The sequence below is a fragment of the Streptococcus thoraltensis DSM 12221 genome (genome assembly GCF_000380145.1).
GTDB classification, from domain to species: domain Bacteria; phylum Bacillota; class Bacilli; order Lactobacillales; family Streptococcaceae; genus Streptococcus; species Streptococcus thoraltensis.
This window is the reverse complement of the sequence record NZ_KB904632.1, coordinates 1-57,671: the sequence shown is the minus strand read 5'-3', so window position 1 is coordinate 57,671 and position 57,671 is coordinate 1. Positions and strand designations below refer to the sequence as shown.

Here is a 57,671-nt window from a genome sequence, read left to right as displayed (position 1 = left end):
TTAGGTTTGGCTGAATCAACCAGTTCCCCATCAACAATTACCGCTTTGTCAAATTTTGCATTGACAGCTTGGATACCATCAATTTGTTCTTTCAAATTGTCATATTTTTCTTTGGCAGCATCATAGAATTTTGTGCCCTCTAATTTTTTAAGTGCTGCTTCTAACTCAGGAAGTTTTCCAAATTCACTATTTTTAAGTTTGACTGCCTTGTTATCTGTGAAGAAACCGTCATACATTTCCCCGAAAGCTTCATTATCTTTAATAGCTTGAGCGGATGCATCCTTATCAGATGCATCAAGAGATTTGTGACTACTACTTGAGGCTGTTGAAGAACTTGGATTAGCCTCTTTTTTATTAAGTTGGTTGACACCATAGCTAATTCCAAAGATTGCTAAAAGAAGTAATAACAAACCTAATAAAATAGGTACTTTTCTCTTATAGAATGGCTCTTCGTCCAAGTCACTAGATTCTTTCAAAATAGAATCATCTTCAGGCTCAGCTGAAAGACTAGTCACCGTCTCCCGATCGTCGACATTTTCTGTATCCGAACCTTGTACTGCCACCGCTGCGGCTGTTGCTGTGTCTGCACCGACTTCTGAAACAGCTAAGTTAGATTCCGAGTCAATAGGCTCATTTTCGATTTCTTCGCGTTGTTTCTTGATGAAGTCATCCAAAGTCGCAGTATCCAACTCCTCTAAGTTTACTTCTCTGGTCTCAAATTTTTGAGACGCAACTTCGTCAGGATGCTGCTTAATGTACTTATCTAAGATACTATCTTCTTCTGTCACACCAGCCTTGATTTCAGCTTCTTTTCTGACAGCTTCACCAATCGTTAAATCTTTAGCCTTATCAAAGTCTAAATTATCATTCTCTTTGGTCATACAAGTCCTCTCTATTTAGCCTCTTGACGTTTCACGCGCTGGCCAAAATATTGGTACAAATCAACTTTCAAAGTACCATTGTATAATTTTCGTTTTTTGTCCGCTTGACTACCATATTTGGTTTCAAAAGCTTCATCACTGGTCAAGATAAATTTGCTCCAAGTCTTTAGTGGCGCAAAGGTCTGACCCATTTCATTATACAAGATGTCGATAGCTTTGTCATCAAGAAGTCGCTCGCCATATGGTGGATTAGAGATGATAACACCATTGATTTTATCGGTTTTTAAGTCCTGAAGACGCATTTGTTTCAATTTGATAACATCTGCAAGTCCAGCTTCTTCTGCATTCTTTTTTGCGATGTCAATCATACGTCCATCGATATCAAAGCCAGAGATGTCAAGTTCAATATCATAGTTGGCCTGTGATTCTGCTTCATCACGAACCTTTTGGACTAAGTCCTTAGATACCCAAGACCAGTTTTCAAAAGCAAATTCTCGGTTAAATCCTGGCGCAATATTCATCCCAATCATAGCTGCTTCTATACAGAATGTCCCAGAACCACAGGTTGGATCAATCAAGGGTTTGTCAGGGTACCAATTGCTTAGCATAAGGATAGCTGCTGCCATATTTTCCTTAATAGGAGCGCCTCCTTTTTCAACACGGTAGCCACGTTTAAAAAGGCTTGAACCAGTTGTATCAATCATAACAGTTGCCATATCTTTTAAGATGGAAACTTCGATTTTATATTCAGGTCCACTTTCCATCAAAGGGACACCTTCAGGACGGTGATAAATTTTTTGGAGTTTTTTAACGACTGCCTTCTTCGTTATCGCCTGAACACTCGGCTCGTTATGAAGCTTCGACTTGACACACTTTGCCTTAGAAATCGGAAAAGCCGCTCCCAGGGGTAAATAATTTTCCCAATCTAAACCATAAACACCTTGAAACAATTCTTCAAAGGTTCTTGCCGGAAATTGTCCAACCACAATTTTGATACGGTCAGCAGCACGCAGCCACAGATTGGTTTCTACAATCGTTCTAACATTTCCTTGAAATCTAACCTTGCCATTTTCGACTTGACAGTCGATTCCTAAATCCCTGATTTCACGTCCCACAACTGCTTCAAGTCCAGCCGCTGCTGTGGCAACCAATTCAAATGTTTCTTTCATTTTTACTTCTTTCACTCTTTTACTGTTAAATAAAAGCTAGCCTAAGCTAGCTAAACCTATTATGTAATTTTCTATAAGCCATGTTTTGTTCAGAAGTTGACTAGGAACCAACTTCCTCGATAATCATCTGTCTACTGCTAAAGCAGTCAAGATAGTTCTGTTCGTCTTCCAGCTATCTCATGCCCCGACCAAAGTTTGGGTTGCTAGCTTGAGGGGTTTACCGCGTTCCACTTTCTAGGTTTCCCTAGAAACTTCGTCACTGTGGCACTTTCAAGGTTACTGAGGCATATCCAAGGACTTAGCCATTTTACCTGCCGTAACGTATCATTGACACGTCCCTAGGCTTATTTTTTCGCCTAGCACAAACACTACCGGCATCACAGCCAGTGCTAGCATGGACTTTCCTCATAGTATCTCTATACTACGCGATTATCCGAAAATCACACAGGAATAACCTATTCCGTAATTTGTTTTCCAAAAACTTCTTTTTCTAAACGACTGATACGCTTCAAAATGTCAAAATTAGTCACTGGACTCTCTGATACATTTTGCGCACTCTCTAAAGCTCTGTGACCAAAGTTCACACCAGCTCTACTTGCTTGCGGTTGAGCAGTAACCTTCTTCAAACGCGCCTTTAATTGTTCGTTTTCTTCTTGAAGGTCATCTATCATGCTAGCATAAGCCTCATAGTCCTTAATCACATCATCTAAAAACTCATCAACTTCTCGTTGATCGTAGCCACGCATGACTTTTTTAAATTCTTTTTCAAAGATTTTTTTAGGGGTATTGATAATACTGGTCATTCTCTTATCTCCAACACTCGTCATTCGACTGATAAAATACGGTCAAAATAATAATTTAATCATAAAATATCATACAGAAATAAAAATTAAAAAGCAAGTATTTTCCACTATTATAAGGGGATTTGTTACTCATTTTCCATAGCAATGTCATTTAAGTCATCAAATCGTAACTGAGTCACCTTATAATCTGATTCCTTCATCATATTGTATAAATATTTTAAGTTAGTCTCATTATCACGATCGTAAAATAAATAAGCTTCATCCGTATTGGCAAGTAAGAATTGATTATACTGTTTGAATTGTCCAGGATTTTCATAAGTATCGAAACTATATTTCACAAAGTCAACTTCTTTGAATGCAGCTAATTTAGTCTGATTAGCTTCATTCCAATTGTCACCTTGGTTTGCAAAGCAAAATATGGTTGCCATCTTCAAATCGTAAGCCTCTTTCATTTCATTAGCGACCTCTAAAACCCAGTACTCAAATCCTAAATCACCTGTAAAAATAAGCCACTCTAACCCTTCCGAGCAAAATCGCTCCAAATCTCGCCTGATAGCTTTTTTGATGATAGCAATACGTACATCATCTTCCTTAAAAATTCCTAAATCAAAACTGCGATAACCAGACACTAAAAGAGTGGTCATAATTTTGTTGTCCTCTCAAAAATATGATATAATGATACGTGTTTATCTTACCATTATTTGGAATACTTTAGGAGAAATATGGTTAATTATCCTCATAGGATTTCTAAAAAAACACGACAGCTCTCTTCTTCTAGGAAGGAGTCAAAAATTAACTTTGCCAATCGAGGTATGTCTTTTGAGAGCGCTATCAACGCAACCAATGACTACTACTTGGCTCATGGTGTTGCCGTCATCCATAAGAAACCGACACCTGTGCAGATTGTTAAAGTTGATTATCCCAAAAGAAGCCGAGCAAGAATTGTTGAAGCTTATTTTAGACAAGCGTCAACAACAGATTATTCTGGTGTTTATAAGGGGCACTACATTGACTTTGAAGCTAAAGAAACCAGACAAAAAACAGCCATGCCTTTGAAAAATTTCCATGACCATCAAATTAGTCATATGAAAAATGTCATCGCCCAAAAAGGTATTTGCTTTGTTTTAATGCATTTTTCAACATTAAAACAAACATATTATTTGCCTGCAAAACACTTGATTGCCTTTTATCAAGCTGAAGGTGGCAAACGGTCTATGCCATTAGATTATATTCAAAAGCATGGTTACTCTATTAAACTCTCAACTTTCCCTCAAGTTCCTTATCTTGATATTATCGAACAAAATTTTTTAGGCGGAATCTAGAATGAATAACATTTCAAAAATCGCTAAGTATATCCTGTTAGGGATTGCTAGCCTTGCTATCCTAGTAGTTGTCATCGGAGGTCTTTTATTCACCTTCTATGCGAGCACAGCTCCAAAACTATCTGAAGCCAAGTTAAAATCCACCACATCTAGCCTCATTTACGATAGCGATAACAATCTCATTGCTGATTTAGGGGCTGAGAAACGTGAGAACGTTACAGCTGATAGTATCCCAGTTGACTTGGTCAATGCTATCACTTCTATCGAAGACCATCGTTTCTTCGAACACCGTGGTATTGACATTTATAGGATTATGGGTGCCGCTTGGAATAACTTGACTAGTCATACAACCCAAGGGGGGTCAACCCTTGATCAGCAGTTAATCAAACTCGCTTACTTTTCAACTAACAAGTCTGACCAAACCCTTAAGCGTAAGGCTCAAGAAGGTTGGCTCGCCTATAAGATGGAGAAAGAGTACACCAAAGAAGAAATCCTAACTTTCTATATTAACAAAGTTTATATGGGAAATGGTAACTATGGTATGTTGACTGCCTCTAAGGCGTACTTTGGCAAGGATCTAAAAGACCTATCCATCGCCCAAGTTGCTTTGTTGGCTGGCATTCCACAAGCACCGAGTCAGTACGATCCATACAACAATAAAGAAATGGCGAAACAACGCCGAGACACTGTTTTGTCAGAAATGTATGAATTGAAAAAAATCGATAAAGAACAGTACGATACAGCACTCGCAACTCCTGTAGATGATGGTTTGCAAGCTTTGAAAAAAGAGGCAAGCTATGAACCCTATTATGACAACTACCTCAAAGAAGTTATTTCACAGGTAAAAGAAAAAACGGGTAAAGATGTCTACACTGCTGGTTTAAAAGTCTATACCAATGTCAATTCTGATTTCCAAAAATTCCTCTGGGATATTTACAATTCAGATACCTATGTGTACTATCCAGATGATAAGTTCCAAGTAGCATCTACAGTCATGGATGTTACAAATGGTAGTGTCGTTGCTCAACTAGGTGGACGTCATCAGGAAAAAGTAGCTCTAGGAACAAACCAAGCTGTTCTAACCGACCGCGATTGGGGATCAACAATGAAACCTGTCACGGACTATGCTCCAGCTATTGAAAATGGTGTTTATTCAGCGACTTCTGCTAACACTCAAGATAGTTACTATACATGGCCGGGTACTGATCAACAAGTCTATAACTGGGACCGTAAATACAATGGTAACATGACCATTCAACGTGCCATTCAAGAATCACGTAATGTACCTGCAATTAAAGCTCTCGAAGAAGTTGGCTTAAAAAATTCATTGAATTTCTTAAAAGGCCTTGGCATCAATTACCCCGAATTACATTATTCTAATGCGATTTCAAGTAACACAAGTAGCTCTGACCAAAAATATGGGGCTAGCAGCGAAAAAATGGCCGCTGCCTACTCTGCATTTGCTAATGGTGGTACTTATTACGAACCAATGTACATCAATCGCATCGAATTTAATGATGGAACTAAAGAAGACTACACTGCACCTGGTAAACGTGCTATGAAAGCTACTACAGCCTATATGATGACTGACATGATGAAATCAGTTCTTTCATATGGTACAGGAACTAACGCTGCTATCAGTGGTTTATACCAAGCTGGTAAGACAGGGACATCATCGTACTCAGATGATGAATTAGCAAAAATTGAAGCCGAAACCGGTATCTATAATAGCGCTGTCGGTACAATGGCACCTGATGAAACCTTTGTTGGATATACTAGCCAATACGCTATGGCAGTTTGGACCGGTTATAAAAATCGTTCTACTCCTCTCTACGGGAGCATGCTTGATACTGCTACGAATGTCTATAAAACAATGATGTCTTACATCACTGGTGGTTATAGTGAAGACTGGCTTATGCCTGATGGCTTGTACCGTAGCGGAAGCCATGTATACCTAAATAGCTATACTGGTAATACAAACCTTCGCAATTATAACTATAATTCATATGGCACTAATGGTAACACCTTTGGCACCAGCGGCAACGCTACAGGGGAAAGTAATTCCAATAATGCTTTGAATACTCCTGAAAATGGTGCAACGACAAATAGTTCATCCGCTGCATCCACCCAAAACAACGGTAATACATCCTCACAAAATGCCGAACAACCAAACGTAAACCAAGGCAATAGTCAAGGAAATGGCACCAACGATAGTACTCCTCAACCAGCCACTCCTGGAAATGGAAACTAACAAAAATCCTAGACCATTTGATCTAGGATCAGACTGGAAAATAAATTCCTTAGAATTGAGGACACTCAACTGCAGTTGAGTGACCTATAGCTAAACATAAGAGAGAATCGATTGGTTCTCTCTTTTTACATATTCAAAGCGATGGGTGTTTTATACTCTTCAAAAATCAAAAGCAGACCTTATTGACGTGATTTGATGGACTTTAGTTCTATCTGTGTCGGCGTTGCCTAGTTTGCTTTTGATTTTCATTGAGTATTAGTTTTAAAGAGTTTGTTGGTGGCTTGATCTTTTGCTTTAGAATAACGGGATTCAAGAGTGTTAGTGATGATGCAACCTTTTTACTTCTCAAACGTTCTGAAGGCAGTTGGAAAGATAGGATTGACTTGTGTCACATGGTTCTCTATAAATTCGAAAGAGTGTTGGTGATTTTTCTTAAAAGTAAACTGTTCTAACTGTCGTTGTGTCGTTGGATGGCAGAGATGGAGCTATGAAGACGTTTCGCGATGGCAGTGTTCATTAGTTTTTAGTCTGGAATCAAAGTCTTCTAACTTGGAAATGGGCGATTGTGTAAATCCAGAAATATATTGTGGCAAAAAGGCAAAGCAATTTTTCTACAAGCTAATTGTCTTATTCATCAAGTTATTATAGTCAAATGAATTAACTTTCAGAACAAGGAACTGAGACGCAGACAGTACTCGCGTACGGCAAGTCGAAAGTAACTATGTAGCAAAGGTAATTCAAAAGACTACATCATCTAGGGAACGAGTTTAGTATAACGCTCAAGAATCTGCGATTGATGTTTGGTTACATAACCATAATCCTCTTTAATAGTTTTGATGTCTTCTAAAGGTTTCATACTAGGATTAAGCTGGGCTTCCTTATGAATAGGACGATTGGTGGTTAACTTTCCTAAAGCATCCTGTACTTCTTTGGATACCATAAAATCAATAAATAATTTAGCGTTTTCTAAATGCTCTGCTTTTTTTAAAATTGCCATTGAAGACGGGGCAAAGACAGTGCCTTCTTTGGGATACACAAGAGACAAATTAGTTTCATTTTCAATTAATTTTAAACTTGGCGCCTCATAAGTCAAACCAACTGCCATCTTCCCATCGGCTACTGATTGATAAACAGCTGAAGAACTTGTAGGAGAAACACCCCCATAGTTACCTGTCAGTTTTTTGACAAATGACCATGCTGCGTCACTCTCGTAACCGCCTTTAGCAATCAACATGCTAGTTAATTGTGAAAAAGCGCTTGATGAACTTCTTGGATCAGCATAAGCAATTTTACCTTTTAGTTCCGGATTGAGTAAATCTTGATAGCTTTCAATAGACATGTCCTTCGTTAAATCTTTATTGACTAACAACACATTGCCATTAATCGTATAAGCGGTTGCTATCGCACTTGAATCCCTATAGTTTTCTAATAATTTGTCTACTGCTTCGGAACGATAGGGTAAAAACAGGTCTTCGTTATTGGCAAACTGAGTGTAAATGCCTCCGAAAAAAACATCCGGTGTTTTTCCAAGTCCTTGTCGTATCTGACTGACCAATTCGCCTGTTCCGTTTTCAACAAGTTTTACATTAATGCCATATTTTTTTTCAAAAGCTGGAATCATCTCGCGTAGCATTGCAGGACTATTAGGGGAATATATGGTTAACTCCGCTGGTTTTATATAGGTTTCCTTTGAAAAGTAACCACTTTTAACCAAAGCCCCTACTATTAATATCGCTAAAATAATAATATTCACTAACTTAGCAGTTAACGTAAATCGACGCAAGATAACCTCCTTTCTCTACTTTTCTACTGTATGCCGCTTTTTGAATTGGTTAACAGTCATTCCGACATATTTTTTAAAAACACGATCAAAATAGCGGTAATCACTGTAACCTACTTCTTCGCCTAATTGATAAACTAATTTATCAGGCTGGTCCATCAGAAGCTGAATTGCTAAACTAATACGGTATTGATTGATGTAATCGTTAATGGTCGTCTGTAAATACTTTTTGACAATATTATACAGATAGCTTTCACTATAGCCAATATCGTGCGCCATTTGTGCAATCGTTATCTTTTCTTTATAGTGCTTGTGAATCCATGTCACAACCATTTCGACAGAGTCTGGCATCGTATCTGTTAGCGCAGGGAGGTCTATATAAGTTTGGGTAATGGCTTGAGTATTCAACTGTTCTCTTTCTCTTAATTGGGAGATGATTTTTCCGAGACAACTAAACAAGGCATCTTTATCTAATGGTTTCGTTAAAAACTCAACAGCACCATGGTGAATCGCTTCTCTAGCATTGCTAAAATCAGCATAGCCAGAGAGAATAATTTTTTTGTAGTTGTGGTCTTTGCTAGCTTCAAACATCTCAAAAGCAGACATAATTGGCATATTAATATCCGTCAGAACAATATCTGGTTTTAGCTCTTTGATTTTTTGGGCACCTTCTTGCCCATCTTTTGCCTCTCCAATCACAATAATTCCCAAACTATCGTAGTCAATCGCGTATCTTAGCCACTTTCGGATGAGATGTTCATCCTCTACGATTAATAATTTATACAAAACCATCCTCCTTTACCTTAAATGTGATACTAAAGCCAAGGCTTGTGCGCTCAAAGTCAAGCTCGACATGATGAAATTGATGAGCCAAGCGACGATAAGAATTAATCAAGCCATGGTGACTATCCATTGTCTGTAAATTAGCCAATATTTGTTCCTGTCGTTCTTTGCTAATCCCTGGACCATTATCCTCTACAGTTAAGTATAGATAACCAGCTATTTTCTTGATAGTGATATTAACAATTAGGTCATGTCGATAACGGTATCCATATTTTATACTATTTTCCACAAGGGGCAAGAGTGCCAGTTTTGGTATCGTTATGTCTTTAAGGCTATCATCATAAGTGAGATGGTAACTTAACTGCTCGAATCGCACTTGATTAATCTGTAAATAAGACTCCACAATAGCCATATCGTTAGCAATGGTTTCTTGCTGATGGTCATGATTCAGGCTATAACGCAGCAAAGTCGTTAAACGAAGAACAATCGTTTCAGTCAGTTCAGGATCAAACTGACTAGTGATTAAAATGGTTTCTAAAGTATTATATAAAAAATGCGGATGAAACTGTGCTTCCAGCATACGCCTTTCAAAAGTTTGCCTTTCCTTTTCTAGCTGCAAAGCCTTTTGACTCAATTGGTAGAGGCGCTGAATCATCTGATTCATCTGATCCGCCAAATAAGTAAACTCATCGTCTGTCTTTAAGTCGATGTTTTGTTTTTCACCTTGTGAAATAGCCTCCATCTCTGATACCAACGTTTCAATTGCCAAGGAGTTCTTAGTAGCAATTTTATCTCCTAATTGTTTCGACTGCCACCATAAAGCCGTAAAGATGCTAGCTGATAGACACATGGCAAATACCAGCAGGGCTGTCAAAGGCAGTAATTGGCGATAAACAGTTACTCTCATTTCTGGCGTCAATGAAGAGGTCTGACTCAAGTAAGCTTTATGCTTAGAAAAAAATAACCGCTTAGGCATGATCTTCTCGTCCACTTTTCCTAAACTACCAGTCATAAATTGCTCGCTATTACTTAAAAATGGTGATTGATAATCATCAAAAATAAGGTATCGCGAATCCAACGATTTTAACAAAGTCAAAAAGTCATCGCCATTGATCACTAATACTGAATAGCCAACTAAACGATTAGCATCCTCAATCGCAGCAATCATTGCGAGGTAATGGTTTCCTTCCCCATCTATAATAACACTGGTTTTTATCGGCTTATCAATGCTTTGTTCCATCACCAATTTTAATTGTAGGGACTGAGCCAGAGGTGTTAATTGATGATCTGTAATGAGTTGAAGATCCTGTGCGGCATTAAAAACAAGCAGATTAGAGCGAACATTTAACAAGGAGCGCTCACTATAAAAATCATGAAAAACCTCTCGCTCAACCGGTTTATGAGAGAGGTATTGCTTGATAGAACCTTGACTAAGGTCACCTAATAAGCGCTCGTGATGCGTCACAAACTTGTCGTAGGTTTTTGAGATTACCCTAGAATCACGATAAATACCATATTGTTGTGGGACAAGCGCAAACAATAAGAAAAAGGCAATTAAGAGAGCTGATAATAATAATGCCTGGTGTGAAAAATGATTGACAATATCCTTTTGTAAAGTCAGTTTAAACTTTTCTTCCATAAATCTCCTACTTTAGTCTGAAACGCTTCCATATCCATTATAGCAAATTGGCATTGAAATAGTGAAACACCTTTTCCGACTATTTCAATCTCTCTTTCATTGCTCTTTTCGGCTCAAGCTAATAAGACATTTCTGCTTACTTGCTTCTTCAATCATTGAACAGTGCTATGAATTATAGTAAAATCTAGCCCCTATCTTTTTATCCGATAAGAAAGGCTGACCCTTGCCTAAGCTAGCAGGAGGCTTCTTCCCATCTTGAGAAGTCACCTTATCAATTTAACTTATTTTGTGTGTTTCGAATTTTTCTGCCTTATACTTTTTGGAAATCAAATTCAGACCGTTTTGACTTGATTTGATGAAGACAGTTCTATCGGCATCGGCGTTGCCTAGTCTGATTTCCATTGAGGATTAGCTAGCGAAAAACGTTTGAGATAAATACCTCAAACGTTTACAACGATGAATAATTAGCAAATACCAAGTAAACCAAGTGCAATACCAAGTAACATGATACCGAACATAATCCAGTTGATGTTAACTTTTTTACGTAGCAACCAAAAGGCGGCAAGTGTTACCATTAATGGTACGATTCCCACAAATAGTTGATCAAGATAAGTCTGAATTTCAGCAGCTTCCTTAGCTCCTTTAGCCGACACTGTCAAAATTGTTTTAAATTTAACACTAGAAGCAGTCATTGAACCAACCATCATCAACCCTAACATGCTTGATGCTTTGGTTACAATTTTCATACCACCGGATTCGTATAATTTCTTAATGAAGTTAGCTCCAACAGAGTAACCACTATAAAGACTATAGTAATGCACCAAAAAGGCAGGAATATTGTACAGAAGTAAGAAGACAACAGCTCCCATAGCAGAACCTGTACTAGCTAAGGAAATCCCTATACCTGCGGCAATAACACGTAGAATCCCCCAGAAAAAGGAATCACCGACACCTGATATAGGTCCCATAAGAGACGCTTTGACAGCTGTAATAGAACTAGGATCAAAGTTAGGATCCTCGCTGTTTTTCTTCTCCATAGATGCTACCAAACCCATAATGAAATTATTGATATGCATGGTAGCATTAAACCAAGTCGTGTGACGGATAATGGCTTCCGCCTTTTCTTTATCTGTTTTGTAAAAACGGTTAATAACAGGTAATAACGTATAGATGACACCGATAGCATGGTATTGGGTGGCACCTGTACGGCTGGCATTCATCGTCCATGAGCGCCAGAAAACTGAACGCAACATCTTTCGCTCTTCGACGGTAAGATTTTCTTGAGATTTCATGCGAAAAAGTCCTCCTCTTCAGCTTCTTTTGAATCGTAAGTCGTAGCAACCTGGTTAGCCCCGCGACTAACGGCATCAAGTTCAAGGTCACGTTGCGAAACTAGCACACAGATAATTACACCCAATACAGCTACAGCTACCGCTGGCAATTGTAAATAAGCTGTTAAAACAAACCCTAAAAGGTAAAAGACAGCTAGTTTATTGGACCACAATAATTTCATCAACATAGCAAAACCAACCGCAGGAAGCAAGCCACCAGCTGCACTCAAACCATTCATCAATGGTTCAGGGATATTTTCAACAAAGCTATTAACTGCTCCACTTCCAACTAAAATACCAATAAATGAAATCATGGCAATAATCAAATAATAGATGATCCATGTTCCGTAATGCAAGCCAACTAGAGCTCTCTGATTGTTTTCTGCTGCTGCCTTATCAACCATTGGAGCAAAAATATTCATGAAAACATTCTTCAAAAACATGACAACAAAAGCTGCTAACATACCGATAGGAACAGCTAGCGTCATCGCTGCTTTTTGATCAATATTGGAAACAATGGCAAAAGTCGTCGCCATAGCTGTTGCTGTTACAGGCTCTGCAGCAATAACGCCACCAATATTAACATTTCCAAGGAACAGTGCTTCCAAGGAAGCCCCAAGTAAAATACCAGTCTTCATATCACCAAGGAGCAAGCCCGTTACTAAACCAACGACAAGCGGACGCTCCATCATGCTTTGCCCTGTTAAATAGTTCCCTCCAAAACAGATTAAAACAGCTAAGGCTGCCATTGTTGCAGGTACTAACATATATTAACCTCTCTCTTTCTATCCTAGTAATTGCGCTAAGCTGACTTTAGTATTTGTCGGTAGCACTTGATTGTAAGCCTCTACATGAGATAAGCTAACCAATTCCTTAGCTGCTTCAAGTTCATCTGGATTCAACAATAAACTAGATGCCAATTTGACTTTTGAGGCAGGATCTGACTTATCAAAACGTCCTACGTTTGCTACATTAACAGTTTCTACACTTGGTACCTTCTTAGCAATTTCAGTCGCGTCTCGGATGGTGTTTACAATAACAAAAATCCGTTTATCTTGTGCGCGTGGATCATTGAAAACAGCGATAGCATCTTCTACCGAACGAATAAGTAATTTCATACCATTTGGCACTGCCATCTTCAACGTCATTTGGGTAATCTCATTAGCTGCTGCTTCATCATTAGCAACCACCAACAGTGGAGCATTCAATTCCTTAGTCCAAACAACTGCGACCTGTCCATGAATTAGGCGATCATCTACGCGAATTTGTGTAATCATTTTCTTCTCCTCATCTTATTATTAGTCAAAAAAATCAACTTCGTCATTGTTAGTCAAGGCTAAATCTACAGCCGTCACTTGTGATTCTGCAATCACCTGATGGATATCTTCTAGCGTTAATTCTTCATCTGGCTTAGCATATGCTAATGACAAAATAGTTGCCAAGTTCGTATTTGAAATTAAAAATACATTGTCTTTAGGGGTATCCATCAAGGTCTGAACCACTTTTTGGTTCACGCTACCTCCCAATAAATCGGTAAAAATAAGTCCTTGTTCATCTGAAGCTAGTTGCTTAACAAAGTCCGTTAAAGTAGCAGTATAGTCACTGTCATCAACATAAGCATCAATGACCGTAAATTCTTCACCGCGTCCCGTCAATATCTGCAGTGAATGCTGAAGACCACTGGCTAAATGACCATGACTGGCAATTAAATAATGGCGTTTCATAGCTCCTCCTTCTAAGAGATCGGTTTATTTGTGATTAACTATTGATATGCTTTTATTTTAGCAAATGTAAGCGTTTTTACTATGGTCGATTCTTTATGAAATGTGGACTATTCTCCACAAAGAGCATTATTTCCTATCATTCATCGTCTCCCATACTCTTTTAGTAAGCATAGATGACAATGCCTCAAAATTAGAGTCTTCTAGTTTCTGACAAATGCTCTTGTCTGCTACTTTTATGTTAAGATTAGTCTAGCTTTGAAAATTAGCGGAACTGTTCTAAAGAAAAACACTGTATTAGACAAGCAAGGACAATGACTACCAGAGCACTTAAGTTTTAATAACCCTTGTTAAGGCAAAAGGCTAATAGAAGCTGACGAGTCTTGGGACTGCCGTAGCCCCATATAACTCATTTTGCTTTTCTAAAAACATATCTTTAAACAACCAAAAGATACCACCTAATCCTCTCACCATTTATACTCAATGAACATCAAAAACAGACCAGCCGCCGCCGATGCCGATAGAACTGTCTTCATCAAACCATGTCAACAAGGTCTGCTTTTGATTTTCGAAGAGTATAAGCACTCATGCAGTCTGCTAACACTGCTGACAAAAGCGTAAAAAATAAGACAATGACTTTGCTTTGTCATTGTCTTAACAGTTTTTCTTTTAAAAAAGCACGCTAGACCTAAGAAAAGGCTGAAAAAGAGTAACATGCAAAATTTTATTCTCGATTCTTTTTCTAGCGATGGGTATTATCATGAGTAAGATAAACTCCACCTAGATATGTTTTACTCAACTTTTCTAATTTACCTGATTCTTGAAGTTTTTCTAAAGCCTCGTTAAAAGATTTTTGCAGTTCTTCTTGATCATCTGCGAAAATAATGTAATTATTTGGATTATCTTTAGTCTTAATTTCAGTGACGTGTAAATCCAAGCTTTTCTGTTTTATAATTGTTTCAACTGATAGTTTATCAAAGATTAAGTAGTCAAATTCGCCATTTTCCAAGTCAAATAATCTTTTAGAGACATCCTCACCAGAATAATCAATTGTTGAAGGATTATCCTTATGCTTGCTATTCCAATCTGAGACTAACTTAGCTGTCGAAGTTCCTGTATCATCTTGCGTTGTTAAACCACCAATATCATTGAGTTGATTCACTTTGGCATTATTTGGGCTCACAAGAACTAAGGGATTGGTTGCAATCGGTTTAGAGTAAAGATACTTATCCGCACGTTCTTTAGTGTAACTCAAATTATTAGCTGCGACTTGGTAATGACCACTATCTAAACCAACAAAAATACTTTCCCAACTGGTCTTTTTATAGGTAAATTGATAGTCATCAATCAGCTTATCTGCTGCTTTTAAAACGTTAATATCATACCCTGTCAACTGTCCCTTCTTTTCAAAAGAAAAGGGGCGAATATCTCCCGCTGTTGCCACAACTACCTCTTTTTCTTTGGCATGTGCCAAAGGTGACATCACTAAACCTGTTAAAATTGTTAATCCTAAAAATAGATTCTTCCGCATATACAAGCTCCATTCTAATATTATAGTCTTTTGAATTAACTTTGAGACATGGTCACTGTCGACTTGCCCTACTCATACTCAATAAAAATCGAGTACTGTCCGCGTTTCAACTCCTTGTTCTGAAAGCTAATTCATTTGACGATATTATAGGTTTAGTTGATATGATAACAAAGTTTACAGGAAGTGACTAATGCTTCTTTTTTATGATAAGTTATCAAAAACAGTTATAACAAAAAAAGAGGCATGAGCCTCCATCTCTAATTAGAAATCTGCCACATTGTGGTACACTTTTTGAACATCGTCGTCATCTTCAAGAGCATCAACGAGTTTTTCAAATGTTGCTAACTCTTCACCCTCAAGCACTACTTCAGATTGTGGAATCATCTCAAGCTCTGTTACTTGGAATTCTTCAATACCTGATTGGCGAAGGGCTTCAAGTCCTTTGTGAAGATCAGTTGGCGCTGTATAAACAGTGATAGTTCCTTCAAGTTCTTCCACATCATCCACTTCGACATCAGCTTCAAGCAATTGCTCAAACACTGCGTCAGCATCATCACCTGCAAAAACGATAACACCTTTTTTATCGAACATATATGAAACAGAACCAGCAGCACCCATGTTACCACCATTTTTACCGTATGCTGCACGAACATTAGCTGCCGTACGGTTAACATTTGAGGTCAAAGTATCAACGATAATCATAGAGCCGTTAGGTCCAAAACCTTCGTAACGACCTTCTACGAAAGTTTCATCAGTGTTACCTTTGGCTTTATCAATAGCTTTATCAATAACGTGTTTTGGTACTTGTGCTTGCTTAGCACGATCGATAACGAATTTTAATGCTGAGTTAGTCTCAGGATCTGGATCACCTTGTTTGGCTGCTACGTAGATTTCGACGCCAAATTTAGCATAAACCTTAGACGTTGCACCATCTTTAGCTGTTTTTTTTGCAACAATATTTGCCCACTTACGTCCCATGGGATTCACCTCTTATATTTGTTATGATTTTGGTCTTAAAATAAGAACCAATGACTTTATTATTATAGCACTTTGGCAGGATTTCGTAAAATTCCCCTAGGGTCAATGATTAGATTTAATTCCCAGTGGAATTCTTCCCAAATTCTGTTCCTTGAGTTGAGGATGACCCAGTTGATAGATAGCATCAGCCCTTTGAGTGGTTTCATCCCAAGGTCTAGCCCCAATACGACTAACAATATCCACAGACTTTTTCACACTTTTCAAGTGTTCCTGCCCTTTTTGGGAAAATCCTAACAGCCGAATACCTTCTGGTAATGGTTTTTCCACAGCATTGACTAAAATGTAAGTCAAAAGCCGCCTTACTCTGGCTTTAGTAAAACGTTTGGTAGTCACTTTATCCACAAGCTCTTCAACAGACGAGGCTTGCTTTATTGCTGCCTGAATACGGCTAGCCAATTCATCGTTAACTTGGAAAACTTTAGTTAAATCAGGATGAGTCAGTATTTGATATTTCAACAATTGAAAATAGTTATCCCATGAAAGCTGTGGACAAGCCTGTAAAAGCGCTGCATTAGGCACCGACTTTTCCACAAAATCCTGATCACTTCTATGCTTACGGATGGCTGTTGCTGAAGCGATGGCTCCTTCTTTACTTTCCGAATGAAATCCTGCTCCAAGGCGTTTAATCGGCTGCAAGCCTACCTTTCTGACTGCACAAGCTTTAGTATAAGCCAATCCCAGAATATGATTTGGCGTATTTCCCGTAAAAGAAATGCCCGTAAAAGTTTCCCACATCTGCTGGCTTTTTTGGGGATAAGTCAGATGAACTGGCAAGGAGTCAAGGTAAGCCTGTATATCCTTTTGCTTTGTCGCATAAATCTCAGCCATGCGATTATAGTCAATCAATTCTTCCGTGCCAAAAGCTAGCTGGTCAATACCTAACTTTGATAAAATGCTCACCGCACCATCCGCAAAATAATCAGCTGATTGGACGGTCACTAAAAAGGGTAACTCAACAACGAGGTCTGCTCCATTTTTCAACGCCATCTCAGATCTGGTCCACTTATCCACAAAAGCAGGTTCACCACGTTGCATGAAGTTTCCAGACATAGCTACTATTTTAAGACCTTCAGCTTTTTCAAGTAAGTATTTGTGCCCATTGTGGAAAGGGTTAAATTCTGCAATGATACCGGTAACTATCATAACCACCTCATTATTTTTGAGCTACAAAAAACCATCTCTTACTGGTTTTCGTTGGTTCCTTGTCTTCAAAGTCAGCATAAAGTTTGAAGGACTTAAATCCTGCTTGTTCAAGGAGGATATCGTAGGTTAAAATTTCGTAAGTGCGTTCTTCGTGGACTTCATCAAATCGCGTAAAGCGACCATCTTCATCTTGGATAAAGAAGGTTAACTCGTGAACCACAGAATGGGGAGCTTCATCCTCAAAAGAATCCCAAACCATAGCGAATTCTTCCGCATTTTCATGATAAGAATATCCCGGAAAAATCTCATCTATTTGATAGGTTGAGTGAACATCAAAGATGAAAACACCATCATCTTTCAAGCAATCATAAACTTGCTTGAAAACATCCCCTACTTCAACTTCATCTTGCATATAACAAATTGAATCTGAATAACAAGTCACAAAATCATATTTACCAGCTTTTGATAGATCGAGCATATTGCCTTGTTGAAAAGCAATCTTTTCCTTAGCTGATTTGGCACGCTTTTCGGCGATAGCCAGCATTTCCTGACTCAAATCCAAACCAGTGACATCAAATCCTGCTTGCGAGAAACGAACAGACTGGATTCCAGTTCCACAAGCTAATTCCAATAATTTGTTACGGTGTTTAGATTTTGGTAAATGACGCAGTGAAAAATCTGTCCACAAATCGTATAAGGCATCATCCATGATAGCATCATAAACCGATGCAAAAGTTTCGTAATTTTTTTTCATGATACAAAGTGCGGCCGTGATAACATTAACTGCAAAAAGAAAAGAATAACCTTTTATCAACTAACTCGAGAGAGTCTGTCGTTTTTCCAAAGTCCTTGGTAGGTATTCTAATTGACGCGTCGAAATAGCCGCTCCATCCTTTCAATTTTCAAAAACCTTGCTTTTAGCAAGGTTTATTTTTTTATGCAAGATACTCTGCTACATCTACTTCAGGCGCTTCATGCCAAAGCTTTTCAAGATTATAGCGGAAACGTTCATCTTCTGAGAAAATATGAACCACAACATCGTTAAGATCTAATAGAACCCAGCCCGTTTTACTATCACCTTCGATATGACTAGGATCCCCACCAGCCTCTTTAACTTTCTCACGGATATTATCTGCAATAGCTTCTAATTGACGACTATTAGTTGAGCTAACAATGACGAAATAGTCCGTCACACTTGTCAAGCCAGCTAAGTCAAGGGCGAGAATATCTTCGCCACGTTTTTCATCAGCTGCTTTGACAATCAATTCAAGTAATTCTGTTTTGTTCATTCTTTTATTAAACTTCTTTCATATATTTCAAAAAACTGTTGTAAGTTTCGATGGTTTTTGGGTAAATGGGCTGCGCTTTTTGTGCTAGAAAGGCTACCGTATTAACCGTTTCGTAAGCCACAGCCTGATTAAGATCTTGCTGCGCAATCTCTCGCGCTTTTGCAACCAAAGGAAAATCACGATTGTGTTCAATATAATCGGCTACATAAACAATTTTATCCAAGGTTGTCATCTCCGCCGCACCAATCGTATGGATTTCAATAGCACGCAAGATTTCTGGATTTTTTAAGCCAAGCTCTTCTTGGATTTTATATATGCCAACAACACCATGCCAGACATTATTGTTCCAGTGTTTTAAATCAGGATCCAAGTGGTATTTATCAATCAGATTTAAAAACTCTTGATCAGAACTTTCTTTGGCGTAATCATGTAATAGCCCTGCCAATCCTGCTTTGACCTCATCATAGCCATTTAAGCGAGCTAATTCTATAGCTGCCCGCTCCACTCCTAAAACGTGAGTAAAGCGTTTGGCACTCATGACTGACTGCAGTTTTTCCAAAAGTTGATCCCTGCTATAGGCTGTGTAGGATTGGTAACTCATCGGTAAAGTCCTTCTTCTTCAATATAATCCAAAACTGGTTTTGGAAGGAGGTAATTAGGTTGACGGTCTTTTTTGATGTAATCGCGTATCATGCTTGATGAGATGTCCATGAGAGGGACATCAACCCAGATGACTGGATAGGATGTTCCTGCCTTATATTTAGGACGTTGAACACCGACAAACTGAACCATTTGAACAAGTTCATCAATCTTATGCCATTTTGGTAAATAATCAACCATATCGGCACCGATGATAAAGTAGTAATCCACATCAGGATTCTTCTCTGTGAGAAGTTTCATGGTTTCATAGGTATATGAAATGCCCTTGCGTTCAAGTTCAATCGTTTCAATAGCTAAACCTTGAACATCTTGAATTGCCAATTCCAACATTTTAAGCCGATGCTTCTCATCAATAGTCTCTTTATGATCTACATGTGGTGGCTCAAACTCAGGCATGAGATAAACTTGATCCAATCCTAATTGTTGGCGAACCTGGTCTGCGACTACCAAGTGAGCATTATGAACAGGGTTAAAATTTCCCCCTAAAATACCGACTTGCTTGCGGTCAGTTTCTTTTTTCTCTTCTTCTAGCTCCACTTTGGTAAAGGGAGTTAAGAGCTCAATGGGCATAGCTACTCCTTACACGATACGATTATTTAGTTTGTTTAGTTTGATTTTAAGGCTTTCACTTTTGGCGAGAGTTTGCGATTTTCTTTTTTGGCTGATTCTTTAAAGAGAATTAAGATACGACCAATTTTGAGGACTGTATCACAGCCGATTTCGTCTTCGAGTGTTTCAGCTACATCGTGAATGTCCTCATCAGTATTTTGAAGAAGCGTTACTTTAATCAATTCACGAGCATCTAAGGCATGACGAACACTGGTTTTAATTTGATCATTAAGACCATTTTTTCCAATTTGAACAATGGGTTTTAAGGAATGCGCTTCTGATTTCAGGAAGGCACGTTGTTTACTTGTTAGTGACATAAAATCTTTCTTTTTCTATTATTTAAATCAAGGCTTTTCGGACCAGCACTGATACACCTTCTGGTGCCCAAGCAGCGACGACTGTCGGATTTTCTTGAGTCGTATTGACACGAACCCAACCAAGTCCTGAAAAGACAATATCCGTTTTATCTTTGACAGTGAACTCATGACGAACTAATTTGGGAAAATCAGCTTTTTCCTTGTTAGATGGTGGCGTCAAGAGACTTCCTGCATGTTTTTCGTAAAAAGCGTCTGCCCCATCTAATTTGGTGCGGTGTAGTTCTAAATTATTATCAAAATAAGCTGTAAAGCCTTGCTTTTGACCTGAGACAAAGTCAAAACGTCCCAAACCGCCTAAAAAGAGGGTCTGTCCTGAATTTAACTGATAAGTCTTAGGTTTGATTTCCTTTTTGGGACTAATATATTTGAGGTTTTTAGCTGTCAGGTAATGCGCCATTTGATGACGGTGAATAATTCCTGGCGTATCATAGATGTAAGAACCATCGTCAAGCGGAATTTCAATCTTATCAAGCGTTGTCCCTGGGAAACGTGAGGTGGTAATCACATCCTTGTCTCCAGTAATTTCTTGAATAATAGCATTGATGAGGGTTGATTTACCAACATTAGTTACCCCAACCACAAAAACATCTCGCCCGTGACGGTATTTTTCGATAGCATCAATCAAATCACGGATGGCTGTTTTATTCTGCGCACTCGTCAAAATAGTATCAACTGGTCTAAACCCTTCTTCATGGGCTCTTTCAGTAAGCCATTGCGTCACCTTGGCGTCTTTGACTGACTTAGGTAAAATATCTTTTTTATTCCCAACAAGAAGAACGTCATTTCCTGATACAAAACGAGGCAAGCCAGGAATCACAGAACCATTAAAATCAAAAATATCAATGACATTAACAACCAGAGCATCGCTGTCACCGACTTCATGTAAGAGTTTTAAAAATTCATCGTCTGAAATATTGACATCAACTATTTCATTGTAGTGACGTAATCTGAAGCAACGTTGACAATAAAGTTCTCCTGTTTCAAGTCCTTTTTCCAAGGCACTCTTCGGGGTAAATCCCGCTTTTTCTTTGTTCTCGGTTTGAATGATGGCTCCACAGCCAATACATATTAATTCTTCCATTAAATTCCTTTTTGATAGATAATTTTGCCGTATTTGTCTTCTAATCTAGCCCAGACACGGCGTTCTCTCGCACGATTGATTTTGGTATTCCAAGCATCAGATGCTACGATTGGTTTCACTAGTATAGAACGAATGCCTGCACGGTGTGCTGCGCGAATATCTGTCATTAATTGATCGCCAACCATAACAACTTCTGATTTATCAAATCCATAGCGACCGATAGCAATGTCAATTCCACGTGTGAAAGGCTTTAAGGCTCGACTAACAAAGTCTACACCAAATCGTTCTACTGCTTGTTTAACACGCGCATGATTGTTATTCGACACAACAACAACTGGAATATCTGCCTGAGTCATTTCATCCAACCAAGCTCTCAGCTCATCTGTACCATCAGGATTATTCCAGGCAATCAAGGTATTGTCCAAATCAACTAAGACCGCACGAATACCTTGGCGAAGCAAATCGTCCGCCCGCAAATCATAAACAGCCTCAACCACATGGTCTGGCCTATAATCTTCAATAGCCAATACATTCTCCAAAAAATATAATATTACTCTTTATTATAGCACACTTTGATTTCTTTGGGAAAATAGCAAAGCTCTTTTTACGGAAAGTCCCTCGTCAATAATTGGTCAAAAAATCTCCTGCGCCTAACTTCTAGACCTCTTTTTTGACACTCGAATACTATAATATAATGATCAATTATAAAATTCTAAAAGAGTAGCCAATGTAACGAATCATTAACAAAGTTGACGACATGCCCTACCTATGTTTTATTCTTAGGAGAATTTGGCTCGCATCAATGTGACACTAACAAAATTGATAGAATGTTCCTCTCATCTAATCTTCTCTTGGACATCCTTACTCCTTTTATTGAAGTAGCTGAAGATATTTTAGTCACTTTTTAACATCAAGCTACTCTCTAGTAAGGTTCATCTTTAGATTATTGATAAAAAAGCCAATTCACTTACAAATGTGAATCAGCTTTCGATTATAGACTAAATCTTCTCTGAAATTTTCCCTAAGCGAGAAACAATTTCCTCTAGGCTCCATACCTCATACCTAAGATTTGAACCTAGATTCTAACATCATCCAACTTCCTAAAATTAGTAAGTTTCAAGAACTTTTATCACATCGCAAACATTTCAAATATGGAACACTTTGTTCGAAAAGAATCAAATTTTTAACTTTTAAACAGATTATCAATAGCACAATAACATCTAAAAGGTGTATGTGCTCTCTCAATTTCTTAATCATTTTAGATCGTTCAGAAACTCATCCCATAAGAAACATCAAATAGTAAGGTTACTGGAAGATAAATTCTAACTTAGCTTCTGAATCAATCATCTTGAATAAATTATTGTAGTAATCTTTAGCAGATTCTTTAATCAAAGCATTGTAGTCTTTTAAGTATTTTTTCTGCTTCTTAGAGGATAATGACTTGGTTACAATACTTCCTGTATCAATATCATTTGTTCCTATACTTAGCAGTTCTCCTGACTTATCGTATACTTCATAGCCATTCTTATCATTCAATTCATGACCTATAAATTCAAATTTAGGAACAATAATTTGATAGGTATTATCTGCTTTTTTATTTATTTTGACAGGCTTTTTGATACCAAATTTAGCTTTATAATTAAGAATTATGATGGCTTTCTTTTTTGAAAACGGGACTTTTATTGCATCAAAAAGCTCCGTATCGTCAGATTCAGTCTCTACAGTTTGAATGCCAGCATTCAAAAAAACAACTTCTTCTGCTTTTTCTAACGATGTTATCATTGAATAAGATTTTTCCACCTTATTACTGTTTTGAATGTACCCCTTGACATAGGAACCTGCTGCGAACAATAAAACAACTAGTAGGCACCACAAGGGTACCTTTGAATTCAAAATTTTCCAAATAATTTTCATTTATTTTCCTCCTGAAATGGCATCACTATTATATCTATTGTCAAACCTTGCCTAGCACGTTTTTGACAACATTTTTTCCCTGCCCTCCTTACTCAGGGCATTTATTTTGGGGGATAAAAAGGCATTTTCTATGTATCATTTGATGATACTCCAAAGACGATTTTTATCAGAAGATGAGATTATAAAGAAAACAGCCCGAGGACTGTTTTTCGTTCACCTAACCTTTTGCTTGATTGGCTAAATCTTCAAGTTTTTTTAATTGTTCATCTGTTAGGTAAGGTTTTGATTCTGTAATAAATGCTTCAAGACTTTCTTTAGAGGTATTATCTAGTTCACCTTTAATGTTATTGTATATCTCATTAAAATCTTGATCTGATAATTTTGTATTATCCATTAAAAGACTTTCCAATTCTTTTTGGCTAAGAATATCAGAAGATTTTGGTAGCTTAGGAGCTTTGTACGCTGCTTTTTTAGCATTAACATCTATATCAATGGATTTTACAAATGTGTCCATCCCTTTAGCATAAATCATGGACATACGTGTCTTAAGATCACCATCTTTTCCAAGTGTCAAGGTTGCCTTAGACTTATCTGATAAAGATGCCTTTGCCAAGTTCAAGTAAGTCTCCAATTGCTCAGCTGTTTCCTTATCATCATCAAGTTGCTTCAAGGCTGATTTATAAACTTTGAAAAGTTGGTTCATGGTCAAACTTACACTAACATCGTCTCCATCTTTCTTAAAATGCTTCTCATCAATCTTATCCAGCCATGACAAGTCTGCTTTGCTATCTTTAGTAGCTTCTTTGAAAGACGGTATTTTTTCACCAGATATTTCTTCGATATCAACGTACTTACCTTCTGCCTCTTTAGTAGAAACATTATTCATAGCAAGCATAGGCTGAACACTCATATAGCCTTTATCACCTTTATAAATCAAATCAAAATCAGAAAATTTTGGATCAATGTTTGATAAATCAACCGAAATAGCAAAAGCATTTTTCGTCAAGTCTTGACTCAATTTGGCTTCGAGTGTTTTACCAACAATATCGTCAATACCTTGAATCGAGGCTGCGTTTTGACCAGGTTGGAAATCTTTAACTTTAATTTTATAATGATAAGCCGCTTTTTTCTCTCCCTGCATTGACTCTAAACGAGACTTAAACTCCTCTTTTGGACTCTTAGCACAGGCAACTAGTACAAAAACTAGAGACAGGAGTAGAGCAACATACCTAAACTTTTTCATTTTACATCCTCCTTTATGAAAAGCTTTTGCTTTATTATAACACTACTCTATCAATAGTGACAATAAGCATTTTATGCTTAAAACGCCTTTCAATAAAGACGGTAACTGACAGATAAGATATGAAAAAAGAGTAGTAAAAATCTCTGACTAATCAAAAAGAGACCTCTTGAGGTAACATTTTTCTCTAAAATCTACTGAATAACCCCTAAAATGATTAAATATTCCTTATTTTATTGCTTTTGGCAACATTCGCCATCACCAACGCCATGCTCCACCGAAAATACTCTTAGCTGCACCATCTTGACGAATATCTTGAGTCATTGGTAAAATGAAAGCCCTTGTTTTTCTGATGAATTTCATTGGCAAACTATTCCAAAATGAATATTTTTTTAAAAACCAGCTCCAAATTCCATCCAGCCTCTATATATTTTCCCGACAAACCTTTACTAGTACTGTTTCATACACGTGAAATGAATATTATAGCCTTTTGAATTAACTTTGGTACATTTGACTATATTTTTAACATAAACAAACCTCAAAAATAAGTGGAAAGGATTAAACATGAAAAAAGACGAACTGACAGAGACCCAAAAAGACATCCAGCAAGCCTTCATCACCCTATGGGAAACCATTCCAGCAGACAAGATTCGTGTAAAGGGAGTTTGCGAGGCAACGCCTATTGCCCGTTCGACATTTTATACCTACTACGACAGCATTGAGGAGCTAAAAGCCGATATTGAGGAACGAACGATTCAAGACCTTGTTGCCATCAATCGTAAGCTCTTTCGGCGTCCAATCCAGCAAGTCACTGATATTTTATTTGTCGAAACGACCTTGGCTTATGTGGCTGCCCATCATCACATCTTTCACGCCTTTTTGGTCGCACAGACCAATCTTGCTTTTACAGAACTCTGGAAAAGAGCGATTAAGGAGCAATTTACCCTACTTTTTCGGGACAACGGTATGAGAAAAGATGACTTTCTACTAGAAATCTTTGCCGCCAGTGTCATCGCTGCCATCAGCTACCAATTGAAAAAGCCGGAAATGTCGCTTGATAGCAAGGACATTAGCCAGCTGATTTTCAAGATATTAAGCTAAGCGCGCTTTTTCCCCCGTCTTCTTATATAACCATTTAAAGATAAAGCCTGGGATAATAAAGCCCATAAAGACTGCAAAACCATGCACCAAGTGTGCCCAAGGTTCTGGGAAAGTTGCCACTATTTTCATCGGTGAAAACCACGGAGACATGTTAATCATAAGGAGCCCCATAAAGAGAAGTTGTGGCCAGATATTTTCGCCATATTCCTTGCTTTTCTTATAAGCGTAGTAAAGGAGCCCTAGGGAGAAAAAGACTTCTAAATGCCAACCGTACTCACCTAGCAATCTCCACCAGCCCCAGCCGAGTTTGATAGAAGAGCCAGGATAGAGTGCCATATCTCCATTATGGAGCGGTAAATCTAAAAGCCAGTGCGAGAAGGCAACTAAGCCCGTCGTTAAGCCGATTTTCCTGTCCTTTTTATAGACCGCATAGGCTAGCAAGCCCGCCAAAACAGACCAAATAATTCCCATGAGGAGCGAATGATCCCAGTCGATATAGGTCAAATCAAAATAAAGGTAAGGCTTTGTGTTCAGATTAGCATCTACCTTATCAATTCCAGCCATGATAAAGAGACCATTCATAATATCAATGGCACCTGTTGCCAAAAAGATAGGTAAAACAGGCATTTCCGGTTCTTTTGCTTTTACGGCTGTTGCCACAGCATAATGTCCAAAGTACATAAGTATCCTCCAATAGTTCTGTTATGATGTTGTTAGTTTACTAGAGAGATCGGAGGAAGTACACGACAATTTTTGAAAAAATGTCTAGAGTTTGAAATTCTAGACATTTTTTTAGTAAATATAATGAAAATATGAGAAAGCCTATTTTGTAGGTTCCTTTAAAAATATAGTCTTTTGACGATACTTGGACTGACAATGATAGAAACTGGGATAAAGTTTCATTTATTATGATGAGGCAACTTCTTCCTTTCATAAAACTAGTGACATCACCTGTCAGAGTTAAAAGGTTTCCTTATCAGCAACCCTTTCAATCTTGCTTCAAAGCTGGTATTTAATCCAACAGTTTTTGCAATTCTTGCGCTAAGAGTTTAAGCGCTACTTGTGGGTTGGCTTGTCCTTTAGTTGCCTTCATAAGGAAGCCTGTGAAGGCTTTGTCTGCATTACGTTTTCCGGATTTGAAATCAGCAACTGCTGCTTCATTATCAGCGAAAACTTGGTGAATAATTGGAATCAAGACTTCTGGATCAGAAATCTGAACAAGTCCTGCTTTTTCAACGTATTCACGTGCTGAACCACCGTTTTTAGCCAAGTGGACAAAAACTTTCTTAGCAATTTTAGATGAAATCGTGCCATCTTCAATCAAGGACAACATTTCAAGAAGATTTTCAGGTGTCAAACCAATTTCCGGCAAGGTTTTGTTTTCAGCATTGAGGAACTGTGCTACTTCACCTTGGAGCCAGTTAGAAATTTGCTTAGCATCGCCACCTTGTGCCACGGCTGATTCAAAGAAATCTGAAGTTGCTTTAGTTGCTGTCAACTGGCTAGCATCATAGGCTGTAAGACCATATTCTGATGTGTATTTAGCACGGCGTTCTTTTGGAAATTCTGGCAACTCTGTACGGATTTCTTCAATCCAAGCATCATCAATTTCATAAAGTGGTAGGTCAGGTTCTGGGAAGTAACGGTAGTCCGCAGCCCCTTCTTTAACACGCATGAGAATAGTTTCGCCAGTTGATTCATCATAGCGGCGAGTTTCTTGTTGAATCTGTCCACCCGAACGCAAAATTTTAGCTTGACGTTCAATCTCATATTGCAACCCTTTACGAACATAGTTAAATGAGTTAAGGTTTTTCAGCTCAGTCTTAGTGCCAAAGGCTTCTTGACCATAAGGGCGAAGAGAGATATTGGCATCGACACGCATTGATCCTTCTTCCATCTTGACATCTGAAATACCAGTGTATTGGATAACTTCTTTCAAAGCTGTCAAATAGGCATAGGCTTCTTCGGGCGACCGCATATCTGCTTCTGAAACAATCTCAATCAAAGGGACACCTTGACGGTTAAGATCAACATAAGAATAACCATCTGTTCCGTGTGTGTTTTTACCTGCATCTTCTTCTAGGTGAGCGCGCTCAATACGGATTTTCTTGGTTGAACCTTCCTCTAACTCAACTTCAATCCAACCATTGTAACCGATCGGCTCATCAAATTGAGAAATTTGGTAGGCTTTTGGATTATCAGGATAGAAATAATTTTTACGGTCAAAATGCATTTCTTGATGGATATCCATATTTAAAGCCAATGATGCTTTAATCCCAGCATCAATAACTCCTTTATTGATAACAGGAAGAACACCTGGGAAAGACCAGTCAATGATATTGGTGCTGCTATTAGCTTCTTGCCCAAAATGCGATGATGATGGTGAAAAAATTTTAGAATTCGTGTTTAATTCAACGTGGACTTCAAGTCCAATGATCGTTTCAAAATTCATTAGTTTTCACCTCCAAAAATTTTAGGTTGTTGTTTGTGATAGTCAGTTGTTGCTTCAAAGGCTGCAGCTGCTTGATAAATCGTTGCCTCACTGTATTTAGGTCCGATCAATTGCAAGCCAACTGGCAAGCCATCCACAAATCCTGATGGGATTGAAATTCCTGGAAGACCTGCCAGGTTAACTGGAATAGTCAAGAGATCAGCCAAATACATAGAAACTGGATCTTTTGATTTGTCGCCAAAACCAAAGGCTACGCTAGGTGTCGTTGGACCCAAAATCAAGTCATAATCTGCAAAGACTTTTTCAAAATCACGAATAATCAAAGTGCGCACTTGACCTGCCTTTTTATAGTAGGCATCATAATACCCTGATGACAAGCTGAACGTTCCAAGCATGATGCGGCGTTTCACCTCATCGCCAAAACCTTGACTACGTGTGTTGACATAGATTTCATCGAGATTTGTTGCATCTTCAGCACGAAAACCATAGCGAATACCATCAAAGCGTTGCAAGTTTGACGACGCTTCCGAAGACGCAATAATATAATAAACCGCCACACCGTACTTGCTATGAGGAAGACTAACTTCTTCTACGATAGCGCCAAGTTTTTCAAACTGCTTAGCTGCTGCCAAGATATTGTCCTTGATTTCAGGATCAATACCTTCGCCAAGGTATTCTTTAGGAAGAGCGATTTTCATACCTTTAATTTCTTGACCGATCTTGCTAGTGAAATCAGCCACTTGGTTTTTAGTTGAGGTCGCATCCTTAGTATCATAACTTGAAATCACATTCAGTAATTGGGCATTTTCCTTAACCGTTGGTGCAAATGGTCCGATTTGGTCAAGTGAACTACCAAAAGCAATCAAGCCAAAACGCGATACCATACCATAGGTCGGTTTCATCCCAACAACGCCATTGAAAGCAGCTGGCTGACGAATAGAACCACCGGTATCAGAACCAAGTGACAAACGCACTTGACCAGACGCAACAGCTGCCGCTGAACCGCCTGAAGAACCACCAGGGACTTTTGCTTGATCCCAAGCATTCTTGGTTTGTTTGAAGTAAGATGTTTCAGTTGAACCACCCATGGCAAACTCATCCATATTTGCCTTACCAATGACAATCATGTCTTTGTCATAAGCATTGGCAACAGCAGTTGCATCAAAGATGGGTTCGTAGTTATAGAGCATTTTTGATGAAGCTGTTGTCAAAATCCCTTTAGTAGAGATATTGTCCTTAACAGCAAGTGGGATACCACTCATGATATTATCTGCATCAATCCCTTTGGCATCAATAGCTTGAGCCTGCTTCAAAGCAGCTTCTTCAGCAATGGTTACAAATGATCCCATGAGATCTTCACGAGACTTGATGTCTTCTAAAGTCGCTTGTGTCAATTCGACTGCTGAAATTGCCTTATTAACGAGGAGATCGTGCAACTCTTCGATCGTCTTATGATTAAATGACATTAGGCATCTCCTCCTTCTTCAAAAATGGCTGGTACTTTGATGAAATAATCTTTTTCTTCAGGAACATTTTTAAAGAGTTCCTCGCGTGGTTGACCGGCTTGTGCAATATCTTCACGCATAACGTTTTTACGATCTGCCATAGTCGTTGTTACTGGCACACCTTCTGTGTCAACTTCATTTAACAATTCAACCATATCAACAATTTTTGTCAAACTTTGAGCAAATTCACTGGTTTCTTGGTCGGTGAAGCTCAGCTTAGACAACTTGGCAACATGACGTACTTCTTCTTCAGAAATTTTCATTGTTTTCTCCTCTATCGTTTTGTAGATTATTTTAAGCAAAAAATAAGAGCTACATCCAGTCTATCCGTTAAATTATACCACAAAAATGAGGATAGTCCTATCTCCTAAAATCAAGAAAATCACCCTGTCCAGTTTAGACAAGGTGATAAATTTAATCGATTATTCTAGCACCTAAAACATGTTCAAAATGTTCCAAGGCCCATTGGTTTCGTTCTTCTGTAAGACTTGCAACGGATGACTTAGAAACTTCGATTTGATAACCAAGATTATAGGCATCAACAGCTGTATGCAAGACACAGATATCCGTCAAAACACCTGTTAATATCACGGTATCAACACGACGTTCCCGCAAGCGCATGTCCAAATCCGTTCCAGCAAAGGCTGAATAATAACGTTTGTCCATCCAGAAAACCTTGCTATCTTCTTTTATTGATTCATATAAGGAAGCAAGCCCTCCAAATAAATCTCGACCAGAAGTTCCTTGAATGTTATGAGATGGAAAAAGTTTAGTTTCAGGATGAAAAACGTCTCCCTCATCGTGACAATCGATGGCGAAAAAGATATAGTCGCCATCTTCATAAACTTTTTTTGTCAATGCAACAAGCGACGACTCAATCTCTTGAGCTGGTTTTCCCGCCGTTAACTTACCCTTATCGGCAACGAAGTCAACAGTATAATCAATTGAAACAAGTGCTTTCGCCATTAATTATATTCCTTAATTTTATCAAAGATTCCCTCATTGATAACTTTGAGGTAAGTCCCTTTCATACCAAGCGAACGGCTTTCAATAATACCAGCGCTCTCAAGTTTACGAAGAGCATTGACAATAACAGAACGTGTAATGCCGATACGGTCCGCAATAACGGAAGCTGTCAAGCGTCCTTCTGTACCGTCAAGCTCACCAAGAATAGCTGCTACAGCTTTCATTTCTGAGTAAGAAAGTGTATTGATAGCCATAGTGACAGCCGTTTGTTTGCGAATGGTTTCTTCAAGGTTTTCAGTTTGAAGATTCAAGAGTTGGATACCCACTACTGTTGAGGCAATTTCTGCAAGAATCAAGTCTTCATCCTTGAAATCTTGGTCATTGCGCCAAATGATGAGCGTTCCTAGACGCATCCCACCACCGTAGATTGGTGCCAAGGTGGTCAAACCATCTGGGAAGTCTTCTTGAAGTTCGACAGGGAAAATACTTAAATCATGAGTTACAGGCAAGTTAGCTTCTGTATCGTAGACACGACTTGCAGCTTTTACATACTCATCGATTAATTTTTTCTCTTCGAACATCGCTTCAACGCGGTCGTTATTAGTTTTGTATTTAAGTGCAAAACCAAGAATTGTACCACCTCCATTGATGATACATACGTTACAATCAATGATGTCTCCAAGTTGAGTCGCCATCAAGTTATATGGTAAATCTCCTTCAAGACTATCAACTGAACGTTGAAGAATAGAAGTGATTTTACGAGTTTGTGACAATAAATTAGGCATGATGACCCTTTCTATATTGAAAAATATATTACGAGCTATTATAACAATTGCAGAGTAAAAAGGCAAGTAATTATCTGAAAATTACTTACAATAGTGACAAAAATACGCAATTATCATCTTAGTAACATCTAACTACCATTTTACCAATCTTAACGACGATATTGTCTCAGAAAGCGTTCCATTTTTGTTTGAATTTCAGCTAATTCTTCAACTCTCGGTAAGTACACTATACGGAAATGATCTGGATCTTTCCAGTTGAAGCCTCGGCCATGAACTAGCATAATCTTTTCTTGTTTCAAAAATTCCAATACAAATTGTTCATCATCTGGAACATTGTAGACGGTTTTGTCAATTTTAGGGAAAAGATAAAGTCCAGCCTGTGGTTTAACAGCAGACAAGCCTGGGATGTCATTTATCGCTTTGGTTACAAATTCCCTTTGCTCATAAAGTCGTCCACCGGGCATCAAAAGTTCATCTACTGATTGATAACCACCTAAAGAAGTTTGAACGACTTGCTGTGCTAGAACGTTGGAACATAGGCGCATATTTGAGAGCATATTTAAGCCTTCAATATAACCTTGCACATAGTTTTTACGCCCTGAAAGCACCATCCACCCAACACGGAAACCACAAATACGATGTGATTTTGATAAGCCATTCATGGTTACAACAAACAAATCAGGTGCTAAAGTTGCTATTGGGATATGCTTTGCACCATCAAATACCATGCGATCATAAATCTCATCAGAAAAAATTATCAAGTTGTGGCGACGTGCAATATCCACGATTCCCTCTAGGATTTCTTTAGGATATAGAGCACCCGTAGGGTTATTAGGATTGATGATAATAATAGCCTTTGTTTTTTTAGAAACCTTGGACTCCATATCTTCTAAATCAGGATACCAATCAGCCGCCTCATCACAGACATAGTGCACCGCATTTCCCCCAGCTAAACTGACTGCTGCTGTCCAAAGTGGATAATCTGGCATAGGCACTAAAACTTCATCTCCATCATCAAGCAGACCTTGCATTGACATGGTGATTAATTCTGAGACACCATTTCCGATATAAATATCATCAATGTCTACATTTGGAAAATTCTTGGTTTGACAATATTGCATAATCGCTTTGCGAGCTGAAAAAATCCCTTTACTGTCAGAGTAGCCCTCACTATCACGCGCATTCATAATCAGATCTCTAATTACTTCATCCGGTGCGGTAAAACCAAATTCTGCAGGATTTCCCGTATTTAGGCGAAGAATTTTTTCACCGTTTGCTCGCATTCGGTTGGCTTCATCAAGGACGGGTCCTCGAATGTCATAAGCGACATGTTCTAATTTAGATGATTTTTCAAAAGTCTTCATTTTATTATTATATCGCAATTTTTAGAAAATAACACAATTTTTCACTTATCTTAAATTGAATTTTTTGATAAGGCAGACTTTTCAGAAAACAAGTATGAAACGCTTTCATTTTTTTAGAAAATAGGTTATAATAAAAACATAGAAATAAGGAGGTCACTTATATGTCTCATAAATACGAAAAAATCCTGGTCGCAATCGATGGCTCTGCAGAATCCGAACTTGCCTTTGAGAAAGCTGTTAATGTTGCCAAACGAAATGAGGCTGCACTATTGTTGACCCATGTTATTGATACACGAGCTCTTCAAAGTGTTGCTACATTTGATGCAACTGTCTATGAAAAGTTAGAGCGCGAAGCACATGAATCACTCACTGATTTAGAAAATAAAGCTAGAGTCGCTGGGATTCAAGATGTCCGCCAGATTGTTGAATTTGGTAATCCAAAATCACTACTAGCCATTGACATTCCTGATAAAGAAGGAGCTGACTTGATTATGCTCGGCGCAACAGGTCTCAATGCCTTTGAACGACTTTTGGTGGGATCATCATCTGAATATATCCTTCGCAACGCTAAAATAGACATCCTAGTTGTTCGTGATAAAGATAAAGTTTTGTGATGCTGTCAAACGAAAACTTCTAGCTTGAAGGCTAGAAGTTTTTATTATGTTCGCTGTAATGATTTTTGGATTTGACGATCCAATTCTTTTTTAATAGCCGGTTCTGGCGCAAACTTTTCCTCCCAATCATCTGGTTTCAGAATTTTATGGGTTTTAGAATCATAGTGTGCCTTACCATCTGGGAATATCTTGCCCATGTTTGCCTCGTGAACAATATCAAAGAAAGGTTTTGGATCAACCCCCATCAATACGAATGACCCATACGTAAAATAAAGAAGATCTGTCAAGGCATCAACTTCCCCCACCAAGGGGGTTTCTGGATGAGGTTTACTCTGTACTTTTTGAGCTGCCCTATCCACTGCCGCATGAAGATTCAAAATAGATTGGGTAAAATCATGGTGGTCTCCTTGACTAGCTGCATAGAGAAATTCAACAATTTCTTCTACCTTGAAATTTGCTCGATTCCCACCTTCATTAATACTGTACAAACGAGGGGTGTGGTTAACCGAACCATCCATGAGAAGATGGAAATCCTTAGCCTTATTGAAGTTTTCATCTCGACTTTTAAAGCCTTCTTCAGGATCTAGATGAATCAAGCCATGGTGAGCAAGGGCTTTTGAAATTCCATCACGATTATTACTATCTGTCGTGTAGTCAGCAATAGACTTAAGTTTATCCTGACCATTCCCCATAGCAACTCCAATGCCAACTCCTGTCAGCATCTCCATGTCATTCTCTGAATCACCAAATGCCATGACCTCGTCTAAGTCAAAATCAAACACCTTACCGACACGCTCAATCCCTTTCACTTTCGACTGTCCATACGAAATAAGGTCGATAGAGTAAGGACTTGATCTAGTAATTGTGATTTGTGGAAATTTGTCTCGAAGTTTTTGCCCCTCCCCTTCAGTCGCAACTAGAACAACCTGAAAAATTGGCTCACGCATAATCGTTTTGAGGTACTCTATATTCTGTGGTTTGATGCGCCTAATAATCTTTTTAAAGCTATTTTCCACAGTTTTGGTTAACTTTTTAGGCACCATTCGGCTAACAATCTGTCCAAAAGTACTGGTTCCCATTTCAATCAAACCAGAACCCACCAAACCAGAAGCCGTCCCTAAAGAAATTTCACGTTTTTTATCCCCAGCATAGCGGATAACGCGATAAATAAGCGATTTAGGTAACTGATTTTGATAAAGAACCTTATCTCTTGTAAAAATATACTGACCATTATAAGTCACCGCAAAATCAAGACCTAGATTATCCATAAAAGGTTGCACAAAACCAGGTCCTCGTCCAGTCGCCACACCGACAAGAATCCCTTGCTCTTTTAAATTCTTAATGGCTAAGACAGTTGCTTTTTCAACGCGCTTACTGTCATTTAATAGGGTACCATCAATATCAAAAAAAACTGCCTTGATTGCCAACTTAACTCTCCCATTTTCTCAATTATGTTAGAATAAATTATAACATAATTTTGAAAGAAGTTTTTTTAATGACTAAAAACATACTTGTTCTCCATACTGGGGGTACTATTTCCATGACTGCGGATGAAATGGGAAATGTCAATTCATCTGCAGATAATCCAATGAATCACGTTGCAGTTGAACTTGATGATTATAACATCACAACCATTGATATTTTTAACGTTCCTAGTCCTCACATCACTGAAAAACACATGTTTGAACTCTATCAGAAAATTAAAGAAATCGGTGGTCAATTCGATGGAGTCGTTATTACCCACGGTACTGACACTCTAGAAGAAACAGCTTATTTCCTTGATACCATGAATCTTCCTAATATCCCAATTGTCATTACTGGCGCTATGCGCTCATCCAACGAGCTTGGCAGTGACGGTATCTACAATTACCTCTCCGCTCTTAGGGTTGCTGGAAATAAAAAATCAATTGATAAGGGAGTGCTTGTTGTCATGAATGATGAAATTCATGCTGCCAAGTATGTTACAAAAACTCATACAACCAATGTTTCAACCTTCCAAACACCTACTCATGGTCCCTTGGGCATTATTATGAAAAAAGAAATTCTCTTTTTCCAGATTGCTGAAAAGCGTGTTCGATTTGATTTGGCTTCTATTAATGGAACAATCCCTATTATCAAAGCCTATGCAGGTATGGGAGATGGGATTCTAAATTTACTGAAAGCTAGCCATATTGATGGTGTGGTCATTGAGGCACTTGGTGCAGGAAACCTACCGCCAGAAGCTGCAAAATCACTAACAACACTAGCGAACGAGGGCTTGCCCATCGTCCTAGTTTCTCGCTGCTTCAATGGTATCGCTGAGCCTGTCTATGCTTACCAAGGGGGTGGCGTTGATTTGGCTGAAAATGGTATCATGTTTGTCAAAGAACTTAACAGCCAAAAGGCACGCCTTAAATTATTAATTGCTATCAATGCTGGTTTAAGGGAGCAAGCATTAAAAGAATATATTGAAGGGTAATGAAATACTCTTATATCATCTGTTGAATTAACTTTGATACATGGTCACTTTCGACTTGCCGTATTCATACTCAATGAAAATCAAAAGCAGACTAGGCGACACAGATAGCAAATAGAACTGTCTTCATCAAATCAAGTTAGCAAGGTCTGCTTTTGATTTTCGAAGAGTGTCATGTACTGACCGCGTCTTTTCTGTTCCTTGTCTGAAAGCTATCATTTGACGATAACAATTCTTCATTCTGAAATATAGTCTTTTGAATTAAGGTTGAGACACCGTCACTTTCGCCTTGCCCTAATCAAGTGCTGCCCGCGTCTCAGTTCTTTGTCTCAAAGTTAATTCATTTGACTATAATAGCGAAAACTGTCCTAGAAATCTTATCGTTTCTAGGACAGTTTTATTTATGATTTCTTTACTAAGTGATGGTCACAACAGTAATAGCTAATCACTAATACAAGATAAGGCTAAAAGGTCTAATGGTTAATCATTTCCATAAATCGGTGATAACAGAAAGTAACCAAGGGAGAATGGCTACTAAAAATCCTATAAAAATAGAGACAAAGCAAGGATATGAGAGACTTTTTCGTGACTGAACGGGCTGAATACCAAGTGGAATAACTGAACGCCTAAGGCAAATCCTACTGAAAAATCATAATCTGTTAGATTGAGTGACAAGGCAAGCAAACCGTCTATCACTCATGACCCACCATTAAAATGTGTATGTAAAAGCCAAAAGTCACTCAAAAGCGTTGTGTCTTAAAAAAAATCCTTTTTTCTTGTACCACGCGCCATTACGGCAAACTATGTCCTGCTTTAGTGTAAATCTCATACCATTCAGGACGTGTAAGTTCAATTTTTTCAGCTTCTGCGATACGCTTGATGCGATCAGGATTCATCGATCCAACAACCGTTTGAATCTTAGCAGGATGACGTAAAATCCAAGCTACAATAATGGCTTCATCAGAAACCCCATATTTCTCTGCTAATCTTGTAATAGTATCATTTAACTCCTTGTAATCAGGATTCCCTAAGAAGAGACCTTTTGACAGATCAATCTGGAAAGGCGACCAGGCTTGAATGGTTACCTTATTCAGACGGCAATAGTCGATGATACCACCATCTCGGTCGTTTGCCCCCGGTGTTGTCATATTCACTTCAAGACCTGAGGAAATCATTGGCGCATGAACTGGTGACAATTGTAACTGATTGACAGCCAAGGGCTCATCTAAATAAGACTGTAAGAATTCCATTTGACTACGATTTTGGTTGCTGACACCATAATGACGGACTTTCCCAGCAGTTTTCAACTGCCTAAATGCTTCTGCTACTTCTTCAGGTTCCCACAGAGCATCTGGACGATGAAGCACTAAAAAATCAAGGTATTCTGTCTCCAAACGTTCTAAAATACCATCCACTGATGCTAGAATATGGGCTTTTGAGAAATCAAAGAAGCCTTTGCGAATACCACATTTTGATTGTAAAATCACATCTTCACGCTTAATATTAAGGTTTTTCAAGGCACTATGAAAACGTTTTTCAGATTCTCCACCGCCATAAATATCCGCATGATCAAAAAAATTAATACCATTTTCAAGTGACGCTGAAACAACTTTTTCTGCCTCTTTGACTTCGAGAGCATTCATGCGCATCGCGCCTAAAGCAATTCGCGATCCTTTTACACCTGTTTGTCCAATATCTTGTAACATAGCTACTCCTTTAAAAGACTAATTTTACTTTAAGAAAAGTATAGCATTTTTCAGATAAGTTTTCAGTAGGAAAATAAGAAAAATCAGATAAAATAATTTAAAATGCAGCCACTATTTTTTGAAAGCGATTCAAAACCGTTTGAAATTTTTATTCATTCAATAAAAAATTCGCTTTTTATTTAAAAACTAGCTTGAATTTTAGCAACTTACATAGTAAACTAATTATGGACATATTTTACTATTTTCACTAATTTAATTAAGGAGTTGCGATGAAAAAGAAAGTTGTTTTAAAAAGTAGCATTTTAGCTGTTGTAGCTGGCTTTGGTCTTTTTGCTGGCAGTGTTTATGCAGATCAAGAAGCTATTCAAATCTTAGGGGTTAACGATTTCCACGGGGCCCTAGATACAACTGGCTCAGCTTATATGCCTGATGGCAAGGTTTCAAATGCTGGTACAGCTGCACAATTGGATGCTTATATGGATGATGCCGAGAAAGAATTTACCGCAGAAAATCCAGATTCAACATCACTTCGTGTTCAAGCTGGTGATATGGTGGGGGCTAGTCCTGCTAACTCTAGCTTACTTCAAGATGAACCAACGATTAAAGTCTTCAATAAAATGGGATTTGATTATGGAACACTCGGTAATCATGAGTTTGACGAAGGATTAGATGAGTACAATCGTATCACAACAGGTAAGGCGCCATCTGCCGATGCTGGCTTCAATAAAATTGTTCATGATTACCAACACGTTCCTGCAAAACAGGAAATTGTCATTGCCAATGTTATTGATAAAACAACAGGCGAAATTCCACATAACTGGAAGCCTTATGCTGTCCGAGAAATACCAATTAACGACAAGGTTGTTAAAGTCGGTTTCATCGGTATCGTTACAAAAGAAATCCCAAATCTAGTATTACGTCAAAATTATGAACAGTATAAATTCTTAGATGAAGCTGAAACAATAGCTGCCTATGCGCTAGAATTACAGAAAAAAGGGGTAAAAGCCATCGTTGTTCTCGCCCATGTTCCAGCTATCAATAAAGGGGATGCTATTGAAGGTGAAGCAGTAGACATCATGAAACGTGTTTCTGAAATTTATCCAGAACATAGTGTTGATATCCTATTTGCAGGACACAATCACAAGTATACAAACGGTGTTGTCGGAAACACCCGCATCGTTCAAGCTCTGTCACAAGGTAAGGCATACGCCGATGTGCGTGGTATTCTTGACACTGATACACAGGATTTTATTTCTGTCCCAAATGCTGAAGTGATTGCTGTTGCTCCTGGTGTCAAAACAGGAAGTGAAGATATTCAGGCTATTGTTGATGAAGCCAATACTATCGTGAAACAGGTAACCGCTGCTAAAATCGGTACTGCTTCAACTTCAGATTTAATTAGCCGTGATGTCAATGAATTCAAAGAAAGTCCTGTTGGAAACCTTGTCACAACTGCCCAATTAACTATCGCTAATCAAAAATCCAAGATTCCAGTAGATTTTGCAATGACTAATAACGGTGGTATTCGCGCAGACCTCCTAGTTGCTGAAGATGGAACTATTACTTGGGGAGCAGCTCAAGCGGTACAACCATTCGGTAACATCCTTCAAATTGTCCAAATGACCGGCGAGGATATTTATAAGGTTCTTAATGAACAATACGATGCTAAGCAAAATTATTTCCTCCAAATGTCTGGTCTTAAATACACCTTCACTGATAATCCTGAAGGTGGTGAAGAAACACCATATAAAGTTGTTAAAGCCTATAAATCTAACGGGGAAGAGATTGATCCAAGTAAAACTTACACTCTAGTCATTAACGACTTCCTCTTTGGTGGTGGTGACGGCTTTGCAAGTTTCCGAAATGCAAAATTAATTGGCGCTATCAATCCTGATACAGAAACCTTTATCGAATACATTCAACAACAAGAAGCTAAAGGCGAGAAAATTACAGCAGGTATTAAAGGCGTTAAAACTTACTTAGCTGAAGTTCCTGTTGATGTGGTTGATCCAAGCGACACAACTACTCCAGAGAATAATCCAAATGAAACAACTGATTTGCCTAAAGATGGCCAAATGCCTCAAGTATCACATACATCTGGACATACCATCCAAAACAAAGCAATCGTCCTAACACTTGGAAATAAAAAAGCTGCTGTTAAATCAGAAAACAATTACGGAAATGGAAGTAAGGAACAGAGTCTTCCAGAAACCGGCGACAATGCTTCTGCAAGCTTTATCCTAGCTGGTATCAGCATCTTAGGAATGGCTGGACTAGCTGCAAAGCGCAAAAACAGCTAACCCCTTAATCTAGTCCCATCAAAATACTCCTCCTTGAACCACCAAGGAGGAGTATTTTTATTATTAATGATGATGACAAGAACATTGACCAGGAAGACATTGGCAAACGACCTCGTCTACCGCTTCAGACTTTTTAGATTGTAAAATTTTCTCAAGATCTGCGACATCTTTTAGGCTCATCGGGGTATCCAGCAATAGCCTTTCAATCAATGACTTATGATTTGTAACACAAATTTTAGCAAAGGTATCTGAAACACAAGTCCATTGCCCCATCTCTTCAGAGATTAAGGCTCTGTACCAGAAACGACGACCCTCCCGACGGCTAGCTAACATCTCTTTTTCAACTAGGCGAGTTATCATTGTCTTTATGGTCGAATCCGACCAATCATGATTCTGTTGTAAAACATCAATAATATAAGAACTAGTGACCTCCTTAGATGCCCAAGCAACCCTCATAACCTCCCATTCAGCATTCGAAATGTGTGACATGGTAATCTCCTTGTTTACAATTGTAAATTAATTGTATCCTATCCAAATTTAAGTGTCAAGTTCAAAATACTAGGCAACCTAATACAATAGGCACTCGCCTTAACGGTCAAATCGATTCTCAACCCCGCTAGTTTAAGTATAATGTTTTGAATTAACTGTGATACACCGTCACTTCGACTTGCCGTACTCAGGTACTGTTCCGCGCCTTTTCTGTTCCTTGTCCAAAAGTTAATTCATTTGACTATATATGAGGTCTTAAAAACTTTTTACATTTTTTAGGTAAAGAAAAACTCTTAGAAAGCTTCATAATCCTCTTTAAGAATCAGATTCAGACCTTGTTGATTTGATGAAGACAGTTCTATCTGCTATCTGTGTCGCCCAGTCTGATTTTGATTCTCATTGAGTGTGAATTAACGTTTCTAAGAGTTTATTTATTGACAATCAGGTTTTACGGTTTCAATGTTTCTATCGTTTAGAGGGATTGTCGACATTCTAGAGGCTCTACCTTTTAGAATGTTATTTATCTTTACGGTCTAAATTGCGTAATAATTCGTCAATTTTATTGCCATATTCAATGGATTCATCTTTTTCAAAAGATAAATCAGGAATTTTATACATCTGCAAGTTTTTACCTAATTCACGTTTGATAGTTCCTGTGGCTTTTTCTAAGCCGATTTGCGCTTTTTGATTATCAGAAGCTAGTTCACTATGGATAGTATAGTAAACTTTTGCTGCTGATAAATCACCCAACATTTGAACATCAGTGATAGTAACATCTTGAACACGGGGATCGCGAACCTTGAGACGTAAGATTTCATTGACTTCGCGTTTAATTTCCATTCCAACACGGTCAACACGATGATTTGCCATAAATATGATACCAAGTCCGTCAAAAGAGCTATTCTAGAGAGCTAGGGGATTGAAAAACTGATTTTCTATCCTAGATGGCTTTTGAAATAGCTCTTAAAACAGGGCAATTCCTTTCTTCTTATTCATTGGTACTCGAAAAAAGCAAAAATTAGTCACACTTGACCTTTATCAGGTTTAAAGGTAAGAACTACCAATTTAAGTTTCAAAGAGTATTTAATAGCTCATGAAATTCATGAACCAATTATCTTTAAGAAAAGCTAGGCTATTCACCTAGCTTTTTAGTTATCTATAACAAGGATAGATTATTTTCTAACGATTTCTTCCATGATGTAAGCTTCAATAGTATCGTCAACTTTAAGATCGTTGAAGTTTTCAATCATAAGACCACCCTCTTGAGCGTTTCCAACTTCTTTAACGTCATCTTTATAGTGTTTCAAACTAGCAAGTTTACCATCGAAGATAACAACACCATCACGGATAACACGTGCGTTTGAGTCACGTGTAATTTTACCGTTGATAACCATAAATCCGCCAATAGTTCCAACTTTAGAAACTTTGAAGGTTTCACGGATAATCGCTTCACCAAGAATTTTTTCTTGATATTCAGGATCCAACTTACCTTTCATCGCTTCTTCAACTTCTTCGATGACTTTATAGATAATGCTATGAAGGCGAATTTCAACCTCATCCGCATCGGCTTGCTGACGAGCTTGTGGTGTAGGACGAACGTTGAAACCAATGATAACAGCGTTAGACGCTTCTGCCAAGGTAATATCTGACTCGTTAATCGCACCTACAGCTGAGTGAACTACATTAACACGAACACCTTCTACTTCGATTTTAAGAAGTGATGCTGCCAAGGCCTCAACAGAACCCTGAACATCAGCTTTGATGATAACATTAACAGTCTTAACTTCTCCTGCCTTAAGGGTATCAAAGAGGTTCTCAAGACTAACGCGTTGTGTATTTTGGCGTTGCTTCATAAGAGCACGTTTAGCACGTTCTTCACCGGCCGCACGAGCTGCTTTTTCATCAGCGTAAACGGCAAAGTGATCACCTGCCATAGGCGTTTCATTCAAACCAGTAATGGAAACTGGAGTTGACGGTTCAGCAGTTTTAACGCGACGACCAAGATCATTTACCATAGCACGAACACGACCAAAAGTATTACCAACAACGATTGGATCTTGAACGTTAAGTGTACCTTGTTGAACAAGCAGAGTTGCAACCGCACCTTTACCTTTATCAAGACGAGCTTCAATTACTGTACCAATCGCACGAACTGTTGGGTCAGCTTTTAACTCTTCCAGTTCAGCTACCAAGAGAACTGTTTCTAATAATTCTTCAATGTTTTGACCGAATTTCGCTGAAATTTCAACGAATTCTGAATCGCCACCCCAAGCCGTTGAAATAACCCCGTGTTCAGCCAATTCACCAATAACACGTTCTGGGTTAGCTCCTGGTTTATCAATCTTATTGATGGCAACAATGATTGGCACTCCAGCAGCTTTAGAATGATTAATCGCTTCAATCGTTTGTGGCATTACTCCATCATCAGCAGCTACAATCAAGATTGTAACGTCCGTTACTGAAGCTCCACGTGCACGCATCGATGTGAAGGCAGCGTGTCCCGGTGTATCCAAGAAGGTAATTTTCTTACCGTTTGTTTCAATTTGATAGGCACCGATATGCTGAGTAATACCACCAGCTTCTCCAGTTGCAACACGTGAGTTACGTAGTGTATCGAGAAGAGTTGTTTTACCATGGTCAACGTGCCCCATAATAGTAACGACTGGCGCACGTTCAACTAATTCATCAGCATTTAGGTAATCTTCATCGGCAAAGAAACGTTCAATATCTGCATCGTCCACTTCAACTTTCGCATGGGCTTCAATACCATAATCAACCATCAAGAGTTCAATGGTATCACCATCCAATGATTGGTTTTGTGTTGCCATAACACCCATCATGAAGAGTTTTTTGACAATTTCAGCAGGTTCGCGTTTAATACGTTTTGCGATTTCAGCAACCGTCATTCCTTCGGTATATTCAAATTCCTTAGGTAATTCATGGAATTTACGCTCTGTTACTGGTTTTGGAGCGTTATTGGCATTACGGTTGTTTTTACCTTTTTTATTTTGTTTGTTTTTATTCCAGTTACTATTTCTTTGATTTCTCACTTGGTTTTGTTTCGTCCAATTTTTCTTATTTTTACTTTGTTTAGGACCATCTTCGTTTTGAGATGAAAAATCACGCGATTTTTCAAGACGACCCTGTTTTTTACGACGGTTATCTGATTGAGTAGAAGCTACTTGTGTTGGAGCAGCCGCAACCTTAGGTTTTATAGCATCTGCAGCTAAACGTGCACTTTCTTGTGCTTTTTGTTCTTTCTCAGCTTCAGCTTGTTTTACCTTGCGAGCTTGCTCTTGAGCTATTTGAGCCTGACGTTTCGCTTCTTCTTGTTCACGGAAACGTAGCTCACTTTGGCGAGAATACTCTGCATTTTGTTCAGCTTTTAGAGCGGCAGCACGTGCTTTGAAATCTATTTTAGGTCCAGATTGTTGCTGACGACTTTGTGAGCGATTATTGTTGAATCGGTTATTTCGGTCACGATCATTGCGATTTGAATGTTCGAAACGACGATTATTGTTTGAACGATTGTCTTGTTGGCGACCAGCATTATTATGACCTTGTTGGCTATGGTTGTCTCGTCGTCGGTCGTTTGAACGATTATCTCGACGATTTTGAGCATTCCCACTACGATTGTCTCGATTACCGCCATTAGCACGGCGCTCCGCTTCAGCCTTAGCCTTAGCTTCACGCTCTGCTTTAAAGTTACGACTTTGTGGACGCGCTTTTGCAACTGTTGATTCTGTCGCTACAGTTTTTTGACTAGAGTCTTCAACCTTTGGAGCAGCTTCAGCTCGTGATTTTTCACTCACCACGGGCTTACTAGCTTCCTGAGTTTTTGGTGTGCTTGACACTTTTTTCTCAGTTGCTTTTGGTGCTGTGTTACCTTTGAAAGCTGCTGTAAGACGTTCAGCGTCATTTCCTTCAACACTTGACGCATGGCTTTTAACTGCCAATCCTAATTCTTTAGCCTTAGCAACAACTTCCTTACTTGCGACACCGACTTCTTTCGCAATTTCATATAAGCGTTTTTTTGACACGTGATGTCCTCCTATTCCTTATTCCATAAGAGTCCTCATTTTCTTTGAAAATCCAGCATCAACAACGGCGACTGCCTTTCTTGGCTTACCAATTGCCATGCTTAATTCCAGTGTATTAAACACTGTGGAGACTTCTATTTGATAGTATTTACTTTTATCTGTTATTTTTTTAGTCAAATTATCGCCAGCATCATTGGCTAGGAAAATTATTCTTGCCTCCTGATGTTGAATCGCTTTAATTACTAATTCTTCACCAGAGATAACTTTTCCAGCTCTCTGTGCTAATCCGATTAAATTGGCTAATTTTTGATGATTATTCAAGACCGAGCTCTCTTCTTTTCACCTTGTGATCAACGTAAGCAATCAAATCATCATAGAATCCATCGGCAACCTTCACTTTAAAACTACGATCAAAGACACGTCGTTTTTTAGCTTCCTGCGCTTCTTGATTATCTAATTTGATGTAGGCTCCGCGACCATTCGCTTTTCCAGTTGGATCGATAAAAATGTCCCCCTCTTTGTTTTTAACAATTCGGAGCAAGCCACGTTTATCAATCACTTCCCCAGAAACAAGAGACTTTCTTAAAGGTATTTTACGTGTTTTAGCCATAAACACCTCTGTTATTATTCTTCGTCGTTAGATGCTTCTTCAAGTGATGTTACATCTACATCTTGTTCTTCTAATAACTCTGCTTCTGTAAGTGGTTCTTCAACAGAAACAACCTCTTCATTCTCAGATACCAAAGCTTGTTGTGCTCCGATCTCTTCGTACTCACTAGCAGACTTAATATCAATACGATAACCGGTTAAATGCGCTGCCAGACGTACGTTTTGACCACGACGACCAATCGCCAGTGATAATTTACTATCTGGAACAACGACTGTCGCACGTTTGCTATTTTCTTCATCAAAGAGAACCATGTCAACTTCCGCAGGGGCAATAGCATTATAGATGAATTCTGCAGGATCTTCAACCCATTGGATTACATCAATATTTTCTTCAACCGGTACTTCAATGCCTGTTTTAGCATCAAAGCGTGTTGGGTGGAACTTGCTGATAACTTTTTTGATGTTTGACCCACCGCGACCAACAATAGTACCAATAGCATCGACGTTAGGGTTGTGGCTACGCACCGCAACCTTTGTACGATCACCAGCTTCACGAGAGACACTCATGATTTCTACTGTACCATCAAAGACTTCTGGAATTTCTTGCTCCATAATACGTTTGATGAATTCAGGGTGGCTACGACTAACAAATACATTGACACCACGAGGGTTGTTTTCTACTTTGTAGACGTAAACTTCAATACGATCATGCGATTTGAACGTTTCACCTGGAATCTGATCTTGATGTGACAATTGCGCTTCTAGCGAACCAAGGTTAACGTAGATAAAGCGTTGGTCAAAGCGTTCGACAGTACCAGTCATGATTTCACCTTCATGTTCTTTGTACTCGTTGAAAGTAACTTCACGCATTTGTTTACGCATTTTTTCCATAATCGTTTGTTTAGCTGATTGAGCAGCTACACGCCCAAATTCAGCAACAGATTCTTCAAAGCGAATTTTATCACCAAGTTCGTAGGCTGAACTGATGGCTAGAGCATCTTTCAAACTGATTTCAAGTCGACTATCGAAGACTTCATCAACAACTTCGCGAACCGTATATACTTGGAAATCACCTGTTTTCTCATTGAATTCAATAACACAGCTTTCTGACTGACCATAGCGGCGTTTGTAAGCTGATTTCAAAGACTCAGTTACGGCATCAATGATGTCTTCTTTATTAATGTGCTTTTCTTCTTCCAAAATACGGAAGGCTTCTAACATTTCTTTGCTCATGTTTGTCTCGCCTCAATTGTTAAGGCAATTCCTTTCTTCTCAATAACTAGCGTTATAATTTTACTGCTAAGCGGGCTTTGGCTACGGTTTGATACGGAATGTCAACGGTTTTATGACGCGTCTTATCCAAGTAATCAATGGTCAAGTTTTCACCATCAAAGGAAATTAAATCTCCTTCAAAAAACTTAACTTTGTCAATCGCCTTATAAAGACTGACATTGATATATGAGCCAACCGCATTTTCCAAAGCTTCCTTAGTCTTTAACGGACGTTCCAAGCCGGGACTAGATACTTCCAAAAAATATTGTTCTGGGAAAGGATCTGGTTTAATGGTATCTAACAATGGGCTAATAATATCTGTTAATTCTGCCGTATCGTCTACCGAAATACCACCAGGCTTATCTACAAAAATACTAAGGACGTAATCGCCACCCATTTTTCCATATTCAACATCAACCAACTCATACGGAGCGTTGATATGAGGCGTAACTACTTCAGTTACCTGTTCAACTATTGTTGCGATAATAATCCCTCCTTGCACAGACAAGAGGCGAAGTTATTACCTCGCCCCTTTCTCATTATTTTAACTAATCATATCATAATAACAAACAACTTGCAAGCCTAAAAAGCCCACAATACTTGTTACACCAGCACCTAATCTTCTTTAGCTAGGTCTCCTTTAATATCAAAAGTATACTTGTGACCCTGAGTTAAACTTTGATAAAATCCTTTTCCCTCGTATAATTGGAAAACACGGACATTTTCCCTTTCCTTATGGTCTGGATATACCTGCTCTACAAAAGCATTCCCTGCCAACACTTCTTCTAATTTTTCCTCACCTAATTCGCGAATTTTACCTTCAATACGAATCACTTGAATCAAATATTCCTCTTGATACATGCCTGTTATGGCTATATTCGGATTGGCTTGCAGCTGATTGTAAAATCGAGTTGTTGGACTTGTCATAAAAAAAATCCCTTTTTCATTAGCCAAACCAATATGAATAAAACGAGCATGAGGCTGTCCTGTCACATCAGTAGAAGCGATGACTGATGGGGACATTTTGGTTTCCAATAAATTCAAAATTTCCTTAACTTTCATAATAACCTCTTTCTTTTTGTAAGCGCTTTTGATATTATTTTATCATATTATGTACATTTTTTCACTCGGATATAGAAAGAGCTCTTATGGAAATAAAAGATATAGAATATGTCAAAGCCATTGTCAAGTATAAAAGTATTACGAAAGCTGCTGAAGCACTATATATTTCACAACCTTCCCTAAGTGTTTACATCAAAAACATGCAAGAACGACTTGGTTTTGAGGTTTTTGAACAAGAAGGAAAAAAACTCTCTTTAACCTATCTTGGGGAGGAATTTTTATCGTTTGGAAATCAGATATTAAAAGTTCGAGAAGATTTTTTTGATGCCGTCCAAAACATTCAAAAGAACCAATTCGGACGTCTAAAATTAGCCATTCCTCTACTTCGAAGTTCCTACTTAGTCCCAGAATTGCTACCAAAATTCTATCAGCTTTATCCAAATGTTGAAGTCATATTAAAGGAGACCTCTTCTGCAAAATTTCCAAAATTAATCAAAAATGGCGATGTCGACTTAGCTTTGATGAACCGACACCACGATGATAAATATCTAACAACCGAAAAGATAAAATCAGAAGAAATGGTGATTGCTTTACCTAGCAACCACCATCTCAAATCTTTGTATCAAACTAACAAAACTCAAAATTGTCAATACCCATCCATAAAACTTGACATGCTCAAAGATGAACTCTTTATACTTCATCAACCAGACCAATTTTCAAGACAAATGGCTGAAGATATCTTCCAACAAAATCATTTTCATCCGAAATCAATCTTAGCAACGCGAAATATCGAAACAGCTACTAATTTGGTAGCTAACCAAATGGGAGTCAGTTTTGTTAATTCGTCACACACAAAGCATCTTAATTCCAATGATAAAGTCATTTTGTTTTCACTGGAGAAAAAGGTAACTGTCGATTTAATTGTCGCTTATCGGAAAGGCAGAAAACTCCCAAGTTATGCCAATGATTTTATTGAGATTTGCAAAAATAATATCTAGATAGGAATTGCACCAGTAAGGATGGCAACAAGGGTTTGGAGAGCAAAACTAATCAATCCCCATTTCATATATTCCTTTTGGTAATCCACAAAGCTAACTTCCGTCTTATCTACCAAAACGTAAAGGAAAGCTACTAGTGGACTTGCAAAACGTAGAGCTTGTCCCATCAAGGATGCTACCCCAATTTGAACTGGCGTTGCTCCGTAGGAATAAGCAATCGGAGCAATAACCGGTAAGATACCAAAATAAAACGCATCATTTGGTAAAAAGAAAAGACCAGGTAATGAAATCAGTGCTAGAATAAGTGGGATATAACCACCGAAACTTTCTGGAATCATTGAAACAAGCTGATTGGCGATATCTGAACTCATGCCACTACCATTCAGAATTCCCATAATAACCCCCGCCCCAAAAACTAATGAAACAGGTCCCAGAGCTTCTGCACCATTTGCTAATAATCTAGAATTTTGTAATGAAATATCCTTGTAGTTAACAATAAGAGCAATACCAGTTCCTAAAAGGAATAAAATACCGCCATTGATAACATCCATAATGAGCAAAACCATGATCGCGATCGTTAAAATAAAATTAAACCAAATCAGCCTTGGTCGCTTATACTCAACATGAGTTAAGGTTACATCTGCAATAATTTTCTGAGTGTCTTCTTCACTCAAATGCGCTTTCCCGGCAACGTAACCTAAACGTTGTCTTTCTTTTTTTCCATAGTAATAAGCTTGATAAATAGCTAAAACACCAGCAGCAAACATTCCTGGTAATACGGGAATCAAAAATTCTTTGGGTCCAATATTTAAAACGGGCATAGCACGCGCCATTGGACCACTCCAAGGCACTAAATTCATAACAGAATTACCAAAACCGATAATAGCTGCTAGATAAATCTGTTTCATATGCATTCGCTTATAAAGCAAGAGCATGGCTGCTGTAACGATCAGTACTGTTGTTGTCCCATCACCATCAAGAGATACTGATAAGGTAATGACTGCCGATGCAATAGTGATTTTCATTGGGTCACCTTTAGCCCATTTTATCATGGCAACCGCCAAAGGATCGAAGAGACCTGCATCTAACATAACTGAAAAATACAAGATAGCAAATAATAGCAAGGTAATGGTAGGCGCAACCCCTGATGATACTTTCCCAGCATCATTGATACTATAGTATAGACCTTGGAAAATCCATTCGAAAGTATCTAAAACTGGTAGACCCTTAACCAAAGCTGCGATAATACCAAAAGCCACTGGCACTAAAACTAAACCAGCAAATGGACTGATTTTTTTAGCAAGAAGCAATACCATGAAGATGATAATCATTAAATAACCTAACATTGCTAACATCTATCACCCTCCTCAATAAAGACTGTCCCCACCATTAACTTCCGAGCTGTTCTAAATCCCGATACCGAATCAATGTTAATACTTTTATCATTCAAATCGTAATCGATTGATACGGGTATAATTCCACTACTATGAGCAATCCTCAATTCTTTATCTAAGTTTTCATGATTTACTAAGGCATAAGGAATGGTCCCTGGAATGCGACACGCAGCACTGGTGCAAAGAGCACCCGTCAAGGCAATGGATTTATGGGCTTTTTGCATACTCATCATCCTAACAGCAATATCAAATGCCTCTTTTTTTATTTCTTGACCTTCAGATGTCAAAAAGGTTTCAGGTGCTGAAACAATCGTTAATTTAGGAACCCCAGGTGTCTTCTTGGCACTGTCTTTAAAATCCTCAATAATTCCCATGAGTACAGCTGCTTTTCCTCTAATTTCTTCCAAAAGTCCAAGGAGGGTTGGGTCCCCATCAATTGCTTTTGGCGTTTCACTGCCTCTTAAGCCAAGCTCTTTAGCTTTGATATAAACTAAAGGATTAGCTACATCAACGATTGAAACAGCAACTTCATCACCATTTTCTAGCGAAATCTTATCAATTAAATGATTTGTTGGAAATAACTTCCCAGTAAAAGCCCCTTCTGGCTCCTTAAATGCTAGTTTAATTTTTAATCCTTTACCAGGAACTCCAGCTATTTCAAAGTCTCCCTCGTAGGTTAATTGACCTTCAGGAGTTGGGATAAATTCTTCAATTATTTTTTTAGTATTAGTATTGTAGACACGAACACATGTTACTGGAGCAGTCACCTCTACTAAGTTATTTTCAATCGCGTAAACACCAACTGCTGAAGAGATATTGCCGCAATTTCCAGCATAGGAAACAAGAGCTTTATCAATGGCTACTTGAGCAAAGGTATAATTGACATCCCATTCCTTAGTTTGCTCTTTAGAGATAATTGCCACCTTGCTTGTGGTAGAAACTGCACCACCGAGCCCATCTATTTGACGAGAATCTGGACTTCCCATAATTTTCAGCAATATATTGTTTCGATTTTCCAAATCCTCAGGCAATTCTTTCTCATCAATAAAGACACCTTTGCTTGTTCCGCCACGATAAATACTTATTGGTATGTCTTTCAACATAAGCTAACCTCATTTCTACGATTAAACTTGAGCTAGCAATTCAGTCAATTCAGTAATATCAATATTTTCAAGATTGGCAATACTATTAGCAATCTTGTCAGCTAAGTCGCGATCAATACCTTGCGTTAAGAGGTGATATTTCTCTAGCAAAATATTCCATGAAGCAGGACGAGACGTAAATCCTTGATAATCATCTTTTTCAATAGTATAAACCTGACCATCATTTGTCTCAATCTCAAGTTTGATAGCCATTTCAGCAGGGAAGCGATCACTAAGTGCTGGATCTTCTTTAACATTTACTTTTTGTAAAAATTCTTGAATATCTTGTTTAAGAATTCTATCTTGTTCATACTGTGCTGGTAACACTTGTCCATCTAAGTAAGCTGCTGATAGCATGTAAGGAAGAGAATGGTCTGCTTCTTCTTTAACACGAATAACTTTTTTGTCCCCTTCTTCACCACCACCGATAATATGAAAGGCGACATCAAAGGTATCTAAGCGAACCTCTTTAATATCTTCTGGTGCGATTCCATGTTCGTTTTTAAATTCAATAATTCCTTCAATAGATGATTGAGAATGAATTTCAGCATTGTAGCGCTTGATAATAGTTCCTAAGACACTATCAAGCCCTTCTTTTGTCCAATCAATATCAAAGTGTCCAGCAACAGTTTCAAAAAATCCCTTATTTCCCTCAAAAACTTCACGAGGACCTGTGATACCATACTTAGCCAAGAGTGCTGACGAGATGGCTCCACGCGCTGTATTTGGTGCTGCCAATCCTTTCCAGTTAGAAAGTTCACCTGTTCTTGTAACACGAAGTGAGTTATAGCTTGTCCCAGAAATAGCTATCGCATTTGCAATTTGCTCTGCCGATAACCCCAAAGCCTTTGCTGAACCCGCTGCTGCTCCGTAGGCTTCTTGAACTGTATGATCAAACCCATGTTTACGAACTGGTGCTACATCTGAAAGGCGACATTGAATCTGGTAAGCAATAGCTAAGCCAAGTAGAAAGTCTTTTCCAGTTCCGTGATTATGTTCTGTAGCTGCCAAAACAGCAGAAACATTGTCTGATGGATGGCAAGTTTCACCTTTAGCTAGGTAAGAGTCATTATAATCCAAATAACGAACAGCTGCACCATTGTAAAAAGTTGCAAATTCTGGAGCTACTTTGCCTCCACCAATAAGGCTCACGCTACCATCTTTTGACAAATCTGTCGTCATCTTTCGAATACTCTTGATGGTTTCGCTATCTAAAGCACCGATTGCACAACCAATAGCATCTAATACCCGACCTTTTAATGCCTCAACAGCTTCACTACTCAAATCTTCATAAGTTTTGCTATCAACCCATGCACCTAAAGTTTCTACAATTGTTTGGTTTCCCATGATTTTTCTCCTTTATTATTTTTATACTTACAGTTTATAGCAATCGCTTACATATGTAAAATATATATTTTTTATGATTTTTATAGCTAAAACCTATTATTTTATAAACCAAAACCACCTCATTCCTGACCTGCTTCCCAACAGTTAGACACAAAATCTAACGATTGGGAAATGATCCAGTAACGGGTGGTTCTTTGTCTCTTACCTACGGAGTGAAAGTCTATAATAAAAAGACAGATTTCTCAACCTGTCTCAACGTTATTATTTAAGGAGAGGAGGGGATTCGAACCCCCGAGCCCCGTTAAGGACTACACGCTTTCCAAGCGTGCGCACTCAGCCACTATGCGACCTCTCCATAAAAAGTGGAAAATGCCACTTATCTTTTAAAATTGTGCTTCAACACGGTAAATGACCTGACCTTTTGAAGAGAACTTTTGTTCATACTCAGTCATCACATTGCCTTCGTAATCACTAGCGTGTAAATCAAGCCAGACCTGTTTCAAAAGCATGCCGTACTGTGAAAAACTAGCTAAGCTGTATTCAAAGAGACCTCGATTATCTGTTTTGAAATGAATTTCACCATGTTCGGGTAAGATTTGCTTATAGGTATCTAAGAAAGTCTTGTAAGTCAATCGACGTTTTTCATGCTTAGTCTTAGGCCATGGATCTGAAAAATTCAGATACATGAGAGCAACTTCTCCATCTTCAAAATAGTTGGTCAAACTTGACCCATCAACACGAAGCAAACGAACATTTGGTGCCTGACTCTCGATAACCTTGTCTAAAGCATAGCTAAGAACAGAGACTTGAATATCAATACCGATGTAGTTAATATTTGGATTCTGCAAGGCCATGCCTGTGATAAATGCACCTTTTCCAGAACCGACTTCGATATGAATAGGGTTGTTATTACCAAATACTTGATGCCATTTTCCTTTTGCATCTTCAGGATTTAAAATGACATATTGGGGATGATTTTCTAAATAGTCTTCAGCACCTTTGCGCTTACGAACTCTCATTTAAATAACTCTCTAAATTTTCTAAGGGCATAAATTTCGCGGTTTACACGCTCCATGTCACGATTGTCAAAATACTTCTGAATCTGTGATAAATAAGATAATTGGCCATACCAATAAACCTTATCCATCACGGCTTTAGGATTATCATAACCATAATAAATTAGCCAGTCTGACCAAGCCATGCGAGGAACGTAGTGACTGAGAAGATGACCAATATCATACATAGGGTCAGTCAAACGAACAGAATCCCAATCGACAAGGTAGATTACGCCACTCGTAGTAATAATCCAATTGTTATGTCGAACATCACCATGGACAATCGTAGCATCATCTCGATCAAAGTTTGGTAAACTTTGTTTCAAGCCTTTAACAATCGATTGAATAAAGGTGTTCTCACGCAGTTGTAGCGGCATCTCGCGTTCTAGTTTAGCAAGAAGTTCATAGGGATTCTCAATCTGATATTTAAGCTGTAAAAGCTGATTGGCTAAATGTTTTGACTTATGCAGGCGTAACAAAACTTGAACAATCTGTTTACTCATCATGTCTTGTTTAATCAAGGTGCGACCATCAAGCCACTCTTGTGCACTCATCATATCGCCATTACCCAAACGCTTAGCCCATAGCAACTGAGGCGCAATTTGCTCTTTAGCTAAGGCAGCTAAGATTGGGGTGGTGTTTTTTTTGACAAAAACACGTTCTCCAGATGGGTAGGTTCCCATATAGGCTTTATTACTTTTTCCACGCATGGGTGTCAATGTTAAATCATTATCAATAACTGTCACCATACCCTCCTTTTTCATGGCGTTTCAACTTTTATTTTACTTGTTTTTTAGAACTTAGTCAACAAACTTCTTCAGCTTATTTGGCAGGTACACTAGGTTTAGTACAAACATGATAGGAAGAATTGCCAAAAAACGCCAATCTAGTACCATTAGACTTAGTTGAATCAGGCTTACTCCAAAAGAAATTTTCATTAATAGGGTTTTAAAAGCCTGTAATTTGACATCATCCTCAACTGGGTATAGGCGTGTCATGACTTGGTAATCGTAAACTCGATATAGTCCAAGGAGCTGGAAAAGCAAGAGATAATTGAAGAGTCCAACCATGGCTACTCCCCACCAATTTGGTATTATAACCCCTAAGAGCAGACTGATGGTAAGTAATCTAAGGCTGAGCCAGAAATAATCTCCATTTCTTAAGTAAGCACGCGCATACAGTTCCAGCCATACATTTTGGCTTTTGGCTTTTGTTAACAATCCTAAAAGTGGATTGAGGTATTTTCTTGGTTTTGTCGTGCTAGAAATTCCTTTTACCGTTGTAAATAAGGAAAAGAAGGTCAAAATCCCTTGTTGTCTTTGTTTTTCGTGATGGATTAATTTTTCTAAGTTCAATACAGGACCTTGATAGAATCCTTTTAAATGACGATGTAGTCGCAAACCTCTCAGAATCAAAAGAAAGACGATGTAGGCAATGAATTGCCATAATGCCCAGCCCGACAAGAGAAAAATAGGAGCTAATAAAATAGTGACAAACACTTGGAGGCTCCCCCAAAGGACGAATGATTTTTTCGCAGCTTTCTTTAGATTTATCTGCAATAAAGTCTCCTGTGGCAACAGAAATACCTGATCAGCAGCTTCCATATAGGTTGCTAGTTTGCCAAAAAAAGTCAAAACAACCGTTGCTAAGATGGAAAGCCCCAAGGGGAGAAAAGACCCTTTGGGAAAATGATTAACAAGATTTGTGTACTGAACTACTAAAAATCCCAAAAGAAACATTAGGACTAAAATAAAATGATCGTTAAAAACATAGCGTAGATACTTCGCACAATGCTGATTAAATGCTAATTGCCGCTTTTGAATGAGCTTTTCCATTTTAATTCTCCTGCGTCAGTTGCATGTAAATGTCGGTTAAATCAGCCTTTGGCAAACTAAACTGCTGACGCAATTCTTCTAAACTACCATACGCTAAGATTTCACCATGGTGAAGAATGATAAAACGGTCGCACATCTTCTCCGCTGAATCAAGGACATGAGTACTCATAAGCACTGCTGTTCCTTTTTGTTTTTCTTCTGCAATGATATTAGTCAAATCTCTAATAGCCAGTGGATCCAGTCCTAAGAAGGGTTCATCAACAATCAATAAACTTGGCTCAATTAAAAGAGCAGCAATAATCATGACCTTTTGTTTCATCCCTTTTGAAAAGTTAATGGGATACCAATCTAACTTATCTTCCAAACGAAAAAGATTTAAGAGTTTCTGACGCAGTTCTTTTTGTTCACCTAAACCATAGGCTTGTGCTACCGTGTCTAAATGTTCTTGCAGGGTTAATTCTTCATACAAGATTGGTGCTTCAGGAATATAACCAATTCTACGGCGGTAACTTTCAGGATCCTCCAATAGTTGCAAGCCATCTAAGCTCACACTTCCTTGATAGGGTTGCAAAAGTCCGATAATTTCACTGATGGTTGTTGATTTACCAGCACCATTGAGACCGATTAAACCAACAACCTCACCAGAAGCCACTTCAAAGGAAATATCCTTTAAAACAGGAATATTGACATAACCACCAACTAAGTGATCTATTTTTAACATGACGATTTTTCCTAACTTTGATATACTAGACTTAATTATAACAAATTCAATCGAAAAGGTGGTTTTGCATATGGAAAATTGTATTTTCTGTCAAATTATTGCTGGCGACATCCCGTCTTCTAAAGTATATGAAGACGACAAAGTGGTTGCTTTCTTAGATATTACTCAAACAACAACTGGCCACACTTTGTTAATTCCTAAAGAACATGTTAGAAATGTGCTTGATATGGATAAGGCAGTCGCTCAAGATGTTTTTTCACGTTTGCCTAAAGTAGCTCGAGCTGTTCAAAAAGCTACCGGAGCAGCTGGTATGAACATTATAAACAACAACGAAGAGGTTGCAGGTCAAACCGTTTTCCATGCCCACGTTCATCTGGTTCCTCGCTTTGATGAAAATGATGGCATCGAAATTAAATACACCACTCACGAACCGGACTTTCAAGCTTTAGGAAAATTGGCAGAACAGATTGCAAAAGAGGTTGTCTAGATGGGACTTAAGAAAACGCTAGCTGCTGGTGTTGCAGCCTTTTTGGCATATAGAGCCTTTCAAAAACGACGTGAAATAGCCGAAACTTACAACACTGAAAAAGATCGCTTTGCCAGTATGAACAAGGATAAAGAAAACATCCAAAAACAATTGTCTATCATTAAGTCAGAACTAGCCAAAGTCAATGAATTAAGTGAGGATACCCAACACAAAGTTCGAGTTTTCCAAAAAGATTTAGAACCAAGACTTCAAATAATCAAAGAAAAAACCGATCATCTACAAAATCATCTCGATACTAAATCATCATAAAAACAGCTAATGCTCAACACGGCACTAGCTGTTTTTTATACTCTTAATAATTTAGAGATGAGATATTTTAAAGAATGGTAGACCTAACGCAGTGTCATCTTTATCTGTACTTTTAGTGTTAAATAAGTAGGACATTGCATACCATCCAGACAGAGATTTTGTATAGGGATCGGTTACGTAGACCTTACCATTATTGTATCCTTTTAAGACTAGCTCATGCGATCCTCTTGAGACAAAAACATTATTTTGAATAGCAGCCAAGACGTGATGTCCCTCTCTTAAAGCTGATGTAAGACTGGCATAACTAGTTAAATTAGTCGCCTTCAAACCCCATGCATTAGCAGCTTTTACAATACCTGGCGCACGAGTTCCAGGTACAAGGCGATCGAATTCTTTAGTATTATAGTATAACCAATCTGCCACAGTTGTCGGCAGCACTGTTTTGCCTGTCAAAGCAGAAAAGACCATGCTTAAAGAAGTTGGAACGCAGCCAGTGTCTCCCATTGTGTAGCGACCATAGTATTTAGAAACCCAACGAGGATCACGCTGACTAAAATACGGCATTGGGAAGGTTTTTGAAGTTCCCTTAGCCACAGCCGCTTTCTTCTCGAAAGGTTTAACCGTTGTCCCAGGAGCAGGACCTCCTTTTTTAACTAAGGTAACCTCGATACCTTCAACACCTAAAGAAAGCCCTTCTGTTCCTGCATCAGAACCATTCTTCGCCCAACCTAACCAACCTTTATTCTGGCTATGAACGCGATAATAAACATCATAGTACTGACTAATCTCACCAACTAAGGAAATTCTCACTGCCTCAACTTGGCGATTAGAACTTCCTTGACCACTTGCTTGACCTTCACCAACTGCAGCTATCCAGCCAACATTCTGAATGTGAGTTTGATACGAAAGATGTCCCAAATAATCGGAATGAAGTCGAAGTTTTAAAGATTCTATCTGTTGATNCTGACCCGTACTACCACTTAAATGACCATCAGAAACCAAGGCTTGCCAACCTTTTTTCTCAATATAAGTTTGATAACTAATCGAAGCTGATTGAGCACCTTTCTTTATAAAAGAACGACTCATAGTCCCTGTGAAATG

General features: G+C 38.4%; 57 protein-coding genes, 1 tRNA gene and 1 other RNA gene (1 of these 59 running past the window's edge). 9 read left to right on the top strand and 50 right to left on the bottom strand.

The window, feature by feature from the left end:
- From A3IA_RS0111015 to A3IA_RS0111000, 5 genes are all read right to left on the bottom strand, one after another.
- Positions 1-881: the 5' portion of a cell division site-positioning protein MapZ family protein gene (locus A3IA_RS0111015; protein ID WP_018381381.1), read on the bottom strand. The gene continues 607 nt to the left of window position 1, outside the view; only the first 881 of its 1,488 coding nucleotides appear in the window; its start codon is at positions 879-881; its stop codon lies beyond the left edge, outside the window.
- Between the two features lie 11 nt (positions 882-892).
- Positions 893-2,050: a THUMP domain-containing class I SAM-dependent RNA methyltransferase gene (locus A3IA_RS0111010; protein WP_018381380.1), complete on the bottom strand. Its 1,158-nt coding sequence runs from the start codon at positions 2,048-2,050 to the stop codon at positions 893-895.
- 69 nt (positions 2,051-2,119) lie between these two features.
- Positions 2,120-2,491, bottom strand: an RNA gene (gene rnpB / locus A3IA_RS12825) — RNase P RNA component class B.
- A 14-nt stretch (positions 2,492-2,505) separates the two neighbouring features.
- Positions 2,506-2,853: a cell division regulator GpsB gene (gene gpsB, locus A3IA_RS0111005; protein WP_018381379.1), complete on the bottom strand. Its 348-nt coding sequence runs from the start codon at positions 2,851-2,853 to the stop codon at positions 2,506-2,508.
- Positions 2,854-2,978: 125 nt separating this feature from the next.
- Entirely contained in the window at positions 2,979-3,497 is a 519-nt protein-coding gene (locus A3IA_RS0111000; RefSeq protein WP_018381378.1) for an SLOG family protein, read from the bottom strand.
- A gap of 78 nt (positions 3,498-3,575) precedes the next feature.
- Here A3IA_RS0111000 and recU point away from each other — a divergent pair, with 78 nt between their 5' ends.
- Together recU and pbp1a are read left to right on the top strand one after the other, a co-directional pair.
- Positions 3,576-4,175, top strand: a complete 600-nt coding sequence (gene recU / locus A3IA_RS0110995) for a Holliday junction resolvase RecU (protein WP_018381377.1) — start codon at positions 3,576-3,578, stop codon at positions 4,173-4,175.
- A gap of 1 nt (position 4,176) precedes the next feature.
- Positions 4,177-6,426 carry a penicillin-binding protein PBP1A gene (gene pbp1a / locus A3IA_RS0110990; protein ID WP_018381376.1) on the top strand — a complete coding sequence of 750 codons (2,250 nt, stop codon included), beginning with the start codon at positions 4,177-4,179 and terminating at the stop codon, positions 6,424-6,426.
- Positions 6,427-7,180: 754 nt separating this feature from the next.
- Here the strand turns inward: pbp1a and A3IA_RS0110985 are convergent.
- The 19 genes from A3IA_RS0110985 to A3IA_RS0110895 all read right to left on the bottom strand — a co-directional run bounded on the left by A3IA_RS0110985 (position 7,181) and on the right by A3IA_RS0110895 (position 24,565).
- Positions 7,181-8,209: an extracellular solute-binding protein gene (locus tag A3IA_RS0110985; RefSeq protein ID WP_018381375.1), complete on the bottom strand. Its 1,029-nt coding sequence runs from the start codon at positions 8,207-8,209 to the stop codon at positions 7,181-7,183.
- Positions 8,210-8,224: 15 nt separating this feature from the next.
- Positions 8,225-8,992, bottom strand: a complete 768-nt coding sequence (locus A3IA_RS0110980) for a response regulator transcription factor (RefSeq protein WP_026217685.1) — start codon at positions 8,990-8,992, stop codon at positions 8,225-8,227.
- Positions 8,985-10,628 carry a sensor histidine kinase gene (locus A3IA_RS0110975; RefSeq protein WP_017769960.1) on the bottom strand — a complete coding sequence of 548 codons (1,644 nt, stop codon included), beginning with the start codon at positions 10,626-10,628 and terminating at the stop codon, positions 8,985-8,987. Before A3IA_RS0110975 ends, A3IA_RS0110980 begins: the two co-directional genes overlap by 8 nt.
- 464 nt (positions 10,629-11,092) lie before the next feature.
- On the bottom strand, positions 11,093-11,920 hold the full coding sequence (locus tag A3IA_RS0110970; RefSeq protein WP_018381374.1) for a PTS system mannose/fructose/sorbose family transporter subunit IID: 828 nt from the start codon (positions 11,918-11,920) through the stop codon (positions 11,093-11,095).
- The gene (locus A3IA_RS0110965) at positions 11,917-12,726 is read right to left on the bottom strand and encodes a PTS mannose/fructose/sorbose/N-acetylgalactosamine transporter subunit IIC (protein WP_018381373.1); all 810 of its coding nucleotides are present in this window, start codon (positions 12,724-12,726) and stop codon (positions 11,917-11,919) included. The genes A3IA_RS0110970 and A3IA_RS0110965 overlap by 4 nt, the downstream gene beginning before the upstream one ends.
- An 18-nt stretch (positions 12,727-12,744) precedes the next feature.
- A complete protein-coding gene (locus A3IA_RS0110960; RefSeq protein WP_017769963.1) occupies positions 12,745-13,236 on the bottom strand; it encodes a PTS sugar transporter subunit IIB in 492 nt (163 codons plus the stop codon).
- Positions 13,237-13,257: 21 nt separating this feature from the next.
- Positions 13,258-13,683: a PTS sugar transporter subunit IIA gene (locus A3IA_RS0110955; protein WP_017769964.1), complete on the bottom strand. Its 426-nt coding sequence runs from the start codon at positions 13,681-13,683 to the stop codon at positions 13,258-13,260.
- Positions 13,684-14,422: 739 nt separating this feature from the next.
- Positions 14,423-15,211: a transporter substrate-binding domain-containing protein gene (locus tag A3IA_RS0110950; RefSeq protein ID WP_018381372.1), complete on the bottom strand. Its 789-nt coding sequence runs from the start codon at positions 15,209-15,211 to the stop codon at positions 14,423-14,425.
- Positions 15,212-15,472: 261 nt separating this feature from the next.
- On the bottom strand, positions 15,473-16,189 hold the full coding sequence (locus A3IA_RS0110945; protein ID WP_018381371.1) for a YebC/PmpR family DNA-binding transcriptional regulator: 717 nt from the start codon (positions 16,187-16,189) through the stop codon (positions 15,473-15,475).
- A gap of 102 nt (positions 16,190-16,291) precedes the next feature.
- On the bottom strand, positions 16,292-17,392 hold the full coding sequence (locus A3IA_RS0110940) for a nucleotidyltransferase (protein WP_018381370.1): 1,101 nt from the start codon (positions 17,390-17,392) through the stop codon (positions 16,292-16,294).
- Between the two features lie 10 nt (positions 17,393-17,402).
- Positions 17,403-18,146, bottom strand: coding sequence for a class I SAM-dependent DNA methyltransferase (locus A3IA_RS0110935; protein WP_026217684.1), 744 nt, complete (start codon positions 18,144-18,146; stop codon positions 17,403-17,405).
- Between the two features lie 181 nt (positions 18,147-18,327).
- Positions 18,328-18,681, bottom strand: a complete 354-nt coding sequence (gene rsfS, locus A3IA_RS0110930) for a ribosome silencing factor (RefSeq protein WP_018381368.1) — start codon at positions 18,679-18,681, stop codon at positions 18,328-18,330.
- Between the two features lie 7 nt (positions 18,682-18,688).
- Positions 18,689-19,282, bottom strand: coding sequence for a bis(5'-nucleosyl)-tetraphosphatase (symmetrical) YqeK (yqeK, locus tag A3IA_RS0110925; protein WP_018381367.1), 594 nt, complete (start codon positions 19,280-19,282; stop codon positions 18,689-18,691).
- Positions 19,279-19,911, bottom strand: a complete 633-nt coding sequence (locus A3IA_RS0110920) for a nicotinate-nucleotide adenylyltransferase (protein ID WP_018381366.1) — start codon at positions 19,909-19,911, stop codon at positions 19,279-19,281. The genes yqeK and A3IA_RS0110920 overlap by 4 nt, the downstream gene beginning before the upstream one ends.
- A gap of 35 nt (positions 19,912-19,946) precedes the next feature.
- On the bottom strand, positions 19,947-20,267 hold the full coding sequence (gene yhbY, locus A3IA_RS0110915) for a ribosome assembly RNA-binding protein YhbY (RefSeq protein ID WP_018381365.1): 321 nt from the start codon (positions 20,265-20,267) through the stop codon (positions 19,947-19,949).
- A 22-nt stretch (positions 20,268-20,289) separates the two neighbouring features.
- Positions 20,290-21,408, bottom strand: a complete 1,119-nt coding sequence (gene yqeH / locus A3IA_RS0110910) for a ribosome biogenesis GTPase YqeH (RefSeq protein WP_018381364.1) — start codon at positions 21,406-21,408, stop codon at positions 20,290-20,292.
- The gene (locus A3IA_RS0110905) at positions 21,408-21,935 is read right to left on the bottom strand and encodes a YqeG family HAD IIIA-type phosphatase (protein ID WP_018381363.1); all 528 of its coding nucleotides are present in this window, start codon (positions 21,933-21,935) and stop codon (positions 21,408-21,410) included. The genes yqeH and A3IA_RS0110905 overlap by 1 nt, the downstream gene beginning before the upstream one ends.
- Before the next feature lie 778 nt (positions 21,936-22,713).
- Complete coding sequence (locus A3IA_RS0110900) at positions 22,714-23,322, bottom strand: DUF4230 domain-containing protein (protein ID WP_018381362.1); 609 nt, start codon at positions 23,320-23,322, stop codon at positions 22,714-22,716.
- Between the two features lie 217 nt (positions 23,323-23,539).
- Positions 23,540-24,565 carry a hypothetical protein gene (locus A3IA_RS0110895; RefSeq protein WP_018381361.1) on the bottom strand — a complete coding sequence of 342 codons (1,026 nt, stop codon included), beginning with the start codon at positions 24,563-24,565 and terminating at the stop codon, positions 23,540-23,542.
- Positions 24,566-25,126: 561 nt separating this feature from the next.
- Here A3IA_RS0110895 and A3IA_RS12360 point away from each other — a divergent pair.
- The gene (locus A3IA_RS12360; RefSeq protein ID WP_018381359.1) at positions 25,127-25,663 is read left to right on the top strand and encodes a TetR/AcrR family transcriptional regulator; all 537 of its coding nucleotides are present in this window, start codon (positions 25,127-25,129) and stop codon (positions 25,661-25,663) included.
- Here the strand turns inward: A3IA_RS12360 and A3IA_RS0110880 are convergent.
- From A3IA_RS0110880 to A3IA_RS0110850, 7 genes are all read right to left on the bottom strand, one after another.
- Entirely contained in the window at positions 25,655-26,344 is a 690-nt protein-coding gene (locus tag A3IA_RS0110880) for a metal-dependent hydrolase (RefSeq protein ID WP_018381358.1), read from the bottom strand. The genes A3IA_RS12360 and A3IA_RS0110880 overlap by 9 nt on opposite strands.
- Before the next feature lie 331 nt (positions 26,345-26,675).
- Positions 26,676-28,115 carry an Asp-tRNA(Asn)/Glu-tRNA(Gln) amidotransferase subunit GatB gene (gene gatB, locus A3IA_RS0110875; protein WP_018381357.1) on the bottom strand — a complete coding sequence of 480 codons (1,440 nt, stop codon included), beginning with the start codon at positions 28,113-28,115 and terminating at the stop codon, positions 26,676-26,678.
- Complete coding sequence (gene gatA, locus A3IA_RS0110870) at positions 28,115-29,581, bottom strand: Asp-tRNA(Asn)/Glu-tRNA(Gln) amidotransferase subunit GatA (RefSeq protein ID WP_018381356.1); 1,467 nt, start codon at positions 29,579-29,581, stop codon at positions 28,115-28,117. Before gatA ends, gatB begins: the two co-directional genes overlap by 1 nt.
- A complete protein-coding gene (gene gatC / locus A3IA_RS0110865; protein ID WP_018381355.1) occupies positions 29,581-29,883 on the bottom strand; it encodes an Asp-tRNA(Asn)/Glu-tRNA(Gln) amidotransferase subunit GatC in 303 nt (100 codons plus the stop codon). Before gatC ends, gatA begins: the two co-directional genes overlap by 1 nt.
- Positions 29,884-30,034: 151 nt before the next feature.
- Positions 30,035-30,586, bottom strand: a complete 552-nt coding sequence (locus tag A3IA_RS0110860) for a cysteine hydrolase family protein (RefSeq protein WP_018381354.1) — start codon at positions 30,584-30,586, stop codon at positions 30,035-30,037.
- On the bottom strand, positions 30,586-31,371 hold the full coding sequence (gene codY / locus A3IA_RS0110855; RefSeq protein ID WP_018381353.1) for a GTP-sensing pleiotropic transcriptional regulator CodY: 786 nt from the start codon (positions 31,369-31,371) through the stop codon (positions 30,586-30,588). Before codY ends, A3IA_RS0110860 begins: the two co-directional genes overlap by 1 nt.
- Positions 31,372-31,520: 149 nt before the next feature.
- Positions 31,521-32,735: a pyridoxal phosphate-dependent aminotransferase gene (locus tag A3IA_RS0110850; RefSeq protein WP_018381352.1), complete on the bottom strand. Its 1,215-nt coding sequence runs from the start codon at positions 32,733-32,735 to the stop codon at positions 31,521-31,523.
- Between the two features lie 161 nt (positions 32,736-32,896).
- Between A3IA_RS0110850 and A3IA_RS0110845 the strand changes: the two genes are divergently transcribed.
- Positions 32,897-33,349, top strand: a complete 453-nt coding sequence (locus tag A3IA_RS0110845) for a universal stress protein (RefSeq protein WP_018381351.1) — start codon at positions 32,897-32,899, stop codon at positions 33,347-33,349.
- A 44-nt stretch (positions 33,350-33,393) separates the two neighbouring features.
- On the opposite strand, the gene A3IA_RS0110840 is transcribed toward A3IA_RS0110845, so the two are convergent.
- Positions 33,394-34,776: a Cof-type HAD-IIB family hydrolase gene (locus A3IA_RS0110840; RefSeq protein ID WP_018381350.1), complete on the bottom strand. Its 1,383-nt coding sequence runs from the start codon at positions 34,774-34,776 to the stop codon at positions 33,394-33,396.
- A 68-nt stretch (positions 34,777-34,844) separates the two neighbouring features.
- Between A3IA_RS0110840 and A3IA_RS0110835 the strand changes: the two genes are divergently transcribed.
- Positions 34,845-35,807, top strand: coding sequence for an asparaginase (locus A3IA_RS0110835; RefSeq protein ID WP_018381349.1), 963 nt, complete (start codon positions 34,845-34,847; stop codon positions 35,805-35,807).
- A 788-nt stretch (positions 35,808-36,595) separates the two neighbouring features.
- Here A3IA_RS0110835 and A3IA_RS0110830 read toward each other — a convergent pair.
- Entirely contained in the window at positions 36,596-37,510 is a 915-nt protein-coding gene (locus tag A3IA_RS0110830) for an aldo/keto reductase (protein WP_018381348.1), read from the bottom strand.
- 269 nt (positions 37,511-37,779) lie between these two features.
- On the opposite strand from A3IA_RS0110830, the gene A3IA_RS0110825 reads away from it, so the two are divergent.
- The gene (locus A3IA_RS0110825; protein ID WP_018381347.1) at positions 37,780-39,810 is read left to right on the top strand and encodes a surface-anchored 5'-nucleotidase; all 2,031 of its coding nucleotides are present in this window, start codon (positions 37,780-37,782) and stop codon (positions 39,808-39,810) included.
- 63 nt (positions 39,811-39,873) lie between these two features.
- On the opposite strand, the gene A3IA_RS0110820 is transcribed toward A3IA_RS0110825, so the two are convergent.
- From A3IA_RS0110820 to A3IA_RS0110785, 8 genes are all read right to left on the bottom strand, one after another.
- The gene (locus tag A3IA_RS0110820) at positions 39,874-40,299 is read right to left on the bottom strand and encodes a CopY/TcrY family copper transport repressor (RefSeq protein ID WP_018381346.1); all 426 of its coding nucleotides are present in this window, start codon (positions 40,297-40,299) and stop codon (positions 39,874-39,876) included.
- A gap of 516 nt (positions 40,300-40,815) precedes the next feature.
- Entirely contained in the window at positions 40,816-41,169 is a 354-nt protein-coding gene (rbfA, locus tag A3IA_RS0110815; RefSeq protein ID WP_018381345.1) for a 30S ribosome-binding factor RbfA, read from the bottom strand.
- 302 nt (positions 41,170-41,471) lie between these two features.
- Entirely contained in the window at positions 41,472-44,339 is a 2,868-nt protein-coding gene (gene infB / locus A3IA_RS0110810) for a translation initiation factor IF-2 (protein WP_018381344.1), read from the bottom strand.
- An 18-nt stretch (positions 44,340-44,357) separates the two neighbouring features.
- Positions 44,358-44,660, bottom strand: a complete 303-nt coding sequence (locus tag A3IA_RS0110805) for a YlxQ-related RNA-binding protein (RefSeq protein WP_018381343.1) — start codon at positions 44,658-44,660, stop codon at positions 44,358-44,360.
- Positions 44,653-44,949, bottom strand: a complete 297-nt coding sequence (gene rnpM / locus A3IA_RS0110800; protein ID WP_018381342.1) for an RNase P modulator RnpM — start codon at positions 44,947-44,949, stop codon at positions 44,653-44,655. The genes A3IA_RS0110805 and rnpM overlap by 8 nt, the downstream gene beginning before the upstream one ends.
- A 14-nt stretch (positions 44,950-44,963) precedes the next feature.
- Complete coding sequence (gene nusA, locus A3IA_RS0110795; protein ID WP_018381341.1) at positions 44,964-46,181, bottom strand: transcription termination factor NusA; 1,218 nt, start codon at positions 46,179-46,181, stop codon at positions 44,964-44,966.
- 52 nt (positions 46,182-46,233) lie between these two features.
- Positions 46,234-46,722 (bottom strand): ribosome maturation factor RimP, encoded by a 489-nt coding sequence (gene rimP, locus A3IA_RS0110790; RefSeq protein WP_018381340.1) that lies wholly within the window; start codon positions 46,720-46,722, stop codon positions 46,234-46,236.
- Between the two features lie 113 nt (positions 46,723-46,835).
- Positions 46,836-47,282, bottom strand: coding sequence for a pyridoxamine 5'-phosphate oxidase family protein (locus tag A3IA_RS0110785; RefSeq protein WP_018381339.1), 447 nt, complete (start codon positions 47,280-47,282; stop codon positions 46,836-46,838).
- Between the two features lie 86 nt (positions 47,283-47,368).
- Between A3IA_RS0110785 and A3IA_RS0110780 the strand changes: the two genes are divergently transcribed.
- Positions 47,369-48,280, top strand: a complete 912-nt coding sequence (locus A3IA_RS0110780) for a LysR family transcriptional regulator (protein ID WP_018381338.1) — start codon at positions 47,369-47,371, stop codon at positions 48,278-48,280.
- Here the strand turns inward: A3IA_RS0110780 and A3IA_RS0110775 are convergent.
- The 8 genes from A3IA_RS0110775 to A3IA_RS0110740 form a co-directional block, all read right to left on the bottom strand.
- The gene (locus A3IA_RS0110775) at positions 48,277-49,635 is read right to left on the bottom strand and encodes a CitMHS family transporter (RefSeq protein WP_018381337.1); all 1,359 of its coding nucleotides are present in this window, start codon (positions 49,633-49,635) and stop codon (positions 48,277-48,279) included. The two genes, A3IA_RS0110780 and A3IA_RS0110775, sit on opposite strands and share 4 nt — an antisense overlap.
- Complete coding sequence (locus A3IA_RS0110770) at positions 49,629-50,777, bottom strand: 2-methylaconitate cis-trans isomerase PrpF family protein (protein WP_018381336.1); 1,149 nt, start codon at positions 50,775-50,777, stop codon at positions 49,629-49,631. Before A3IA_RS0110770 ends, A3IA_RS0110775 begins: the two co-directional genes overlap by 7 nt.
- 21 nt (positions 50,778-50,798) lie before the next feature.
- Positions 50,799-52,163 carry an MmgE/PrpD family protein gene (locus tag A3IA_RS0110765; RefSeq protein WP_018381335.1) on the bottom strand — a complete coding sequence of 455 codons (1,365 nt, stop codon included), beginning with the start codon at positions 52,161-52,163 and terminating at the stop codon, positions 50,799-50,801.
- Between the two features lie 268 nt (positions 52,164-52,431).
- Positions 52,432-52,518, bottom strand: a tRNA-Ser gene (locus A3IA_RS0110760).
- A 28-nt stretch (positions 52,519-52,546) separates the two neighbouring features.
- Positions 52,547-53,182: a tRNA (guanosine(46)-N7)-methyltransferase TrmB gene (gene trmB / locus A3IA_RS0110755; protein ID WP_018381334.1), complete on the bottom strand. Its 636-nt coding sequence runs from the start codon at positions 53,180-53,182 to the stop codon at positions 52,547-52,549.
- Positions 53,179-53,967 (bottom strand): cell cycle regulator CcrZ, encoded by a 789-nt coding sequence (gene ccrZ / locus A3IA_RS0110750; RefSeq protein ID WP_407832319.1) that lies wholly within the window; start codon positions 53,965-53,967, stop codon positions 53,179-53,181. The genes trmB and ccrZ overlap by 4 nt, the downstream gene beginning before the upstream one ends.
- A gap of 51 nt (positions 53,968-54,018) precedes the next feature.
- Entirely contained in the window at positions 54,019-55,053 is a 1,035-nt protein-coding gene (locus tag A3IA_RS0110745) for an ABC transporter permease (protein WP_018381332.1), read from the bottom strand.
- Between the two features lies 1 nt (position 55,054).
- Complete coding sequence (locus A3IA_RS0110740) at positions 55,055-55,774, bottom strand: ABC transporter ATP-binding protein (RefSeq protein WP_018381331.1); 720 nt, start codon at positions 55,772-55,774, stop codon at positions 55,055-55,057.
- A 70-nt stretch (positions 55,775-55,844) separates the two neighbouring features.
- Here A3IA_RS0110740 and A3IA_RS0110735 point away from each other — a divergent pair, with 70 nt between their 5' ends.
- The gene (locus A3IA_RS0110735) at positions 55,845-56,261 is read left to right on the top strand and encodes an HIT family protein (protein WP_018381330.1); all 417 of its coding nucleotides are present in this window, start codon (positions 55,845-55,847) and stop codon (positions 56,259-56,261) included.
- Positions 56,262-56,570, top strand: coding sequence for a hypothetical protein (locus tag A3IA_RS0110730; protein WP_018381329.1), 309 nt, complete (start codon positions 56,262-56,264; stop codon positions 56,568-56,570).
- Positions 56,571-56,621: 51 nt separating this feature from the next.
- Here A3IA_RS0110730 and A3IA_RS0110725 read toward each other — a convergent pair whose 3' ends face one another.
- Positions 56,622-57,656 carry a C39 family peptidase gene (locus tag A3IA_RS0110725; RefSeq protein ID WP_156802441.1) on the bottom strand — a complete coding sequence of 345 codons (1,035 nt, stop codon included), beginning with the start codon at positions 57,654-57,656 and terminating at the stop codon, positions 56,622-56,624.
- Between the last annotated feature and the right edge of the window lie 15 nt (positions 57,657-57,671).

What these genes read in the sequence shown, in the direction of transcription:
- A3IA_RS0110880 (WP_018381358.1), bottom strand. Translation starts at nt 26,344, where the DNA reads ATGTACTTTGGACATTATGCTGTGGCAACAGCCGTAAAAGCAAAAGAA.
- A3IA_RS0110825 (WP_018381347.1), top strand. Translation starts at nt 37,780, where the DNA reads ATGAAAAAGAAAGTTGTTTTAAAAAGTAGCATTTTAGCTGTTGTAGCT.
- A3IA_RS0110730 (WP_018381329.1), top strand. Translation starts at nt 56,262, where the DNA reads ATGGGACTTAAGAAAACGCTAGCTGCTGGTGTTGCAGCCTTTTTGGCA.
- A3IA_RS0110945 (WP_018381371.1), bottom strand. Translation starts at nt 16,189, where the DNA reads ATGGGACGTAAGTGGGCAAATATTGTTGCAAAAAAAACAGCTAAAGAT.
- A3IA_RS0110940 (WP_018381370.1), bottom strand. Translation starts at nt 17,392, where the DNA reads ATGATAGTTACCGGTATCATTGCAGAATTTAACCCTTTCCACAATGGG.
- A3IA_RS0110895 (WP_018381361.1), bottom strand. Translation starts at nt 24,565, where the DNA reads ATGAAAAAGTTTAGGTATGTTGCTCTACTCCTGTCTCTAGTTTTTGTA.
- A3IA_RS0110780 (WP_018381338.1), top strand. Translation starts at nt 47,369, where the DNA reads ATGGAAATAAAAGATATAGAATATGTCAAAGCCATTGTCAAGTATAAA.
- A3IA_RS0110900 (WP_018381362.1), bottom strand. Translation starts at nt 23,322, where the DNA reads ATGAAAATTATTTGGAAAATTTTGAATTCAAAGGTACCCTTGTGGTGC.
- rnpM (WP_018381342.1), bottom strand. Translation starts at nt 44,949, where the DNA reads ATGGCTAAAACACGTAAAATACCTTTAAGAAAGTCTCTTGTTTCTGGG.
- A3IA_RS0110975 (WP_017769960.1), bottom strand. Translation starts at nt 10,628, where the DNA reads ATGGAAGAAAAGTTTAAACTGACTTTACAAAAGGATATTGTCAATCAT.
- A3IA_RS0110835 (WP_018381349.1), top strand. Translation starts at nt 34,845, where the DNA reads ATGACTAAAAACATACTTGTTCTCCATACTGGGGGTACTATTTCCATG.
- A3IA_RS0110735 (WP_018381330.1), top strand. Translation starts at nt 55,845, where the DNA reads ATGGAAAATTGTATTTTCTGTCAAATTATTGCTGGCGACATCCCGTCT.
- A3IA_RS0110960 (WP_017769963.1), bottom strand. Translation starts at nt 13,236, where the DNA reads ATGATTACACAAATTCGCGTAGATGATCGCCTAATTCATGGACAGGTC.
- A3IA_RS0110955 (WP_017769964.1), bottom strand. Translation starts at nt 13,683, where the DNA reads ATGAAACGCCATTATTTAATTGCCAGTCATGGTCATTTAGCCAGTGGT.
- pbp1a (WP_018381376.1), top strand. Translation starts at nt 4,177, where the DNA reads ATGAATAACATTTCAAAAATCGCTAAGTATATCCTGTTAGGGATTGCT.
- ccrZ (WP_407832319.1), bottom strand. Translation starts at nt 53,967, where the DNA reads ATGGTGACAGTTATTGATAATGATTTAACATTGACACCCATGCGTGGA.
- A3IA_RS0110745 (WP_018381332.1), bottom strand. Translation starts at nt 55,053, where the DNA reads ATGGAAAAGCTCATTCAAAAGCGGCAATTAGCATTTAATCAGCATTGT.
- A3IA_RS0110845 (WP_018381351.1), top strand. Translation starts at nt 32,897, where the DNA reads ATGTCTCATAAATACGAAAAAATCCTGGTCGCAATCGATGGCTCTGCA.
- yqeK (WP_018381367.1), bottom strand. Translation starts at nt 19,282, where the DNA reads ATGAGTTACCAATCCTACACAGCCTATAGCAGGGATCAACTTTTGGAA.
- A3IA_RS0110920 (WP_018381366.1), bottom strand. Translation starts at nt 19,911, where the DNA reads ATGCCCATTGAGCTCTTAACTCCCTTTACCAAAGTGGAGCTAGAAGAA.
- A3IA_RS0110740 (WP_018381331.1), bottom strand. Translation starts at nt 55,774, where the DNA reads ATGTTAAAAATAGATCACTTAGTTGGTGGTTATGTCAATATTCCTGTT.
- A3IA_RS0110820 (WP_018381346.1), bottom strand. Translation starts at nt 40,299, where the DNA reads ATGTCACACATTTCGAATGCTGAATGGGAGGTTATGAGGGTTGCTTGG.
- A3IA_RS0110965 (WP_018381373.1), bottom strand. Translation starts at nt 12,726, where the DNA reads ATGTTAGTACCTGCAACAATGGCAGCCTTAGCTGTTTTAATCTGTTTT.
- codY (WP_018381353.1), bottom strand. Translation starts at nt 31,371, where the DNA reads ATGCCTAATTTATTGTCACAAACTCGTAAAATCACTTCTATTCTTCAA.
- A3IA_RS0110830 (WP_018381348.1), bottom strand. Translation starts at nt 37,510, where the DNA reads ATGTTACAAGATATTGGACAAACAGGTGTAAAAGGATCGCGAATTGCT.
- A3IA_RS0111000 (WP_018381378.1), bottom strand. Translation starts at nt 3,497, where the DNA reads ATGACCACTCTTTTAGTGTCTGGTTATCGCAGTTTTGATTTAGGAATT.
- gatC (WP_018381355.1), bottom strand. Translation starts at nt 29,883, where the DNA reads ATGAAAATTTCTGAAGAAGAAGTACGTCATGTTGCCAAGTTGTCTAAG.
- gpsB (WP_018381379.1), bottom strand. Translation starts at nt 2,853, where the DNA reads ATGACCAGTATTATCAATACCCCTAAAAAAATCTTTGAAAAAGAATTT.
- nusA (WP_018381341.1), bottom strand. Translation starts at nt 46,181, where the DNA reads ATGAGCAAAGAAATGTTAGAAGCCTTCCGTATTTTGGAAGAAGAAAAG.
- A3IA_RS0110770 (WP_018381336.1), bottom strand. Translation starts at nt 50,777, where the DNA reads ATGTTGAAAGACATACCAATAAGTATTTATCGTGGCGGAACAAGCAAA.
- gatB (WP_018381357.1), bottom strand. Translation starts at nt 28,115, where the DNA reads ATGAATTTTGAAACGATCATTGGACTTGAAGTCCACGTTGAATTAAAC.
- A3IA_RS0110850 (WP_018381352.1), bottom strand. Translation starts at nt 32,735, where the DNA reads ATGAAGACTTTTGAAAAATCATCTAAATTAGAACATGTCGCTTATGAC.
- A3IA_RS0110785 (WP_018381339.1), bottom strand. Translation starts at nt 47,282, where the DNA reads ATGAAAGTTAAGGAAATTTTGAATTTATTGGAAACCAAAATGTCCCCA.
- A3IA_RS0110765 (WP_018381335.1), bottom strand. Translation starts at nt 52,163, where the DNA reads ATGGGAAACCAAACAATTGTAGAAACTTTAGGTGCATGGGTTGATAGC.
- A3IA_RS0111010 (WP_018381380.1), bottom strand. Translation starts at nt 2,050, where the DNA reads ATGAAAGAAACATTTGAATTGGTTGCCACAGCAGCGGCTGGACTTGAA.
- recU (WP_018381377.1), top strand. Translation starts at nt 3,576, where the DNA reads ATGGTTAATTATCCTCATAGGATTTCTAAAAAAACACGACAGCTCTCT.
- A3IA_RS0110860 (WP_018381354.1), bottom strand. Translation starts at nt 30,586, where the DNA reads ATGGCGAAAGCACTTGTTTCAATTGATTATACTGTTGACTTCGTTGCC.
- yqeH (WP_018381364.1), bottom strand. Translation starts at nt 21,408, where the DNA reads ATGGAAGAATTAATATGTATTGGCTGTGGAGCCATCATTCAAACCGAG.
- rbfA (WP_018381345.1), bottom strand. Translation starts at nt 41,169, where the DNA reads ATGGCAAATCATCGTGTTGACCGTGTTGGAATGGAAATTAAACGCGAA.
- A3IA_RS0110935 (WP_026217684.1), bottom strand. Translation starts at nt 18,146, where the DNA reads ATGAAAAAAAATTACGAAACTTTTGCATCGGTTTATGATGCTATCATG.
- A3IA_RS0110970 (WP_018381374.1), bottom strand. Translation starts at nt 11,920, where the DNA reads ATGAAATCTCAAGAAAATCTTACCGTCGAAGAGCGAAAGATGTTGCGT.
- A3IA_RS0110775 (WP_018381337.1), bottom strand. Translation starts at nt 49,635, where the DNA reads ATGTTAGCAATGTTAGGTTATTTAATGATTATCATCTTCATGGTATTG.
- A3IA_RS0110950 (WP_018381372.1), bottom strand. Translation starts at nt 15,211, where the DNA reads ATGCGGAAGAATCTATTTTTAGGATTAACAATTTTAACAGGTTTAGTG.
- yhbY (WP_018381365.1), bottom strand. Translation starts at nt 20,267, where the DNA reads ATGTCACTAACAAGTAAACAACGTGCCTTCCTGAAATCAGAAGCGCAT.
- trmB (WP_018381334.1), bottom strand. Translation starts at nt 53,182, where the DNA reads ATGAGAGTTCGTAAGCGCAAAGGTGCTGAAGACTATTTAGAAAATCAT.
- gatA (WP_018381356.1), bottom strand. Translation starts at nt 29,581, where the DNA reads ATGTCATTTAATCATAAGACGATCGAAGAGTTGCACGATCTCCTCGTT.
- rsfS (WP_018381368.1), bottom strand. Translation starts at nt 18,681, where the DNA reads ATGAACAAAACAGAATTACTTGAATTGATTGTCAAAGCAGCTGATGAA.
- A3IA_RS12360 (WP_018381359.1), top strand. Translation starts at nt 25,127, where the DNA reads ATGAAAAAAGACGAACTGACAGAGACCCAAAAAGACATCCAGCAAGCC.